The organism is Mesorhizobium sp. ESP-6-2, assembly GCF_020164675.1.
Classification (GTDB): Bacteria; Pseudomonadota; Alphaproteobacteria; order Rhizobiales; family Rhizobiaceae; genus Mesorhizobium.
Genome location: NZ_JAIUGT010000016.1, coordinates 1 through 57,671 on the forward strand (window position 1 = coordinate 1; position 57,671 = coordinate 57,671).

50 protein-coding genes and 1 pseudogene (1 of these 51 running past the window's edge) are annotated in these 57,671 nt (G+C 64.0%); 26 read left to right on the top strand and 25 right to left on the bottom strand.

All coding sequences use genetic code 11. The annotated features are described in order from the left end of the window. The 8 genes and pseudogenes from LB532_RS29465 to LB532_RS29500 all read right to left on the bottom strand — a co-directional run. Nucleotides 1–734 (bottom strand): annotated as a pseudogene (locus tag LB532_RS29465) (NAD(P)(+) transhydrogenase (Re/Si-specific) subunit alpha); the annotation flags it as partial. Nucleotides 735–821: 87 nt separating this feature from the next. Next, complete coding sequence (locus LB532_RS29470; protein WP_140644050.1) at nucleotides 822–1,046, bottom strand: aa3-type cytochrome c oxidase subunit IV; 225 nt, start codon at nucleotides 1,044–1,046, stop codon at nucleotides 822–824. A gap of 207 nt (nucleotides 1,047–1,253) precedes the next feature. Further along, nucleotides 1,254–1,403, bottom strand: coding sequence for a DUF3096 domain-containing protein (locus tag LB532_RS29475; protein WP_140550323.1), 150 nt, complete (start codon nucleotides 1,401–1,403; stop codon nucleotides 1,254–1,256). A 152-nt stretch (nucleotides 1,404–1,555) separates the two neighbouring features. Then, complete coding sequence (locus LB532_RS29480; RefSeq protein WP_140644048.1) at nucleotides 1,556–2,335, bottom strand: N-acyl amino acid synthase FeeM domain-containing protein; 780 nt, start codon at nucleotides 2,333–2,335, stop codon at nucleotides 1,556–1,558. A gap of 146 nt (nucleotides 2,336–2,481) precedes the next feature. After that, nucleotides 2,482–4,794 (bottom strand): putative bifunctional diguanylate cyclase/phosphodiesterase, encoded by a 2,313-nt coding sequence (locus LB532_RS29485; protein WP_140644046.1) that lies wholly within the window; start codon nucleotides 4,792–4,794, stop codon nucleotides 2,482–2,484. A 145-nt stretch (nucleotides 4,795–4,939) separates the two neighbouring features. Next, the gene (locus LB532_RS29490) at nucleotides 4,940–8,419 is read right to left on the bottom strand and encodes an indolepyruvate ferredoxin oxidoreductase family protein (RefSeq protein ID WP_140644045.1); all 3,480 of its coding nucleotides are present in this window, start codon (nucleotides 8,417–8,419) and stop codon (nucleotides 4,940–4,942) included. Between the two features lie 220 nt (nucleotides 8,420–8,639). Further along, a complete protein-coding gene (locus LB532_RS29495; protein WP_411908906.1) occupies nucleotides 8,640–9,179 on the bottom strand; it encodes a hypothetical protein in 540 nt (179 codons plus the stop codon). Further along, the gene (locus LB532_RS29500; RefSeq protein ID WP_140644042.1) at nucleotides 9,166–9,780 is read right to left on the bottom strand and encodes a CGNR zinc finger domain-containing protein; all 615 of its coding nucleotides are present in this window, start codon (nucleotides 9,778–9,780) and stop codon (nucleotides 9,166–9,168) included. The genes LB532_RS29495 and LB532_RS29500 overlap by 14 nt, the downstream gene beginning before the upstream one ends. 112 nt (nucleotides 9,781–9,892) lie before the next feature. Between LB532_RS29500 and LB532_RS29505 the strand changes: the two genes are divergently transcribed. From LB532_RS29505 to LB532_RS29520, 4 genes are all read left to right on the top strand, one after another. Continuing rightward, nucleotides 9,893–10,798 (top strand): branched-chain amino acid ABC transporter permease, encoded by a 906-nt coding sequence (locus LB532_RS29505; protein ID WP_140644040.1) that lies wholly within the window; start codon nucleotides 9,893–9,895, stop codon nucleotides 10,796–10,798. A gap of 290 nt (nucleotides 10,799–11,088) precedes the next feature. Continuing rightward, on the top strand, nucleotides 11,089–11,691 hold the full coding sequence (locus LB532_RS29510) for a TRAP transporter small permease subunit (protein ID WP_140644038.1): 603 nt from the start codon (nucleotides 11,089–11,091) through the stop codon (nucleotides 11,689–11,691). Next, nucleotides 11,688–13,484 (top strand): TRAP transporter large permease subunit, encoded by a 1,797-nt coding sequence (locus tag LB532_RS29515; RefSeq protein WP_181169598.1) that lies wholly within the window; start codon nucleotides 11,688–11,690, stop codon nucleotides 13,482–13,484. The genes LB532_RS29510 and LB532_RS29515 overlap by 4 nt, the downstream gene beginning before the upstream one ends. A 19-nt stretch (nucleotides 13,485–13,503) precedes the next feature. Continuing rightward, nucleotides 13,504–14,532, top strand: a complete 1,029-nt coding sequence (locus LB532_RS29520) for a zinc-dependent alcohol dehydrogenase family protein (protein WP_140644037.1) — start codon at nucleotides 13,504–13,506, stop codon at nucleotides 14,530–14,532. Nucleotides 14,533–14,726: 194 nt separating this feature from the next. Here LB532_RS29520 and LB532_RS29525 read toward each other — a convergent pair whose 3' ends face one another. Then, nucleotides 14,727–15,836, bottom strand: a complete 1,110-nt coding sequence (locus tag LB532_RS29525) for a TRAP transporter substrate-binding protein (RefSeq protein ID WP_140644035.1) — start codon at nucleotides 15,834–15,836, stop codon at nucleotides 14,727–14,729. A gap of 263 nt (nucleotides 15,837–16,099) precedes the next feature. Between LB532_RS29525 and LB532_RS29530 the strand changes: the two genes are divergently transcribed. Then, nucleotides 16,100–16,873 carry a gamma-glutamyl-gamma-aminobutyrate hydrolase family protein gene (locus LB532_RS29530; RefSeq protein WP_140644060.1) on the top strand — a complete coding sequence of 258 codons (774 nt, stop codon included), beginning with the start codon at nucleotides 16,100–16,102 and terminating at the stop codon, nucleotides 16,871–16,873. Here the strand turns inward: LB532_RS29530 and LB532_RS29535 are convergent, their stop codons facing one another. The 5 genes from LB532_RS29535 to LB532_RS29555 all read right to left on the bottom strand — a co-directional run bounded on the left by LB532_RS29535 (nucleotide 16,874) and on the right by LB532_RS29555 (nucleotide 20,895). After that, nucleotides 16,874–17,275: a hypothetical protein gene (locus LB532_RS29535; RefSeq protein ID WP_140644034.1), complete on the bottom strand. Its 402-nt coding sequence runs from the start codon at nucleotides 17,273–17,275 to the stop codon at nucleotides 16,874–16,876. Nucleotides 17,276–17,361: 86 nt separating this feature from the next. Further along, a complete protein-coding gene (locus tag LB532_RS29540; protein ID WP_140644033.1) occupies nucleotides 17,362–18,345 on the bottom strand; it encodes a 2-hydroxyacid dehydrogenase in 984 nt (327 codons plus the stop codon). Next, nucleotides 18,342–19,364, bottom strand: a complete 1,023-nt coding sequence (locus tag LB532_RS29545; RefSeq protein WP_140501249.1) for a LacI family DNA-binding transcriptional regulator — start codon at nucleotides 19,362–19,364, stop codon at nucleotides 18,342–18,344. The genes LB532_RS29540 and LB532_RS29545 overlap by 4 nt, the downstream gene beginning before the upstream one ends. Nucleotides 19,365–19,430: 66 nt before the next feature. Then, nucleotides 19,431–20,315, bottom strand: a complete 885-nt coding sequence (locus LB532_RS29550) for a DMT family transporter (protein WP_181169596.1) — start codon at nucleotides 20,313–20,315, stop codon at nucleotides 19,431–19,433. Between the two features lie 172 nt (nucleotides 20,316–20,487). Continuing rightward, nucleotides 20,488–20,895 carry a DUF2000 family protein gene (locus LB532_RS29555; RefSeq protein ID WP_140567817.1) on the bottom strand — a complete coding sequence of 136 codons (408 nt, stop codon included), beginning with the start codon at nucleotides 20,893–20,895 and terminating at the stop codon, nucleotides 20,488–20,490. Nucleotides 20,896–20,944: 49 nt separating this feature from the next. On the opposite strand from LB532_RS29555, the gene LB532_RS29560 reads away from it, so the two are divergent. Next, nucleotides 20,945–21,814 carry an AraC family transcriptional regulator gene (locus tag LB532_RS29560; RefSeq protein WP_140644030.1) on the top strand — a complete coding sequence of 290 codons (870 nt, stop codon included), beginning with the start codon at nucleotides 20,945–20,947 and terminating at the stop codon, nucleotides 21,812–21,814. Between the two features lie 16 nt (nucleotides 21,815–21,830). Here LB532_RS29560 and LB532_RS29565 read toward each other — a convergent pair whose 3' ends face one another. Next, nucleotides 21,831–22,301 carry a MarR family winged helix-turn-helix transcriptional regulator gene (locus LB532_RS29565; protein ID WP_140501145.1) on the bottom strand — a complete coding sequence of 157 codons (471 nt, stop codon included), beginning with the start codon at nucleotides 22,299–22,301 and terminating at the stop codon, nucleotides 21,831–21,833. A 411-nt stretch (nucleotides 22,302–22,712) separates the two neighbouring features. Between LB532_RS29565 and LB532_RS29570 the strand changes: the two genes are divergently transcribed. The 5 genes from LB532_RS29570 to LB532_RS29590 all read left to right on the top strand — a co-directional run bounded on the left by LB532_RS29570 (nucleotide 22,713) and on the right by LB532_RS29590 (nucleotide 28,532). Beyond that, nucleotides 22,713–23,774, top strand: a complete 1,062-nt coding sequence (locus LB532_RS29570) for a CobW family GTP-binding protein (protein ID WP_140644029.1) — start codon at nucleotides 22,713–22,715, stop codon at nucleotides 23,772–23,774. 129 nt (nucleotides 23,775–23,903) lie between these two features. Next, nucleotides 23,904–24,878 (top strand): WD40 repeat domain-containing protein, encoded by a 975-nt coding sequence (locus tag LB532_RS29575; protein WP_140644027.1) that lies wholly within the window; start codon nucleotides 23,904–23,906, stop codon nucleotides 24,876–24,878. Nucleotides 24,879–24,982: 104 nt separating this feature from the next. Then, a complete protein-coding gene (locus tag LB532_RS29580; RefSeq protein ID WP_140644026.1) occupies nucleotides 24,983–26,365 on the top strand; it encodes an aspartate aminotransferase family protein in 1,383 nt (460 codons plus the stop codon). A 47-nt stretch (nucleotides 26,366–26,412) separates the two neighbouring features. Next, nucleotides 26,413–27,798 carry a glutamine synthetase family protein gene (locus LB532_RS29585; RefSeq protein ID WP_140644024.1) on the top strand — a complete coding sequence of 462 codons (1,386 nt, stop codon included), beginning with the start codon at nucleotides 26,413–26,415 and terminating at the stop codon, nucleotides 27,796–27,798. After that, nucleotides 27,795–28,532, top strand: coding sequence for a UdgX family uracil-DNA binding protein (locus tag LB532_RS29590; protein ID WP_224557556.1), 738 nt, complete (start codon nucleotides 27,795–27,797; stop codon nucleotides 28,530–28,532). The genes LB532_RS29585 and LB532_RS29590 overlap by 4 nt, the downstream gene beginning before the upstream one ends. Before the next feature lie 9 nt (nucleotides 28,533–28,541). Here the strand turns inward: LB532_RS29590 and LB532_RS29595 are convergent, their stop codons facing one another. From LB532_RS29595 to LB532_RS29610, 4 genes are all read right to left on the bottom strand, one after another. Continuing rightward, a complete protein-coding gene (locus LB532_RS29595; RefSeq protein ID WP_140644021.1) occupies nucleotides 28,542–29,807 on the bottom strand; it encodes a glycerate kinase in 1,266 nt (421 codons plus the stop codon). 169 nt (nucleotides 29,808–29,976) lie between these two features. Next, nucleotides 29,977–30,483, bottom strand: coding sequence for a heme-degrading domain-containing protein (locus LB532_RS29600; RefSeq protein WP_140644019.1), 507 nt, complete (start codon nucleotides 30,481–30,483; stop codon nucleotides 29,977–29,979). A gap of 76 nt (nucleotides 30,484–30,559) precedes the next feature. Further along, entirely contained in the window at nucleotides 30,560–31,873 is a 1,314-nt protein-coding gene (gene guaD, locus LB532_RS29605; protein WP_140644017.1) for a guanine deaminase, read from the bottom strand. A 2-nt stretch (nucleotides 31,874–31,875) separates the two neighbouring features. Beyond that, nucleotides 31,876–33,093, bottom strand: a complete 1,218-nt coding sequence (locus LB532_RS29610; RefSeq protein WP_140644016.1) for a urate hydroxylase PuuD — start codon at nucleotides 33,091–33,093, stop codon at nucleotides 31,876–31,878. 138 nt (nucleotides 33,094–33,231) lie between these two features. Between LB532_RS29610 and LB532_RS29615 the strand changes: the two genes are divergently transcribed. After that, on the top strand, nucleotides 33,232–34,152 hold the full coding sequence (locus LB532_RS29615) for a LysR family transcriptional regulator (RefSeq protein WP_140644014.1): 921 nt from the start codon (nucleotides 33,232–33,234) through the stop codon (nucleotides 34,150–34,152). A 64-nt stretch (nucleotides 34,153–34,216) separates the two neighbouring features. Here LB532_RS29615 and xdhC read toward each other — a convergent pair whose 3' ends face one another. From xdhC to uraH, 4 genes are all read right to left on the bottom strand, one after another. Further along, nucleotides 34,217–35,113 (bottom strand): xanthine dehydrogenase accessory protein XdhC, encoded by an 897-nt coding sequence (gene xdhC, locus LB532_RS29620; RefSeq protein WP_140644012.1) that lies wholly within the window; start codon nucleotides 35,111–35,113, stop codon nucleotides 34,217–34,219. Between the two features lie 61 nt (nucleotides 35,114–35,174). After that, nucleotides 35,175–37,520 (bottom strand): xanthine dehydrogenase molybdopterin binding subunit, encoded by a 2,346-nt coding sequence (gene xdhB / locus LB532_RS29625; RefSeq protein WP_140644058.1) that lies wholly within the window; start codon nucleotides 37,518–37,520, stop codon nucleotides 35,175–35,177. After that, entirely contained in the window at nucleotides 37,520–39,001 is a 1,482-nt protein-coding gene (xdhA, locus tag LB532_RS29630) for a xanthine dehydrogenase small subunit (RefSeq protein WP_140644010.1), read from the bottom strand. Before xdhA ends, xdhB begins: the two co-directional genes overlap by 1 nt. Nucleotides 39,002–39,004: 3 nt before the next feature. Continuing rightward, the gene (gene uraH, locus LB532_RS29635; protein WP_140644008.1) at nucleotides 39,005–39,379 is read right to left on the bottom strand and encodes a hydroxyisourate hydrolase; all 375 of its coding nucleotides are present in this window, start codon (nucleotides 39,377–39,379) and stop codon (nucleotides 39,005–39,007) included. A 201-nt stretch (nucleotides 39,380–39,580) separates the two neighbouring features. Between uraH and puuE the strand changes: the two genes are divergently transcribed. The 14 genes from puuE to LB532_RS29705 all read left to right on the top strand — a co-directional run bounded on the left by puuE (nucleotide 39,581) and on the right by LB532_RS29705 (nucleotide 55,682). Next, nucleotides 39,581–41,005, top strand: a complete 1,425-nt coding sequence (gene puuE, locus LB532_RS29640) for an allantoinase PuuE (protein WP_140644006.1) — start codon at nucleotides 39,581–39,583, stop codon at nucleotides 41,003–41,005. A gap of 10 nt (nucleotides 41,006–41,015) precedes the next feature. After that, on the top strand, nucleotides 41,016–41,879 hold the full coding sequence (locus LB532_RS29645; RefSeq protein ID WP_140644004.1) for a bifunctional allantoicase/(S)-ureidoglycine aminohydrolase: 864 nt from the start codon (nucleotides 41,016–41,018) through the stop codon (nucleotides 41,877–41,879). Then, nucleotides 41,876–42,382, top strand: a complete 507-nt coding sequence (locus LB532_RS29650; protein ID WP_140644002.1) for an ureidoglycolate lyase — start codon at nucleotides 41,876–41,878, stop codon at nucleotides 42,380–42,382. Before LB532_RS29645 ends, LB532_RS29650 begins: the two co-directional genes overlap by 4 nt. Further along, entirely contained in the window at nucleotides 42,379–42,972 is a 594-nt protein-coding gene (locus LB532_RS29655) for a nucleoside deaminase (RefSeq protein WP_140644000.1), read from the top strand. Before LB532_RS29650 ends, LB532_RS29655 begins: the two co-directional genes overlap by 4 nt. Nucleotides 42,973–43,064: 92 nt before the next feature. Next, nucleotides 43,065–45,050, top strand: a complete 1,986-nt coding sequence (locus LB532_RS29660; protein ID WP_140643999.1) for a CocE/NonD family hydrolase — start codon at nucleotides 43,065–43,067, stop codon at nucleotides 45,048–45,050. A gap of 153 nt (nucleotides 45,051–45,203) precedes the next feature. Continuing rightward, nucleotides 45,204–46,790 carry an ABC transporter substrate-binding protein gene (locus LB532_RS29665; protein ID WP_140550359.1) on the top strand — a complete coding sequence of 529 codons (1,587 nt, stop codon included), beginning with the start codon at nucleotides 45,204–45,206 and terminating at the stop codon, nucleotides 46,788–46,790. A gap of 15 nt (nucleotides 46,791–46,805) precedes the next feature. Beyond that, nucleotides 46,806–47,765 carry an ABC transporter permease gene (locus tag LB532_RS29670; RefSeq protein ID WP_140643997.1) on the top strand — a complete coding sequence of 320 codons (960 nt, stop codon included), beginning with the start codon at nucleotides 46,806–46,808 and terminating at the stop codon, nucleotides 47,763–47,765. A gap of 11 nt (nucleotides 47,766–47,776) precedes the next feature. Beyond that, nucleotides 47,777–48,601 (top strand): ABC transporter permease, encoded by an 825-nt coding sequence (locus LB532_RS29675; protein ID WP_140512801.1) that lies wholly within the window; start codon nucleotides 47,777–47,779, stop codon nucleotides 48,599–48,601. Further along, nucleotides 48,601–50,256 (top strand): ABC transporter ATP-binding protein, encoded by a 1,656-nt coding sequence (locus LB532_RS29680; RefSeq protein ID WP_140644056.1) that lies wholly within the window; start codon nucleotides 48,601–48,603, stop codon nucleotides 50,254–50,256. The genes LB532_RS29675 and LB532_RS29680 overlap by 1 nt, the downstream gene beginning before the upstream one ends. 114 nt (nucleotides 50,257–50,370) lie before the next feature. After that, the gene (locus LB532_RS29685) at nucleotides 50,371–51,954 is read left to right on the top strand and encodes an ABC transporter substrate-binding protein (RefSeq protein ID WP_140643995.1); all 1,584 of its coding nucleotides are present in this window, start codon (nucleotides 50,371–50,373) and stop codon (nucleotides 51,952–51,954) included. A gap of 70 nt (nucleotides 51,955–52,024) precedes the next feature. Continuing rightward, entirely contained in the window at nucleotides 52,025–52,876 is an 852-nt protein-coding gene (locus LB532_RS29690; RefSeq protein WP_181169594.1) for an alkaline phosphatase family protein, read from the top strand. A gap of 157 nt (nucleotides 52,877–53,033) precedes the next feature. Next, nucleotides 53,034–53,600 carry a sigma-70 family RNA polymerase sigma factor gene (locus LB532_RS29695; RefSeq protein ID WP_140643993.1) on the top strand — a complete coding sequence of 189 codons (567 nt, stop codon included), beginning with the start codon at nucleotides 53,034–53,036 and terminating at the stop codon, nucleotides 53,598–53,600. Further along, nucleotides 53,597–54,265, top strand: coding sequence for an anti-sigma factor (locus tag LB532_RS29700; RefSeq protein ID WP_140643991.1), 669 nt, complete (start codon nucleotides 53,597–53,599; stop codon nucleotides 54,263–54,265). Before LB532_RS29695 ends, LB532_RS29700 begins: the two co-directional genes overlap by 4 nt. Then, nucleotides 54,255–55,682, top strand: coding sequence for a S8 family serine peptidase (locus LB532_RS29705; protein WP_140643989.1), 1,428 nt, complete (start codon nucleotides 54,255–54,257; stop codon nucleotides 55,680–55,682). Before LB532_RS29700 ends, LB532_RS29705 begins: the two co-directional genes overlap by 11 nt. A 75-nt stretch (nucleotides 55,683–55,757) precedes the next feature. Here LB532_RS29705 and LB532_RS29710 read toward each other — a convergent pair whose 3' ends face one another. Then, a complete protein-coding gene (locus LB532_RS29710) occupies nucleotides 55,758–57,104 on the bottom strand; it encodes an NAD(P)/FAD-dependent oxidoreductase (protein ID WP_140643988.1) in 1,347 nt (448 codons plus the stop codon). Nucleotides 57,105–57,252: 148 nt separating this feature from the next. Continuing rightward, nucleotides 57,253–57,671, bottom strand: partial view of a LacI family DNA-binding transcriptional regulator gene (locus LB532_RS29715; protein ID WP_140643986.1) — the 3' end only. The gene runs 610 nt beyond the window's last position; the window shows 419 of its 1,029 coding nt (coding positions 611–1,029); the start codon falls outside the window, past its right edge; the stop codon is at nucleotides 57,253–57,255.

Genomic DNA, 57,671 nt, shown 5'->3' on the forward strand with positions numbered 1-57,671 from the left:
AGAGCCGCCTGCTTGGCCTGGTACTCCTTCGACATTTCCTTGGCGTAGCCGCCTGATGTCTCGGCCGCCTTGAACTCCTCGTCCTCGACGGCGAGGAACTTCGCGCCAAGCGAGGCGACCTGTTCCTTGGCGGCGGGGCGAACGTCGGTCGCGGTGACGACCGCGCCGAGACGGCGCGCGGTGGCGATCGCCTGCAGGCCGGCGACGCCGACGCCCATGATGAACACTTTCGCCGCCGGCACCGTGCCCGCAGCCGTCATCATCATCGGCAGCGCCCGGTCATACTCGGCCGCCGCGTCGATCACCGCCTGATAGCCGGCAAGGTTGGCCTGCGAGGACAGGACGTCCATTGACTGGGCGCGCGTGATGCGCGGCATGAACTCCATCGAGAAGGCCGTCACCCCGGCCTTGGCCAGCGCCGCCACGGCGGCATCGTTGCCATAGGGATCCATGATGGCGATGACGGCCGCGCCGCGCTTGTAGCTCTTCAGCTCCGCATCCGTCGGCCGGCGCACCTTCAGCACCACGTCGGCCTTGGCCACATCGCTGGCCTTGCCGATCGAAGCGCCCGCCTTGGCGAACTCCTCATCGGGAATGCGCGACCGCGTGCCGGCACCGGCCTCCACGATCACTTCAAGACCCAGGCCGGCCAGCCGTTTCACCGTATCGGGCGAAGCACCGACGCGCGGCTCGTCCGCATCGAGCTCACGAGGGATGAAAACCGTCTGTCCCACCGCATGATCCTTTCGGCTGGAACCTGTTTGCGCAAAATGTCGGCCGGGGCGTCCGGCGACGTCAAAGGCAATGGGGTTTTGGAAAGACTACCGCAGAATGAAGGCGCCGAGGGCCATGATCAGGACGAACAGGATAGTCGCCGAGAAGAAGCCGCCCGCGAAGAAACCGAAAGCCATCGCCAGAAGTATGGCGCCGCAGAAGAGCGATCCGTATTTGGCCAGCATGAGGAAGCCCGCATAGGTGCGGTCGTGCTCGGCATAGTCCATCTTCGCGCCCAGTTCGACAGGACCGGTCGGCGTGTGCTCAGCCATAGGAATACCCCTTCGAAGACATCTTTCAGGCACATAGCGAAAAGCCGCGCCGAGAGCAATGGCGCTATTGCCGCATCGCAGCCGACAACTTCCTCAAGGGAAATTTGAAACAAAGCGCTCCTGCGTTCGGCAGAATCGCCGAACCGCTCCGGCTGCTTGCGCAATCCCGGACGAAGCCGGCTGGCGCGTCAACCGTGCTCGCTCGCTTCAGCCGGCGAGGTGGGGAAACAATCCAAGCAGGCCGGCTATGATCAGATACAGCGCGACGATGTAGTTCAGCAGCCTTGGCATGACCAGGATCAGCACGCCGGCGATCAGCGAGATGAGCGGAGTGAGCGCAAGGGTGGAGATGGTCATATGGGCTTCCTTTCGGCGCTGGCCTGCTGAAGGAGACAAAGCTTCTCGTTTGCGCGGACGATTGGCGCCAGCGCGTCAACCAAACGTCGCAGCGACCGAAAAGCTCCATCGGCCCGGGACATTGGCGCAGTGCCGGAAGTCGCGGAGCGATATCACGCGGCTTCGCGGAAATACTTTGCGGTCGGCAGGATGGTCAGCGGCGCCAGTTCGCCCGCGCCCGGCGTTTCGAACAGCATACGCCGCTCCATCGGCGTCGAGCGGAAGAACGGGAAGCGGGAGAAGGAGCGCTCGCGGATCTCTTCGACGTTGGCCCGATAGAGCACGACCTTGTAGTTCAGGCCTGGATAGTCGCGCAATTCACCGATCTGCTCGGAGCAATAGATGCGGCGATAGAAGCCGGCATGCTCGGGGCGGATGGTGGAAAGGCAGTAAGGCGCGTCGAAATAGAAGCAGGCCATGCCGGCAAGACGAAGCGTCAGATAGGGGATCTGGGGATAGGCCCTAGACCAGTCCGGATCGGCCGCAAAGCGGCTCGGATCGGCGAAATGCGCGCCGGCGGCCAGCATCGGCCGCAATATGTCGCCATAGACCGTGGTGGACGGCGATTGCGGTGTGGCGCTGCACGCATGGTGGATGCGTAACGTGCTGACCAGCTCGCCATCGATGTAGATGCCGAATTTCGAGCAGTTCTCGGCTTCGTCGAGGTCGTCATGGATAATATGATCCGGATTCTCCGGAACCATGTCGCTCAAGCGATAGGATTTGTAGCGCAACCGATAGATATCCTCGAGGTCCTCGCCCTTGTCGCAACGGCGATACTCGGTGCGCTCCAGCATTGCCGAAATATTTCTGGCAAAGCTCGACATATTGTCGGAGGAATTTTCTTCGCTCACGCTTGCCACTTGGCGAAGCGCCGTCAACTTCGCATCCATGAACTAACCCCGTAAATGCCGCCGTATCTCAACACTACGACAGCACCACGGTATGTAAAGATGAAAATGAGCCGAACGCTCTTTACTGATCGTTAACGTTAACTACCAGCCAAATTTTACTAAAATCAGAACGTTCCGCAGCCGCGTCAGCCGCGAGCCGCCCGTTTGGCACTCTTGATCTCCTTGGCGAAAGGCCAAACCGTGCTCGACATGGTCTCGATACCGGAGGCACTGAGCGCCGAACCGAACAGGAAGCCCTGCACAAGATCCGGCTTGACCTCCAGGGCGAGGATCTTGAGCTGCTCGAAGGTCTCAACGCCTTCGACGGTCACCGAAAGCCCAAGCGGCCGTGACAGATTGACAATGCCTTTCAGCAGCTCCAGCGAGCGCCTGCTCTGGGTGACGTCCATCAGGAAAGAGCGGTCGATCTTGATCTTGTCGAGCGGCAGCTTGTGCAGATAACTCAGGCTCGAATAGCCGGTACCGAAATCGTCGAGTGCGATGCGCACACCGATCTGCTTCAGTTCCTCGATATATTGGCGTGTCAGCGACTTGTCGTCGAGCAGCGCCGTTTCGGTGACCTCGATCTCCAGCCGGCCGGCGGCAAGGCCGGAGCTGGCCAGTGCGTCGCGAACCTTCTGGATGACGTCCCGGTTGCGGAAATCCTTGGCGGAGAGATTGACCGAGACGCTGGTGTGGTCCGGCCATTTGGCGCATTCGGTGCAGGCTGCCTGCAGCACGAAGGTGCTGATCTCGGATATGATCCCCATTTCCTCCGCCAGCGGAATGAAGACGCCGGGTGAAATCGGCCCGAGATCGGGATGGTCCCAGCGGCACAGCGCCTCGCAGCTGGCTATGCGCATCGTGTTCATCGCCACGATCGGCTGGTAAACGACGCGCAGGGCCTTGCCTTCCACCGCGCTGCGCAGGTCCGCCTTCATCAGCTGCCGGTTGCGGAAAGCGGCGTCCATGGCGGCCTCGAACAGCCGCCAGCCGTTCTTGCCCAGCTCCTTGGCCTTATAGAGCGCCAGGTCCGCCTTGACGATCATGGCGTCGACGTCGGTATCCCTGACCCGTGACAGCACGGCACCGCCGCTGGCCTGGATGCGCAGCCCGTGGCCGGCGACGTCCACCTCCCCTTGCAGGGCGGCGAATATCGCGTCGAGCTGGCTGGCCAGATGGCTCTCATCCTCGATGCGGTCGAAGAAGATCATGAATTCATCGCCGCCGAAACGGCTGACGGTCAAGCTTGGCCCGGCAATGGCCGCAAGCCGCTCGGCGACGGCGTAGATCAGGCCGTCGCCGATCGGGTGCCCGAGCGTGTCGTTGACGCTCTTGAAATCGTCGAGGTCGAGCACGGCCAAGCCGCAGATGCGGTCACGGTCGCCCGACGCCATGGCCTCGCCGACCTGTTCGTGGAAATAGGCGCGGTTGGGCAGGCCGGTGAGACTGTCGTAGCGTGCCATGAAGCGGATCTTGTCTTCCGCCTCGACGCGCGCCGTCACGTCCTCGAAGGTGATGACCCCCAGCTCCTGGCTGCCTTCGCGGGCGGAGAATTCGTAGTGCTGGCCGTTGGCGAGCGAAACGAGCACCTTGCGGTCGCGGCCTTCGCGCAGCGCCCGCGTCAGCTGTGCTTCGATGTAGCGGCAGTCCTTCGGCGCCAGCATGCCGCCGGCGACGCCGCGCATCAGCAAGCCATGGATCGAGCGCCCGAGCAGCGCATCGGCCGATTTGAGCGACATCAGATGCGCGGCCTCGGCGTTGGCGACCGCCACCCGGCCGTCCGGGGCAAGCATGACCAGACCGTGCGACATGGTGTTCAGCGCGCGATTGAAACGCTGGGCGAGGCGGTTCGCCTTCTTTTCCTCGGACAAAGCGGCGAAAAGCACCTCGCGGACAAGGTCAGCGAAGCGCTTGATAGCGAACAGGAACGGCGCCGAAAGCAGGCCGAGAATGAAATGATAGGGGTCCCCGCGCAGGATGAAGCCCAGCGAAATGGGCCAGGTCATGGTCATGATGAAGATCATCACCATCCTGGGCGAGCCATAATTGCGGCCGGCGATCGACGTGGCGGAGGCGAGCGTCACACAGACGGCCGCGATCTCGGCGAAGCCGTCATAGGCAAGATAGATGCCGACGAGGCAGAACGTGCCCAGCATGAAACCGTGCATCGAGCCGTAGAGGATGTAGTCGTTCTCGCGGCGGCGCGCTTCTTCCCAGCTCCTGGGCGACGGTGCATTCCGGTATTTTCGGATGTTGCGCAGGCGCAGGAAAGCAACCGTCAGAAAGCCAACCGTCACGGCGAGATAGGCCGGATCCCTGGTCTTCCAGTAAACGAGCACCACCAGCAAGGTCTGGGCAAAGAATCCGATCGATAGCGTCAGTCCGTCGCGAAACAAGGTTTCCACGAACGGTATGTAGACGTCGACAGGGATCTCGTTCTTTTTTCTCAGATTCAACGCCTGAATCCCAACCCTGGGGGAGTCAAGCAGTGCCATATTCGCCTTAAGAAAGATTTAGAATGGCCGCTTTACCCGTGCCGTCAAGGCGGGTGACGTTACGGAATGTAGTGAAACTCGAGATCAGGTAAACAAGCCGTATCCATCACTCGGCGGCCTGGAGTTCCGCCCTCGCTGATGTGCCGGACAGGCGCTCGAGCAGCCTTTGGCGCTCACCCGCCGCCTTTTGGGCGCTGGCTTGCCTGATATGACCGTAACCGCGGATGAGCGCCGGCACCGAGACGAGGGCCGTGGCGGCCTCGATGGTGTCCGGCGCCAGCGAGCTGGCGACGCGTTGCAGGTCGGCCTCATATTGCGCCAGCAACTGCCGCTCCATGCGCCGTTCGGCGGAATAGCCGAACAGGTCGAACGGCGTCCCGCGCAGGCCTTTCATCGCCGCCAGCACGCGGAACCCCTTCATCATCCAGGGGCCGAAGCTCGATTTCCTCGGTTTGCCGTCATTGCCGCGACGGCCCAGGATGGGCGGCGCCAAATGGAATTCGAGTTTTTCGTAACTCTGGAACTGCTTGCCGAGCTCGGCGGCGAAGGAGCCGTCGGTATAGAGCCGCGCCACCTCGTATTCGTCCTTGATCGCCATCAGCTTGAACAGGTTCCTGGCCGCCGCTTCGGTCACGACAATCGAACCGGGCGCGGCCTTGGCTTCGGCCGCGCGCAGGGCAGCGATCCTGCCGGCGTAGCGCTTGCCATAGGCGGCGTTCTGATAGGCGGAGAGGAAAGCGACCCGGCGGGCAATGATCTCGTCCAGCGTCTGGGCAATCGTGGCGGCTTGGCCGTCCTTGCCCGGCTGGGCGACGAGGCCACGCACGAAATCCGGCTGATGCGCGGCGCGGCGGCCCCAGCGGAAGGCGGCGATGTTCATCCCCACCGCCTCGCCGTTCAATTCGATCGCCTTTTCGACGGCTTGCGCCGACAGCGGCAGACCGCCATGCTGGAAGGCGAAGCCGAGCATGAACATGTTGGCGCCCAGCGAATTGCCGAACAGGGATGTGGCGGTGCGGGTGGCGTCGAAGAAATGCGCCTTGTCGTCGCCGGCAGCAGTGCGGATCGCCCTCTTCAGGCGCTCGATGGGCAGCGAGAAATCGGCCGAGCGGGCAAACTCGCCCGGCATGATCTCGGCGGTGTTGGCGAGGAAGATGGTGTGGCCCTCGCGCACCGCGGCCAGCACCTTCTTGGCGCCCGACACGACGAGATCGCAGCCGAGCACGAGATCGGCCTTGCCGGCCGAGACACGGATGGCGTGGATGTCATCGGGCGTGCGGGCGATGCGGACATGGGTGAACACCGAGCCGCCCTTCTGGGCAAGGCCGGCCATGTCGATCATGCCGCAGCCCTTGCCTTCGAGATGAGCCGCCATGCCGAGTACGGCGCCGACGGTGACGACGCCGGTGCCGCCGACGCCGTCGATGATCGCCGCCCAGCCCTGTTCGCCGAGCGGGAATTCGGCGGCTGCTGGAACGCCGTCGAGCGGATCGGTCTTGCCGGCGATGCCTTCGGCCTTGCGGATCTTGGCGCCATGCACGGTGACGAAGGACGGGCAGAAGCCATTGACGCAGGAAAAATCCTTGTTGCAGCTCGACTGGTCGATCCGGCGCTTGCGGCCGAACTCGGTCTCGACCGGCTGGATGGAGACGCAGTTCGACTGGACGCCGCAGTCGCCGCAGCCCTCGCAGACCAATTCGTTGATGAAGACCCGCTTGTCGGGATCGGGAAAGGTGCCGCGCTTGCGGCGGCGGCGCTTTTCGGCGGCACAGGTCTGGTCGTAGAGCAGGATCGAAACCCCGCTGACGCCGCGCAGCTCACGCTGGACGAGATCGAGATCCTCGCGGTGATGGATGGTGGCGCCGGCCGGGAACTCGACCTTGCCGGCATATTTGTCAGGCTCGTCGGTAACGATGGCAATGCGCTCGATGCCTTCGGCCCGCACCTGCCTGGCGATCATGTCCACCGTCAGGCCGCCTTCATGCGGCTGGCCGCCGGTCATGGCCACCGCGTCGTTGTAGAGTATCTTGTAGGTGACGTTGGCGCCGGACGACAGCGCGAAACGAATCGCCAACGTGCCGGAGTGATTGTAGGTGCCGTCGCCGAGATTCTGGAAAATGTGATCGCGCTTGGAAAAGGGCGCCTGGCCGACCCACTGCGCCCCCTCGCCGCCCATCGCGGTGAAGCCGACAGTGTTCCTATCCATCCACAGCGCCATGAAATGGCAGCCGATCCCGGCCGCGGCGATCGAGCCGTCCGGCACCTTGGTGGAGGAATTGTGCGGGCAGCCGGAACAGAAGAAGGGCGTGCGCGAGCCGATGTCCGACGTGTCGGCGAGCATCGCCTGGAACTGGCGTAGCTTCGCCACCCGCGCCGAAATCTCTTCCGACGGGCCGATGGTTTTCACGATCCTCTCGCCAAGCGCGATGGCGATCTCATTGGGGTCGAGCGCGCCCTTGGCCGGAAACAGCCAATCGCCGCGCTCATCCTTCTTGCCGACGATGACGGGCTGAATGGCGGTGCCGTAGAGGCTTTCGCGAAGCTGCACCTCGATCAGCGAACGCTTTTCCTCGACGACGACGATGGTGTCGAGGCCGCGCGCGAACTCGGCAATGTGCTGGAAATCGAGCGGCCAGGGGCAACCGACCTTGAACAGCCGCACGCCGATGCGGTTGGCGGCCGCCTCGTCGATGCCGATATCCTCCAGCGCCTGGCGGACGTCGAGATAGCTTTTGCCGATGGTGATGATGCCGATCCTGGGCTTGCGGCCGCCCGAATAGACGACGCGGTTCAGCCCGTTGGCGTGGATGAAGGCGGACGCGGCGGCGCGCTTGTACTCATGCAGCCGCTCCTCCTGGCCGAGCATGTCGATCTCGTGGCGGATGTTGAGGCCGCCGGGTGGCATGTCGAACTCGGGAATGACGATGTTCAGCCGCTCGATCGACGCGTCTACCGAGGCCGTCGATTCGATGTTGTCCTTGACGCATTTGATGGCCGCCCATGTGCCGGCGAAGCGCGACATGGCAAAGCCGTAGAGCCCGTAATCGATTATTTCCTGGACACCGGCCGGGTTGAGGATCGGCACCATGGAGTCGACGAACAGGAATTCGGTGGCATGCGCGTTGGTCGAGGATTCGGCCATGTGGTCGTCGCCCATCAAAGCGAGCACGCCGCCATGTCTCGACGAGCCGGCCAGATTGGCGTGGCGGAAGACGTCGCCGGAGCGATCGACCCCCGGGCCCTTGCCGTACCAGACCGAAAAAACGCCGTCATGGGTGCCTTCGCCCAGCAGTTCCGTCTGCTGCGATCCCCAGCAGGCGGTGGCGGCGAGTTCCTCGTTAAGGCCGGGCTGGAAGACGATGTCGGCCTGGGCGAGCTGTTTTTTCGCCTTCCACAGCTGCATGTCGAGACCGCCCAGCGGCGAACCGCGATAGCCGGAGACAAAGCCTGCCGTGTTCAGGCCCGCGCGGCGGTCGCGCTCGCGCTGCATCAGCAGCATGCGGATGACCGCCTGGGCGCCGGACAGGAAGATGCGCTCCTTTCCCAGGTCGAACTTGTCGTCGAGCGCGACGTCGTGCAGCGTCATCAGGCATTTCCTCTGCGGAGGCCGCGCGGGGGCAGGCAGCCAACGTCGGGATCGCATGACGCATCCTTTCTCCCCTTGCAAGACAGGTCAAACGAAATCGGACGTGCCAGGCAACGCGCAACGAACGATCCGCCGTCGTCTCTTGCCTGGTATGAAATCGCCCCGCGAACAGTGTCCGGCGCACGAAAATTTCGCTTGTCTTCGGGCTTGGCGGCGAGCGTCAGATGCCCTTGGAGCAGTCCGGCTTCGGCTCACCCGGCAGCTTGCCGTCGGGATGGCCGACCAGATCGGGATTGGCGGTGTAGAGCTGGTCGATGACGAGCGGCCGGTCGGGCAGGATGGACTGGTCTTCGGTCGACATCAGCGTGGTGTCGATCTTCTGCAGGACCGCGCCGTCGGAGCCCTTGATGCTGATGGCGATCGCATAGGGCTTGTTCTTGACGACACAGGTCAAGGCCGGGCTCTCCAGCGTCACCTTGTCGAGCTTGGGCCAGACCTTCTGCTCGACCACCAACGGCGCGCCGCCGGCCGGATCCTGGAAGCTGGCGACCGCGACCTGGCCGTCTCCCATCGGTCGCAAGGGCCGCAACGTCACGACATACGTCGCCCTGGCGAGACGATAGTTGAAGACGAATATCTTGCCCGAGATCTCGAACAATTTGCCTTCACCGTCCTTGCCGGTGTCGCGGCAGGCGCCGAGCGCCACCGCCGCGATCAGCGCCATGCCGAGCAGGGCTGAACGAGAGCTAATCCTGGACATTGTTGACCTCATTGGCCGCCTTGCGGCGGCGATAGTGACGGCTTGCCTTCTGGCGGTTGCCGCAGACCGCCATGTCGCACCAAAGGCGGCTGGAATTGCGGCTCCGGTCGACGAACAGCCAAGAGCAATTGGGACAGATCCTGAGCCTAGCGACCGTGTCCTCGCGCAGCAGCGACAAGGCGGAAACCGCCAGTGCCGCCTCGAAAGCGATCGGCGTTGCCGGATTGCCGAACGGCTTTCCGGGCGCCGCGATCTCGGTCCGGCTGCCGGCAAGACCGTCAGCGCAGGCCGCCAGGAAGCCTGAGAGGTGATCGGTGGCGACGGCGCCCTTCGACACGGTGCGGCGAAACAACCGGTCGGTCGCCTCGCGGATCGCCAGCACGACGGGCGCAATTGCAGCCGGCGCGGAGACCGCCAGCCGCCTGCCGCCAAGCTCGGCGGCGCGAAAGCCGCTCGCCGCGTCCGCGAAGCGGGCGATCTCGCGCGGATCATCAAAACGGTCGAAGGTCCTCTCCGGATCGGCACGCAGCACGACGGTGTTCGCCGTGTCGAGCGCGAGCAGGCCGCCGGTGAAGCGGTGCGGGGTCCAGGATACCGTCATGTCCGAAATCTAACCGATAAATCGCATTTGACAAGTTAGATTCGACGATGCAAGTCTGCCCCGAAGGGGGTATTGCCGCTCGCTTTGGGCGACATGGCCCGAGGATTTTCGCATGCTGTATCTGTTCCAGCAGGTCCTGAACGGACTGCATTCAGGCGCACTCTATGCGCTGCTGGCGTTCGGCTATGTGCTGACCAACGGCATCCTGCACCGCACCAACCTGGCCTATGGCGCGCTGTTCGCCTTTTGCGGACAGACGATGATCCTGACCGCCGCCTTCGGCTACCAGGTGCTGTGGCTGACGCTGACGGCGGCGGTGGTGCTCGGCGTCGTAGCGGCTTTCCTCTACGCCGCGCTCATCAGCCGCGTCCTGTCGCGCAGCGTCTTCGAACCGCTGGCCGACCGCTCGCCCAACGCGATCGTGGTGACCACGCTCGGCATCCTGCTGGTTTTGTCGGAAGCAAGCCGCATCGCCGCCGACACGCATGATCTGTGGCTGCCGCCTATGCTGGCGCAGCCTGTCGTTTTCGCGCAGGATGCCCGCTTCAAGGCGACATTGACGCTGATCCAGCTGCTCGATTGCGCCGTGGTGCTGGCGGCGGTGGCGCTTGCCGCATGGGCCTTTGCCCATTCGAATTTCGGCCGGCGCTGGCGCGCCGTCTCCGACGATCCCAAGGCGGCCGCCATGTGCGGCGTCGACGTGCGCGCCGTGTTCCGCCACGCAGTGCTGTTCGGCGGTTTCTGCGCCGCGCTGGCCGGCGTCATGGCCGGCCTCTATTACGGCAATGTCAGTTTCGGTTCCGGCCTCGTCTACGGGCTGAAGATCCTGTTCGTGACGGCGGTCGGCGGTTATCTCTCGCCGCCGCGGGCGGCCCTGGGCGCTGCCGCCTTCGGCATGGCCGAGTCGCTGTGGGCCGGCTATTTCCCCGTGGAATGGCGCGACGCGTGGATGTACCTGTTCCTCGTCGCCATGCTGGTGCTGATCGGCGCCGGTCGCGACCAGACCAAGATCGCCTGATCCGCATCAGACTTTGGTTGCATGACGCCGGCCGCCGGTAGCTTGTTTCGGATACGAAACGACCGTCTTAACCCTTTGATTTTGCCAACGAACCCTGCCAGTAGCCGGTTCCGGTTTTCCAAACCGTGCGCCGTCGGCCGGCGCTTTGTTCGCTCCCTCGTCTCACAACCGCGTTGACAGCGCCGCTCCTGTGTTGACCCGTCCTGCCACGCACGGCATACCGTTGGGCCACAGCGGCGCGGCGGAAAACAAGGGGAGCCGTCGCGCCTCGGACAACAAGGGAGGAATGCATGGCAGGGCTTCTCGCTCTATCCAGGACGATCGACCGTGTGAACGAGTTCATCGGCAAATGGATATCGTGGTTGATCCTGCTGGCAATCCTGGTGAGCGCCGCCAACGCGATCATCCGGAAGGTGTTCGACACCTCGTCGAATGCATGGCTGGAGCTGCAATGGTACCTGTTCGGCGCCGCCTTCATGCTGGCGGCCGCCTATACGCTGAAGCAGAACGACCATATCCGCATCGACATCGTCTACGGCCTGTTCCCGCGCCGCGTGCAGCACTGGATCGACCTTCTCGGCCATCTCTTTTTCCTGATGCCGTTCGTGACGCTGATGGTGATCTATTTCGTCCCCTATGTGTCGCTGTCGTTCCGCAGCGGCGAAATGTCGAACAATTCCGGCGGGCTGATCATCTGGCCGGCAAAGGCGATCCTGCTGGTCGGCTTCTTCCTGCTGGCGCTGCAGGGCATCTCCGAGATCATCAAGAAGATCGCCATCATGCGCGGCGACATGGACGACCCGACCCCGTTCATATCGGCGCATGAGCAGGCGGAACTCGAAGCCAAGGCACTGGCAGACGAGGCTAAGGCGCTTGGCGAGGTACGCTCGTGATCGAGTTCATCGCCCAGAACATGGCGCCGATCATGTTCGCCTCGCTGGTCCTCTTCCTGCTGATCGGCTATCCCGTCGCCTTCTCGCTCGCCGCCAACGGACTTTTGTTCTTCTTCATCGGCGTGCTGGTCTCACCCTATTCGGGCGGCTCGATCAACCTAGCCTGGCCGCTGCTGCATGCGTTGCCGGATAATTTCTACGGCAGCAGGGTGATGTCGAACGACACGCTGCTGGCGATCCCGTTCTTCACCTTCATGGGCATCGTGCTCGAGCGATCGGGGATGGCGGAAGACCTGCTCGATACGATCGGCCAGCTGTTCGGGCCGATCCGCGGCGGGCTTGCCTACGCCGTGATCTTCGTCGGCGCGCTGCTGGCCGCGACGACCGGCGTGGTGGCGGCGTCCGTCATCGCCATGGGGCTGATCTCGCTGCCGATCATGCTGCGCTACGGTTATGACCGCCGGCTGGCGTCCGGCGTCATCGCCGCGTCCGGAACCCTCGCCCAGATCATCCCGCCTTCGCTGGTGCTGATCGTGCTCGCCGACCAGCTCGGCCGCTCGGTCGGCGACATGTATGCGGGCGCGCTGATCCCCGGCATCGTGCTGACCAGCCTCTACATGCTCTACATCCTGATCATGACGATCGTCCGGCCGAATTCGATGCCGGCGCTGCCGCTGGAAGCGCGCACGCTCGGCCATGGCGTCGTGTCGCTGCTGGTGGCGTTGCTGGCGACGGTGGCGATCTCCTACGCGGCCTACCGCTATCTCGCTCCGACCCATGGCGACAATGCCGACATCCTCGGCGCCAGTATCGGCGTGGCCGTGATCTATATCGTTGCGATCGCCGATCAGCGCCTGAAAATCAACATGATGTCGCGTCTGGCGCAGCAGGTCGTGATCGTGCTGATCCCGCCATTGGCGTTGATCTTCCTGGTGCTGGGCACCATTTTCCTCGGCATCGCCACTCCGACCGAGGGCGGCGCCATGGGCGCTGTCGGCGCGCTGGCGATGGCGGCGATCAAAGGCCGGCTGTCGCTGGACGTGGTCAAGCAGGCGCTCGCTTCGACGACAAGGCTGTCGTCCTTCGTGCTGTTCATCCTGATCGGCGCGCGCGTCTTCTCGCTCACCTTCTATGGCGTCAACGGCCACATCTGGGTCGAGCATCTCTTGACCTCGCTGCCGGGCGGCGAGGTCGGCTTCCTGATCGGCGTCAACATCCTGGTCTTCGTGCTTGCCTTCTTCCTCGATTTCTTCGAACTGGCCTTCATCATCGTGCCGCTGCTGGCACCGGCCGCCGACAAGCTCGGCATCGACCTGATCTGGTTCGGCGTGCTTCTGGGCGTCAACATGCAGACCAGCTTCATGCATCCACCCTTCGGCTTCGCGCTGTTTTACCTGCGCTCGGTCGCCGCCCGGGTGCCCTATCTCGACCGCTTGACCGGCAAGCAGATCGCGCCGGTGACCACGGGCCAGATCTATTGGGGCGCCGTGCCGTTCGTCTGCATCCAGGTGATCATGATCGGGCTCACCATCGCCTTCCCGCAAATGGTGATGCACTACAAGGGCACGGCGGTCGATTCCGGTACGATCGACTATACGGTGCCGGAGGTGCCGGGACTGACGCCGCTCGGCACGCCGCCGGCCGGGAGCGGAACCGCACCCGCCAACGGTGCCGCGCCGCCCGCCGCGCCTGCCGCACCCGACCTGTCGCAACCGCCGAACTTCGGCGACACGGCGCCCGCCAAACCGGCGGCGCCGCAGCCGGATCTGTCGAAGCCGCCGAGCTTCAACTGATGCCGGAGGTCGCAAAACCATGAAAGCGGTACGGCTGGAATCGGTTGGCAGCATCACGCTGCGCGAGGTCGCCAAGCCCGTTCCCGGGCCTGACGATCTGCTGGTGCGCATCGAGGCCTGCGGAGTCTGCGGCACCGACCGGCATCTTTTCCACGGCGACTTTCCCTGCAGGCCGCCGGTAACACCCGGACATGAGTTCTCCGGCATCGTCGAGGCAATGGGGCATTCCGTGAGCGGCTTCTCGATCGGCGACCGCGTCACCGGCGACCCCAACATCGCCTGCGGACGCTGCCGCCATTGCCATGCCGGCCGCGTCAATTTGTGCAGCAATCTCAATGCCATCGGCATCCACCGCGACGGCGGCTTCGCCGACTACGTCGTGCTGCCGCAGAAACAGGCTTTTGTCCTGCCCGCAGACTTGAAGCCGACCCATGGCGCCTTCTGCGAGCCGCTTGGCTGCTGCCTCCATGGCGTGGACCTGGCCGAGATCAAGCCCGGCTCCTCGGTCGCCATACTTGGTGGCGGCGTGATCGGCCTGCTCACCATTCAACTGGCAAGGCTTGCAGGGGCGACGACCATCATCCTGTCGACGCGCCAGGCTTCGCGGCGCGCGCTGGCGGAAGAGCTCGGCGCGACGGCAACGGTCGACGCGAGCGCCGCCGACGTCATCGATGCCATCTCCGGGCCAGCGGGACTGGTGCCCGGCGGTGTCGACGTGGTGCTCGAATGTGCAGGTGTCCAGGAAACGGTCGAGCAGTCGCTGCGGCTGGCGAGGGCCGGCGGCACGGTCGTCATCGTCGGCGTGGTGCCGCAAGGCACGAAGGCGGCGTTCGAGCCCTTCGATCTTCTGTTTCGCGAGTTGAAGGTTCTCGGCTCCTTCCTCAATCCCTACACGCACCGCCGCGCCGCCGAGCTGATCGCTTCGGGCGCGATCGAGATCGACCGGCTGATCTCCCGGCAGGTGCCGCTGGAAGAGGCGGCCACGGTGATCGCCAACCCGCCTGCCGCCGGCGAGGTCAAGGTGGTGGTGGTGCCGGGTCTGGACTGAAGTGCGGGCTTTCGGCAGTTGACGCCGCCTCATCGCCGTGCCGGGCACGTCTCCCCATATGGTGACGGGGAGAAGGACGCCGTTATCACCGGTTTCGCCAATCAGGAGCGTTGCAAGGAAGGCGCCGAGGCGGGCGGATGAGGGGCAGCGCAGACTTCGGTCATTAGCCGGCGCGAACCCCTCTCCAACTGGATCTACAGCTTGCCGTTGCGCTGCTGGACCATCATGAAGGTGTCGTAATTGTACTCGGCCACCTGCGCCCAGAGATAGTGCTCCTTACGGAAGCCTTTGATGGATTCCCAGATCTTCTTGAACGGCGCGTTCGAGGCTTCCATTTCGGCGTAGACCTCATTGGCCTTCTCGAAGCAGGCGGACATGATCTCCTGGCTGAACGGACGCAGTTTGGCGCCGCCGGCCACCAGCCGCTTCACCGCCGCAGGATTGAGATAGTCGTATTTCTGCAGCATGTTGGCATCGGCGGCTTGCGCGGCGGTATGCAGCAGCGACTTGTAAGCCGGCGAAAGTTCTTCGTATTTCGCCTTGTTGAACATCAGGTGGACGGTCGGGCCGCCTTCCCACCAGCCTGGATAGTAGTAGTAGGGCGCGACCTTGTAGAAGCCGAGCTTCTCATCGTCATAGGGGCCGACCCATTCGGCTGCGTCGATGGTGCCCTTTTCGAGCGCCGGGTAGATGTCGCCGCCGGCGATCTGCTGCGGCACGACGCCGAGCTTCTCCACAACCTTGCCGGCGAAGCCGCCGATGCGCATCTTGAGGCCGGAAAGGTCGGCTACCGTGTTGATCTCCTTGCGGAACCAGCCGCCCATCTGCACGCCGGTATTGCCGCCAGGCAGGCCGAACAAACCTTGCGTGGCGAGAAATTCGTTGAACAGGTCGATGCCGCCGCCATGATAGTGCCAGGCATTCATGCCGCGCGCGTTGAGCGAGAACGGAACCGCCGCGCCCAGCGCCCAGGTCGGGTCCTTGCCCCAGTAATAGTATGCCACCGTGTGGCAGGCCTCGACCGTGCCGGCGGTGGTGGCATCGGCCGCCTGAAGGCCGGGCACCAGTTCGCCAGCGGCGAAGACCTGTATCTGGAAGTTGCCGTCGGTAGCTTCCGAAAGCATCTTTGAGAAGACCTCGGCGCCGCCATAGATCGTGTCGAGCGATTTGGGAAAGGACGACGCCAGCCGCCACGTCACCTTTGGATTGGACTGGGCTATGGCGGGTGCTGCGAGCGTGGCGGCGGCCGCGGCGGCGCCAACGCCGGTCGTCCCGGCCTTGCGGATGAATGAACGACGATCCATGAAGTCCTCCCTTTTGGATCAACAAAACCGCCGTGCGGGGCATGCTCGATGCCCCGCACGGCTGGGCGAAACAATACACGGGCAAGGAGTCGAGTCCAGCGCGGCGGCCTGATTTGACGGCGTGTGCGCAGGGCCTTGCAACTATAGTCTAACGGGCCGTTTGGTGGCCCATCCGACAGACCGAAACTTGTCATGGAAAAATGTGCTGGGATCGCCTATTTTAAAGGCAGGATTCCCCGGTCCAGATGGAAAACAAAGCCAACATGCAGCAGCCGCTCGTCGCCATATCGACCGACGTCCGTCAATTCGACAACTACACCTGGCATGCCGCCCCACAGCAATATCTGGAGGCGGCGATCGCCGGCGCCGGCGTGTTCCCGGTGCTGGTGCCTTCGTTCGGCGAGCGGCTCGATTTCGATGAGCTGCTGTCGTCGGTCGACGGCGTCATGCTGACCGGCTCGAAATCCAACGTCGACCCCTCCCTCTATGGCGGCGATGCCAGCGAGGCGAACGGCCCCTATGACCCGGCACGCGACGCCACCACCTTGCCGCTGATTCGCAAGGCGATCGAGCGTGGCGTGCCGCTGCTTGCCATCTGCCGCGGCATCCAGGAGATGAACGTGGCGCTGGGCGGCACGCTGGGCACCGAAATCCAGGAGCGTGAAGGCTCGCTCGACCACCGCGCGCCGGTGAGCGACAATCAGGACGAACGCTTCGCCATCCACCAGGCCATTTCGATCAAGCCTGGCAGTTGCCTGGCCGGCGTGTTCGGTGCTGGCGAGATCAAGGTCAACTCATTGCACCGGCAGGCCATCGACCGGCTTGGTTCGAAGCTGCAGATCGAAGCCGTGGCCCACGACGGCACCGTTGAGGCGGTCTCTGTAAAGGATGCCCGCGCTTTCGCGGTCGGCGTCCAGTGGCATCCCGAATACTGGGTCAAGTCGGATAGTAACTCGGCCAAGATCTTCCGGGCCTTCGGCGACGCGGTTCGCCTGCATGCGGCTGCCAAAGCCGGCGCCCGCGCGGCGGCGGAGTAGTCAGTCGTCGGTGCTCGGGTCCCCGGCGGCCGCCAGCGACAGCAGCGGCAGTGCGGGAGCGTAGGATTCGAATCCGTCGCCATCGGCGACGGCGAAGGTGACGATCGGATCGACGCCGTTGACGCTGAAGGCGACCGTGCCGTCGTCCTGCTCGCGCCAGAATTTCGCCCGCTCGATGCCCGGCATGAGTCTGCGGCAGTTCGGAGCCACCGTCAAAAGCGACAGGCCGTCCGAGACGGTGGCGCCGCGTTTGATTGCGCAAACCCCCTCATCACCATTGGCGACCAGCCTGTAGGTGTCGGGCGGCGCGGCCTCTTCAGCGACGCTTTCGCCGGTGCCGCCATGAAACAGCTGAACGCCGCCAAACAGGGCGGCTCCGATCAGTGCGGAAAGCGTTTTCATGCTGATCCTCATCCATGCTTACGGACAGGATGAAGAATGATTTCAAAGAGTTAAGCTGACGTTAATAAATATGGCAGTCCGACCGCTCAGCCGCGCGCCTTCACATGCGCGGTCTCGGGCACAGGTGTGATCGACCGGCGCTCGCTGAACCAGGACACCAGATTGTCGACGCACAGATCCGCCATGGCGCGACGTGTGTGCTCCGACGCGGAGCCGACATGCGGCAACAGACTGGCATTGGTCGCGTCAAGCAGCGCCCGCGGCACGTTCGGCTCGTCGGCGAAGACATCGAGCCCGGCGGCGGCGATAGTGCCGTTGGCGAGGGCTGTCGCAAGCGCCGCCTCGTCGACCGTGCTGCCGCGCCCGATATTGACGAAGACGCCGTTGGCGCCAAGCGCCGACAGGATCTCGGCATCGACCGCCTTTTCCGTCGAGGCGCCGCCCGGGACCACCGAAATCAACGTGTCGACGGCTTCGGCGAGGGCCTTCAGCGTCGGGTGGTACGGATAGGACAGGCCCTCGACCCGGCGTCGGTTGTGATAGGCGACGGGCAATCCGAACGCCTCCAGCCGGCGGGCAATGGCGAGCCCGATACGGCCCATGCCGAAAATGCCGGCGCTGCGGCCGCGCAAGGTAAGCCGGCTCAGGGGATAGTTGCCCTTGCGCTGCCAGCTGCCGTCGCGCAGCCAGGTTTCGGCGCGCGGCAGGTCGCGCACGGTGTTGATCAGCAGGCCGATGGCGGTGTCGGCGACCTCCTCGGTCAGCACATCGGGCGTGTTGGTGACCATGATGCCGTGATCGCCAGCGTGGCGGGCATCGACCGAATCATAGCCGACGCCGAAACTGGCGATGATCTCAAGCTTCGGCAATGCATCCATGAGGGCCGCGCTGATGCCGCCGAACGAGGCGATGGCGCGCACGTTGTCACGCATCTCATCGGTGACCAGGGACGGATCGGCGCGCTCGATCCCGACACGCCTGAATGTCCGGTCGATGCGCTCGACCGCATGGTCGTTGAAATGCCCCGGCACCAGGATAGCGACGGCTTGCAGTTGCTCGGGCTTTGTCATGCGCGCTCCACCGGCTTGCCGGTCGACTGTCGCACATGCAGTTCCGGCTTGATCAGTTCCTGCGAGGGCCGCACCGTCTGCCCGTTCAGCTTGTCGAGCAGGGCGCTGGCGGCGCGGCGGCCAACCTCGCGCTGACCGTTCCACACGGTGGTCAGCGCCGGCGTGGCGATTGCCGCCTCCTCGAGATCGTCGTAGCCGGTGACCGATATGTCCAGGCCGGGCACCAGGCCGGCGCGCGCGATGCCGTTCATCAGGCCGATGGCGACGAGGTCGTTCCAGCAGCAGGCGGCTGTCGGTTTGTCCTTCAGCGCCAGGAACTGTCCGGCGGCCTCGAAGCCGGCCTGCTTGGTGCGCGGGCCGGGGATGCGCCAGGCCGGCCGCACTTCCAGCCCGGCGGCCTCCATGGCGTTGACATAGCCCTGGTAGCGGTCGCGGCCGGTCGAGGTCTGGTCGGTGCCGCCGATCATGGCGATGCGCTTGTGGCCGAGCGAGATCAGGTGATTGGTGGCAAGCCCCGTGCCATAGGCATCGTCGCCGCGAAAAACCGGCACGTCGGCGCCCTCGACGGTGCGCGCGATCAGCACCGCCGGCAGGCCGTTTTCCTCGGCCATCAGAATATCCGAGGCCGGAGTGCCGATGGCCGGCGACATGATGACGCCATCGGCGCCGAGCTGCAAAAGCGTGTCGATGAAAGTGCGCTGCTTCTCGAGCTGGTCGTAGTGATTGGACAGGATGAAGGTCTGGCGGCTGCGGTCGAGCTCGCTTTCGATCGAGCGCAGGATCTCGGCGAAGAACGGGTTCATGATGTCATGCACGACGACGCCGACAATGCCCGAACGCGAGGTGCGCAGGCTGGCGGCACGGCGGTTGTAGATGTAGCCGATGGCGCGGGCATGTTCCTTGATGCGGTCACGGGTGCCACCTGCGACCAGCGGGCTGTCGCGCAGCGCCAGCGATACCGTGGCCGTGGACACGCCGAGCGCATCCGCGATCGTCGACAGCTTGATCTTCTGTGCCAGCCTTCCGCTCCCCCGTCGTTTTTTAAACTGTTTAAAGGCGGCCTTATGCCACCCTTCGAGGCTAAATCAAAGTTTTTTTGCCAGCGCTTCCGCCTCGACGTCCAGCACCGCACGATTGCGCAGGCGCAGCCGGTGCTCGCGATGGACGATGTAGAGACCGCTGGCGACGATGACGGCGGCGCCGACGAGCGTCCAGCGGTCGGGGAACTGCTTGAAGACGATGAGCCCGGAAAGGATCATCCACACCATCTGCGAATAGGGATAAGGGGCGAGCGCGGTGGTGGTGGCCATGCGATAGGCCTGCACCAGCAGCCAGTGACCGACGCCGCCAAAGACGCCGAGCATGAGCAGGATGAACCAGTGCCAGCCATCGTGCGGCAAGGAAAACGAGAACGGCAGCATGGGCAGGAGCACCACCGCCGGGGCCAGTGCCGAAAACAGGATGAGGCTTTCCGATGTCTCGGTCGCCGACATGCGTCGGGTCATGATCACATAGAAGCAGTTCGACAGCATCGAGCCGAGCGCGAACAGATGGCCGACGCCGAAAACGCCGACCCCCGGCCTTGTGATGATCAGAACCCCGGCGAACGCGGCCAGGATCGCCAGCCACCGCCGCCAGCCCGCCCATTCGCCAAGCAGCGGGCCGGCAAGTGCGGTGATGACCATCGGCCCAAAGAAATAGATCGATGTCGTCTCGGCCAGTTGCAGGGACCGCAGCGCCAGCACGTTGAAGATGGTCGAGCCGAACAGGAACAGCCCGCGCAGGACATGAGCCGGCAGGTTGGCCGGACGGAACCGCGCCGGTTCGCGCCAGCCCCGCAACAGCGCGCCGACCAGCACGACATGTACGGCAAAGCGCACCCAGGCGACGACAAGCGCGGAGACGCCGGCGAGGACGAGGTATTTGCTGCTGGTGTCGAGAAAGGTGAAGAAGACATAGGTGGAAAGCATGCACAGGATCGCCACCGGCGGCGTCGCGCTTTCTGAAGATGTTTGGGGAGCACTCACTTGCAGGCCGGATGGAAAGCTGGGCTGAGGCCCACCTTTGCGGCAATTGCGGGCGTGCGGCAAGCCAAAAGCGGCTGGCACAACAAGAGCTGCGGACAGGCTCAGGCCCGGGTCGTCAGGGATGCATGCGAGCACCCTTGGTGATCTTGTCGACCGTCTTCTTGTCGGCGCGCAATGCGATGCCGACCACCTTGGCGTCTTCCGGCGCGAATTCGGCGAAGACGGCGCGGTTGGCGGCATCGAACCCGGTCGAGAACATCTCCTCGACATAGAGCGAGCTCGTTACTCCGCGCTCCAGGGCGCGGCTGTGGATTGCGCCGAGTGTCGCCTGGTCGGCGGACAGCACGATGACGGGCTGGATCGACAGCGGGTTGTAGACATTGCCGGCGCGGTCACGATAGGGCTCGCCGATGATATCGGGGAACTGCGCGACGACGCCGCTGGTCAGGAATGCGGTGACGTTGAGTTTTTGCCAGACCGGCAGATCATCCCTGAGCACGATTGCAAATTTCGTATCGAACATGAGACAGTGACCATTCGGGGTTGTGCCCCTTTCAAGGCGAAAGGAAGCGATGTCGCTCGATCTAGGCAGTCAGGCGTTCCAGGGTCTTGGACGTTTGTGCGCGGAGGCCGCGGAAAACTGCATCATTGCCGCCTGCGATCCTGCCGGCATGGAGCGCATCGAGGCGCGATTCCACGGCAGCGCCTTCGACATGCATCGCCACGACACCTATGCGATCGGGGTGACGCTGCAAGGCGTGCAGAGCTTTCGCTATCGCGGTGCGGTGCGCCATAGCCTGCCCGGCCAGATCATCGTCCTGCATCCCGACGAACTGCATGATGGCGGCGCCGGAACCGAGGACGGGCTGCGCTACAGGATCCTCTATCTGGAACCGTCACTGATGCTGGACTGCCTCGGGGGCGCATCGCTGCCTTTCGTCAGGCAGGCCGTGGTGGCGGACGAACGCCTGTGCGCCACCTTGCTTTCGGCCCTGGGTCCGCTGGAGGAGGAACTCGACGAGCTGTTTGTCGCCGACTTCCTGGCGCAACTGATGCAAGGGCTCGCCCCCCATGCCGGCCAGCCGGCGAGAGCGGTGCCGGGAACGGCCTGGCGGGCGGCCGCGCTGGCGCGCGACTATCTCACGGAAAACTCTGCCCGGCCCGTGCGATCCGACGAGTTGGAGGCGGTTACCGGGTTCGACCGCTATGCCTTGTCCAGGCATTTCCGCGCCGCTTTCTCCACCAGTCCGCATCGTTTCCTTTTGATGCGACGTCTTCAGCGCGCACGGCGTATGATCGCCGCCGGCGAGCCACTGGCACAGATCGCGACCGCGGCCGGTTTCAGCGACCAAAGCCACTTCAACAGGCAATTCAAGAAGGCATTCGGCATGACGCCGGGACGCTGGTCTTCGCTGATCCGTAGGTCCGCAGCGGCGGCCTGATCACCGCAATCGGCGGTCAGTCGTCCGACTCGGCGTCGTCGTCGATCAAGGCCAGTTCTTCGTTCGAAAGATTGGCTTCGATACGGGCAAGAAATTTGAACAGCGCCTTCTGATCCTTCTTGTCGAGGCCCTTCAGCGCCTGCTTTTCGGTCTTCTTCACCGATTTTTCGATGGCGCGGATGGTCTCGCGGCCGGTGTCGGTGAGAAAGATATGCGCCTGGCGGGCATCGGCGTCGGAGGCGCGCTTTTGCAGAAAACCCTGTGCTTGCAGCCGATTGATGGTCTTGGTGATGGTGGGCGGGCGCACGCCGAGCCGGCCAGCCAGATTGCCCGGGGTCTGGCCATCCTCGCGGTCGAGCGCCAGCATGATCTGGTCCTGGCCGGCATAGAAGCCATGCGCCAGCAGCCGTGCCGCAAGCGCTGTTCTTGCCAGCCTTGCCGCCGAATGCAGCCGGCTCATTGTCGCAGTCTTGTCCGCCTTGGCCATGGTCATCCCTCTTCGGCCATACCGGTGCGGGCAGCATAGACGCAGCCGGCCGGTTGGCAATCGACGATCAAAAAGATTCCGGCGCCTGAAACAGCTTTGCCGGCAAGCATTGCGGTGCCCGCCGTGGCTAATGCCAGATGATTATTTCAGTTAGATGACAAACGACTTTTCGCCAAAGCGATTGCGGTGGATCGGCCCGCCGTGGTCGTCCACAGGCTCTTTTTGCGCACCGATACCGCACAGTCCGCAGGCCGCCGCGCGCAGCCTGGTTCGACGAGACCTTGGCCTATGGATTGGACCGCAGCCATTCGCGGTTTGCCTCGTGCAAAAGCCCGCCGCACATCCTATATGGAGCCGACAATCCCTTTCGAGGCCGAAATCTTTCAAGGCCCAATCCATTCGAGGCAAGCCATGAGCGACGCACAGACGCAGATCCCCGTAACCGTTCTGACCGGCTATCTCGGCGCCGGCAAGACGACGCTGCTCAACCGCATCCTGTCGGAAAACCACGGCAGGCGCTACGCCGTCATCGTCAACGAATTCGGCGAGATCGGCATCGACAACGACCTGATCGTGGAATCCGACGAGGAGATCTACGAGATGAACAATGGCTGCGTCTGCTGCACGGTGCGCGGCGACCTGATCCGCGTGGTCGAGGGCCTGATGCGCCGGCCCGGCCGCTTCGACGCCATCGTGGTGGAGACCACGGGTCTCGCCGATCCGGTGCCCGTCGCGCAGACCTTCTTCATGGACGACGACGTACGCTCCAAGACCAAGCTCGACGCGGTGGTGGCGCTGGTCGACGCCAAGCACCTGCCCCTCAGGCTGAAGGATTCCAAGGAAGCCGAGGACCAGATCGCCTTCGCCGACGTCGTCGTGCTCAACAAGACCGACCTCGTCACACCAGAAGAACTCGCCAAGGTCGAAGCGACGATCCGCGCCATCAACCCGGCGGCAAGGATCCATCGCACCACCCGCGCCGGCGTGGCGCTGTCGGAAGTGCTCGACCGCGGCGCCTTCGACCTGTCGAAGGCGCTGGAGAACGACCCGCATTTCCTCGAGGCGCATGACGACCACCATGATCATGACCACGATCATCACCACCACGATCATGACGGGCACGATCATGACCACGATGGGCACCACCATCACGCCCACCCATCCGACATCCATGACGTGACGGTGCAGTCGGTTTCGCTGCGCGGAGGCGAGATGGATCCGAAGAAATTCTTTCCCTGGATCGAGAAGGTCACCCAGATGGAGGGGCCGAACATCCTGCGCCTGAAAGGCATCATCGCCTTGAAGGGCGACGACGAGCGCTACGTCATCCAGGGCGTGCACATGATCATCGAGGGCGACCACCAGCGCGCCTGGAAAGACGGCGAGAAGCATGAGAGCCGGCTGGTATTCATCGGCCGCGAACTGGACGCCGAACGGCTGAGGAAGAGCTTCGAGGCCTGCCAGGCCGCTTGATTTCCGGACTCCATGGCGCTAGCGCTGCCCGCTCTTGCTTCTCTCCTTGTGGGAGAAGGTAGGGGCGCGTCTAGCCGCGCTGGCGGCTCCCGAGACGACCAGCAACAATCTGGAATGGACTTGTCTTACATGCCCACCGTCGGCCCGCTTGATCTCGAAGGCCATTGCCTCGCAGCCGTCTTCCTCGGCGACGTGCCGCATTTCGCGCTGGCCGACGGCACCGTCCATCGGCTCGACAATGGCCACAAGACGGTGCAGGGCAATGACGGGCTGCTCGCGGCCTTCCACGATGCCGCCAATGACCGGCTGCTCACCGGCGGCGAAGACGGCAAGGTGTTTGCGGTGAAAGCGGGCGGCGAGGCCAAGGAATTGGCGAGCGCGGGCAAGAAGTGGATCACCAGCGTCGCCGCAGGCCCGCAAGGCGCCATCGCCTATGCTACAGGCAAGACCGCCTATGTGCGCTTTGTCGACGGCCGGACAAAAGAGTTCGTCCATCCGCGTTCGGTCGAGGGGCTGGCATTTTCGCCCAAGGGCATGCGCTTCGGCGTCGCGCGCTACAATGGCGCGACGCTGCATTTCCCGGCCGCCGAGGGCAAGCCGGTGGAGCTCGAATGGGCCGGCGCCCATACCGGCATCACTTTTTCGCCTGACGGCGCCTTCCTCGTCACCACCATGCAGGAAAACGCATTGCACGGCTGGAAGCTGGCTGACGGCAAGCACATGCGCATGACCGGCTATCCCGGCAAGGTCAAAAGCCTGTCGTGGAGTGCGAAGGGCAAGTGGCTGGCAAGCTCCGGCGCGCCGGCAGCGATCGTCTGGCCGTTTTCGGGCAAGGACGGACCAATGGGCAAGGCGCCGCTGGAACTCGGCACGCGCGGCAACACGATGGTGACCTGCGTCGCCTGCCATCCGAGCCAGGATGTGGTGGCGATCGGCTATGAGGATGGCATGGTGATCGCCGCGCGCTTCGCCGACGCCAAGGAAGTGCTGCTGCGCCGGCCAGGCAAGGGCGCCATCACCGCGATGATGTGGGACAAGGAAGAGCGCCGCATCGCCTTCGGCAGTGCCGCCGGCGACTGCGGCGTTATCGACATCACGGGTTAGGGGAGTAGGGGAGTAGGGGAACAACGAGTGAGGACATGACGTGCAGTCGTGCGCACTGACGTCTTCTACCGCCCTACCGCCTACCCCCCCCAGAGGGATGCTTCATGCACAGCAGCGACACGTCGAAAACGTCCATTGGCGGCGTCAGCCGCGACCGCATTGCCGCATTGCGGGACACCGAAGGCGCCAGCTTCCGCAAGGCGCGGCCGAAATCGCAGGCCAAGGCCGGCAACGGCCTGCCTTGCTTCTTCGGCGGGGTGCCGATGCACTGGATGAAGGACTGGCCGACGCCGTTTCCGATTCTGGTCGAGAGCGCCAAAGGCGCTACGATCACCGACATCGACGGCAACAGGCTCGACGATTTCTGCCTCGGCGACACCGGATCGATGTTCGGCCATTCGCCGCCGGCGATAGCGCGCGCCATCCGCCGGCAGGCCGGACGCGGCCTGACATACATGCTGCCTTCGGAAGATGCGCTCGCCATTGGACCGCTGTTGCAACAGCGCTTCGGCCTGCCGTTCTGGCAGATCGCCACGACGGCGACCGATGCCAACCGCTTTGCGCTGCGCGTTGCCCGCGCCGTCACCGGGCGAGAAAAGATATTGGTTTTCAACGGCTGTTATCACGGCTCTGTCGACGAGACCATGGTGCGGTTGATCGACGGCAAGCCGGCCAACCGGCCCGGATTGGCCGGCGAATTCCGCGACCTGACCCGCACCACCAAGGTCATCGAGTTCAACGACGTTGCCGCGCTGGAGGCGGCGCTCAGGGATCAGGATGTCGCGTGCGTCATCGCCGAACCGGTGCTGACCAATTCCTGCATGGTGCTGGCCGATCCCGGTTTCCACGAGGCGCTGCGAAAGCTGACCCGCGCGGCCGGCACGCTGCTTCTGATCGATGAGACGCATACGATCTCGACCGGACCGGGCGGCTATACCGCGAAATACGGGCTGGAGCCGGACCTGTTCGTGCTGGGCAAGCCGATCGCCGGCGGCGTGCCCGCGAGCGTGTGGGGCATGAGCGAAGAGGTCGCCTCGCGCTACGCCGACTACAACAGGACGAAAGAGCCGGGTTATTCCGGCATGGGCACGACGCTCTCGGCCAATCCTCTGCAATTCGCGGCCATGCGCGCCGCGCTTGAAGAGGTGATGACGGAGGAGAACTATGCCCGCATGGACCATCTGGCGCGGCGGCTCGATGCCGGGCTGACCGCGGTCATCGACCGCCACCGCCTGCCGTGGCATGTCGCCCGCGTCGGCGCCCGGGTCGAATTCATCTGCGCGCCGGGCCCGCTGCGCAATGGCGCCGAGGCGGAAGCCGCGCATGCGCCGGAACTCGAAGCCGCCATCCATGTCGCGCTGGTCAATCGCGGCGTGCTCATCGCGCCCTTCCACAATATGATGCTGATCTCTCCGGCGACCACTGGCGCCCAGGTCGACCGGCTGATCACCGCCTTCGGCGCAGTTGCGGCGGAGCTTGCGGCATGAGACAAGCCACCCAACAGACAGGCGCGCAAGCTAGGCCGGGTCCCATCATGACTTCACCTTCGGGCTCGACGCCCGCCGAGGCGCAGGCCTTTCTCGATGCCCATCCCGAGATCGAAGCCTTCGATATCGTGCTGACCGATGCCAACGGCGTCGGCCGTGGCAAGATCGTGCGCCGGCACGAGTTGAAAGCCATCTTCGAAGGCGGCCGGCACATGCCGATCTCGATCCTCGGCCTCGACATCACCGGCGAGGACGTGCACGAGACCGGGCTGATCTGGACCACCGGCGACGGCGATCTGCGCGCCTGGCCGATTCCTGGCACGCTGGTGCCGCTGCACGGGACCAACCCGCCGCGCGGCCAGGTGCTGATGGCGATGTATCATCTCGACGGCGCGCCGATGTCATCGGACCCGCGGCTGGCGCTGGCAAGGCAGGTCGATATATTGGCGTCCAAGGGGCTGTACCCGGCCGGCGCCTTCGAGCTCGAATTTTTTCTCCTCGCCAATGAGCGCGACAGCGACGGCAAGGTGCAGCCGGCGCGCGCCGTGCTGGATGGCCGGGTCTCGGGCAAGACCGAGGTCTACTCGGTCGACCATCTGCACGGCATGGAGCCGCTGTTCTCCGACATCTATGCCGCGGCCGAGGCACAGGGCATTCCGGCCGAGACCGTGATTTCCGAATATGCGCCCGGCCAGTACGAATTGACGCTGAACTACCGCAAGGATGTGATGCGGGCAGCCGACGACCTCGTCATGCTGAAGCGGCTGGTGCGGGCGCAGGCGCGCCGCCATGGCGTCACCGCTTGCTTCATGGCCAAGCCGATCGAGAAATACGCCGGCTCCGGCATGCATTTCCACGTCTCGCTGCAGGACAAGGCCGGCCGAAACGTTTTTTCGGAGGCCGGCGGCGAGAGTTGGTCGTTGCCGCTGCTGCGCGGGCTGGGCGGCCTGATCCAGACCATGGCGGAATCGATGCTGGTGTTTGCGCCGCACGCCAATTCCTGGCGGCGCTTCGTCTCGCAATCCTATGCACCGGTGGCGCCGACCTGGGGCGTCAACAACCGGTCGGTGGCGCTGCGCGTGCCGGCGGGCGACGCCAGGAACCGGCGCATCGAGCACCGGCCGTCGGGCGTCGACGCCAACCCGTATCTGATCGCGGCAACCGTGCTTGCCGGCATCGTCAAAGGCCTCGACGAAGGTCTCGATCCCGGACCCGAGACGACCGGCAACGGCTACGAGGCGGCGGTGACGCGCACGACCATGCCGGTCGACTGGCGCGCAGCGATCGAGGCGGCCAGAGCGTCCAGTTTCCTCAAAGGCGCGCTTGGCGAAGACCTGCACCGCACCTTCGTGGCGATCAAGCAGTCCGAATACCTGCGCGTGGCGCGCACGGTCAGCGAGCTGGATTATCACCTTTATCTGCACGAGGTCTGAGCCCTCGGAGGAACCATCGCCGGCCCCGTCCATTTCACTGTCAAAACCGACAGGACAGGATGATGGCGACCACAGGCCAAACGCATGAAGCGAAGAGGCCGGCCAGGCGCATTTCCGGGCCGTCCGACGAGCCACTGCCAGATGTCACCTCGATCTCGGAGCTGCGTGAAGTGGCGAAGGCTTGCCGCCGCTGCCCGCTTTGGCGCGATGCGACGCAGACCGTGTTCGGCGAAGGGCCTGAGGGTGCCAAGGTGATTTTCGTCGGCGAGCAGCCCGGCGATCAGGAAGATCTCGCCGGCGCTCCTTTCGTCGGCCCGGCCGGACGGGTGTTCGACGCCATACTGGACGACGCCGGGGTCGACCGCCAGAAAGTCTATGTCACCAATGCGGTCAAGCACTTCAAGTTCGAGCCGCGCGGCAAGCGTCGCATTCATTCCAAGCCGAACGCGGGTGAGGTTCAGGCGTGCCGCTGGTGGCTCGACCAGGAGTTCGGACTGATCAAACCGAACCTTGCCGTGGCGCTCGGCGCCACCGCTGCACTCTCGCTGCTCGGCAAGGCGGTTCCGGTGACGAAAATGCGCGGCCAGGCGATCGAGCGGGAAGATGGCATGCGTGTGTTCATAACCATCCATCCCTCCTTCATCCTGCGCATCCGTGACCGTGCGGACAAGGAGGCCGAGCGCGAACGGTTCCTGCAAGACATGAAGCAGGTGAAGCGGCTGATGGCTGCCTGATCCGAGCGTCTACCGAATCAGGATCGCCCGTAGATCGTTGACATTGGTGCCGGTCGGGCCAGGCACGAACAGATCGCCGACCGCGTTGAAAGCCGTCCAGGCATTGTTGCCTGCCAGCATCGCCTTGGCGTCGATGCCGGCCGCGCGCATGCGCGAAACCGTGGAACCATCGGCGAAGGCGCCGGCATTGTCCTCCGAGCCGTCGATGCCGTCGGTGTCGGCGGCCAGGGCGTCAATGCCTTGCACGCCGTTGATGCCGATGGCGAAGGCGAGCAGGAATTCCGTATTGCGGCCGCCTTTCCCCTTGGCACGCAGCGTCACCGTGGTCTCGCCGCCGGACAGGATCAGCACCGGCTTTGAGAAAGGCCGGTTGCGTGTCGCCACTTCGCGCGCGATGGCCGCGTGAACCCCGCCTACCTCGCGGGCTTCGCCTTCGATGGCATCCGAGAGAATGACAGCCTCGATGCCCTGTCGGCCCGCTTCCGCTGCGGCTGCTTCGAGCGACACGCCGGCGGAGGCGATCAGATGCACCTCGTTGCGCGAAAAGCGCTCATCCCCGGGGACTGGTGCGTCGGCGGCCGGTGAATTGATATGCGCCATGACCGAGGCCGGCAGGTTCATGCCGTAGGCTGATATCGACGCCAGCGCATCCGCCCGGCTGCCGGTGTCGGGAACGGTCGGGCCGGATGCGACCAGCGCCGGATTGTCCCCGGGAATATCGGAGACAACCAGCGACACCATTTTGGCCGGCCAGGCGGCGGCGGCCAGCCGGCCGCCCTTGATGGTGGAAAGATGCTTGCGGATGGTGTTCATCGCCGCGATCGGCGCGCCTGACGCCAGCAGCGCCTCGTTGACGGCGACCTCGTCGGCCAATGTCAGGCCGGTTGCCGGTGAGGGCAGGAGCGCCGAACCGCCGCCGGAAATCAGCGCCACCACCAGATCGTCTGATGTCAGCCCTTGCACCTTCTCGAGCAGCCGCCGCGAAGCTTCGAGCCCGGCGGCGTCCGGAACCGGATGCGCCGCTTCGATGATCTCGATGCGCTCGCATTTCGCGCCATAGCCGTAGCGGGTGACGACCAGTCCTTCGATCGGACCGTCCCATGCTTTCTCGAAGGCCGCCGCCATCTGCGCCGAGCCTTTGCCGGCGCCAATGACGATGGTGCGGCCCCTGGGCCTGGCCGGCAAATGATCGCTGATGGTCTTTTCCGGATCGGCGGCGGCGACGGCGGCGCTGAAGATGGAAGTGAGGAAGGATTTGGGGTCGAACAAGGTCATCCTTTGGCGCCATAGGCGTCTTTCGAATTGGGCAACCGTCGGCGCTGTCCCTCACCCTCTCCCCGTAAAGAGACGGAGAGAGGGGGTCGCCGGCGCTGGTGCGCATTCCTTCTCCCCGTCACTATACGGGGAGAAGGTGCCGTCAGGCGGATGAGGGGCGGCGTCAACGTCACGATTTTTCCTCGGGCGGCAGCGAAAACTCGCGCTTGTCGATGTCCAAATGATCACACAGAGCATCGACCACTACGCCATGATCCTCGCGCTCCGGCAGGCCAGAGACGGCGATTACGCCGATAACCCCGACGCCCTTGACCGTGACGGGAAAGCCGCCGCCGGCCAGCACGTAGTCGGCAATATCCAGGCCCTCGCCGATCTTGAAGGTGCGGTCGGGGCGCTGTTGTTCCAGCACCATGCGGTAGGTGCTCCTGAGGAACCGCCTGACGACATTGATCTTGCGCCGCGCCCAATCGGGATTAGAAGCGTTCGAGCCCGGCATCGCGGCATAGAACAGCGGCCGGTCGAAGGTCCTGATGTCGACGATGATCGGGAGGTTTTCTCGAAGCGCCCGGTCGCGGATGGCTGAACCGATATTGAAAGCGACCGCCTCGTCGAAGGCGGGGAAGACAAGAATTTCCTCCTGTCTTCTGATCAGAGCGATGTCTTCGGCAACGGCCATGTCGTTCCCCTGTCAACGTCGCGCACGCTTTGACGGATGGTTGCCGCCGGGTCAAGCCAGGAACCCACCGGAGCGTCTAAATCGCCATGTCGCTCTTGGCCGGCCGCCCCGCCACATAGACCTCACGCACGGCGCGGTCGTCACCCAGCGTCTGCAAGAGAAACAACTCCTGCGCCAGCGTCTCGGCGGTCTCCATCCTGAGTCGCATCGCCGGCGTCGCTCTGGCATCCAGCACGACGATGTCGGCATCGGTGCCTTCGTCCAGCGTGCCGATCTTTTCGGCGACCGACAGCGCTTCGGCATTCCCGCGCGTCATCTGCCAGAACGATTGGAACGGGTTCAGCTTCTCGCCGTTCAGCGCGATCACCTTGTAGCCCTCATCCATTGTGCGCAGCATGGAATAATTGGTGCCGCCGCCGACATCGGTGGCGGCGGCGATGCGGAGGGCTTTATCGCGGGTGCGGTAGCGCTGATAATCGAACAGGCCGGAGCCGAGGAACAGGTTCGAGGTGGGGCAGAACACGGCCACCGAGCCTGAGTCCGAAAGCGCGTCCGCCTCGCGCTCCGACAGATGGATGCAGTGGCCGAGCAGGCTCTTTCTCCCCAGCAGCCCGTAATGCTCGTAGACGTCGGTGTAGTCGCGCGACCACGGATAAAGCTCCTGCGTGAAGGCGATCTCGGCATGGTTTTCCGACAGATGCGTCTGGATATGCAGGTCGGGATGTTCGCGGCATAGCGCTCCCGCCATCTCCATCTGCTCCGGCGACGAGGTGATCGCGAAGCGAGGTGTGATGGCGTAAAGCTGCCGGCCCTTGCCGTGCCACTCCCTGATCAGCGCCTTGCTGTCGTCATAGCCCGATTGCGGCGTGTCGAGCACGCCATCGGGCGCGTTGCGATCCATCATCACCTTGCCGGCGATGTTGAGCATGTTGCGATCATGCGATTCGGCGAAAAAGGCTTCGGCGGAGGCCTTGTGCACGGAACAGTAGGCGGCGACCGTGGTGGTGCCGTGGCGCACCATCTCGTCGAGGAACAGCCGTGCGACGCGCCGCCCGTGCTGCGCGTTGGCGAATTTCGTCTCTTCCGGGAAGGTGTAGGCGTTCAGCCAATCGAGCAGTTCGGCGCCGTAGGAGGCGATGATCTGCATCTGCGGGAAATGCACATGGGCATCGATGAAGCCCGGCAGCAGCAGATGTGGCCGGTGATCAATCCTTCTCGCTGTCTCGCCTGCCTTCCTTTCAACATCGACGTAAGCGCCTGCAGCGACGATCCTGCCGTCGCGGATCAGCAGGCCGCCATCCTCCTCGTAGCGCCAGGCGGAATGATCATCGATGGTTTCGGGCCAGCGCACGAAGGACAGCGTGCGGCCACGCAGAAGCGTCGATGTCATGCTTATTTCCCCGCGCCTTCGAACCAGGCCACCAGCAGCGCCCGCTCCTTGTCTGATATCTGGCTGACATTGGCGGGCGGCATGGCATGGCTGCGGCCGGCCTGCAGATAGATCTCGCGGGCATGCTCGGCGATGTTGGCGTCGGTATCCAGCATCACGCCCTTGGGGGCATGGTAGATGCCCTCATAGACCGGCTCCTGGGCATGGCACATCGAGCAGCGGCCGAGCACGGTGTCACGCACGGCCGGGAAATGCACGGAGGCGACATAGACTTGCGCCGAGGCGGACGCCTTCGGTTCGCCGGTCAACACCTTCGGCACGGTCGACAGCCAGATGATGACGAGGAACAGGACAAGGGCGCCCAGCCAGGTCCAGTGCGGGTTGCCGGCGCGTTTGTGAACGGTGTTGAAGTAGTGGCGGATCAGCACGCCGATGATGAACACCAGAGAGGCGATGATCCAGTTGAACTCAGTGCCGAACGCCAGCGGATAATGGTTCGACAGCATCAGGAACAGCACCGGCAGCGTCAGATAGTTGTTGTGGAGCGAGCGCTGCTTGGCGATCTTGCCGTATTTCGGATCCGGCTTGCGGCCGGCGATGAGGTCGGCAACGACGATCTTCTGGTTGGGGATGATGACCATGAAGACATTGGCCGACATGATCGTGGCGGTGATGGCGCCCAGATGCAGGAAAGCGGCGCGGCCGGTGAACAGATGGGTCAGCCCCCAGGCGATGAACACCAGCACGCAATAGAGCACCAGCATCAGGCCGGTGTCGCTTTTGCCCAGCGGCGAACGGCAGAGCAGGTCATAGACCACCCAGCCGACGCCGATCGTCGCCATCGACAGGAGGATGCCGACCGGCACCGACATCGGCAGCACGTTGGGATCGATCAGGAACAGGTCGGCCCCGGCATAGTAGACCACGCACAGCATGGCGAAGCCGGACAGCCAGGTAGCGTAGGATTCCCATTTGAACCAGGTGAGGTGTTCCGGCATCTCGGCCGGCGCGACCAGGTATTTCTGGATGTGATAGAAGCCGCCGCCATGCACCTGCCACTCTTCGCCGAAGGCGCCGGCAGGCATGCCCGGTCGCTGGCGCAAACCGAGATCGAGCGCGACGAAATAGAAGGACGAGCCGATCCAGGCGATGCCGGTGATGACGTGCAGCCAGCGCACGGCAAAGCTCAGCCAGTCCCAGAAAATAGCGAAATCCATCATTGAAGTCGTCCCTGCCGATGAAGCGACTTTACGGTGTGGCGCGCAAACGGAAAGAGGCGAGGTGTGCGATGACTTTCAAAAAAAATTGGAAAATATTAGGTTGCTCGCACACAGCTTGATTGAAAGCCACTGAACCGCATGGCCTATCTCGACAACATCGCCGTCTTCGTCCGCGTGGTCGAGCTCGGCAATCTGTCGGCGGCCGGGCGCGACATGCGCATTTCGCCGGCGGTTGCTTCCAACCGCATCAAGGAGCTGGAGAAGCACCTTGGTGTGCGGCTGTTCAACCGCACGACACGACAATTGATGCCGACCGAGCATGGCACGGTCTTCTACACCGGCGCCAAGCAGGTGCTGGAAGCGATCACCGAGGCGGAGGCCGCGGTCTCGGCCCTTTCCGGCCAGCCGCGCGGCACCATCCGCGTGACCGCGCCGCTCGGCCTCGGCCGCCGCCTGGTGGCCTCGGGCATTCCCGATTTCCACGACAAATATCCTGATATCGAGGTGCGGCTGAGGCTCTCGGACCACAATGTCGATATCATGAAAGAGGGCATCGACGTCGCCTTCCGGCTCGGTATCATCGAGGATTCCAGCCTCAGGATGCGCGGCATCATGGAATGCGAGCGGGTGCTGGTCGCAGCGCCCAAATATCTGGAGGCGCGCGGAGAGCCGGCCGAGCCGCAGGAACTGATCAACAGGAAGCACGATTGCCTGATGCTGCGCTATTCCGGCGCGCGCGAATATGTCTGGACCTTGCAGACGCCGAACGGGCCGCAGAAATTCGAGGTACACGGACCCTATGATACGGACGATGGCGACGTGCTGACCGGCTGGGCGCTGTCGGGGCGCGGCATCATCAACAAGCCGCGCTTCGAGGTCGAGCCTTTCATCCGCGACCGGCGGCTGAAGATCATCCTGGCCGCCACGCCGCCGACGCCGGTGCAGTTCGCCGCCGTCTATCCGCACAAGAAGCTGCAGGACCCGAAGGTGCGCCTGCTGCTGGATTTCATGGCCGAGCGCTGCCAGCGGCTGATCAAGGATATTCTGGCCGGCAAATAATAGCTGGCCGGCGCGTCAACCGCCGCTGTCTTCTTGGTTCGAGGCAATTCCGGACGGATAACCGTCACGCAGTTTTGCTGGAATTGCTCCAGCCGGCCATCAGCCTTTCGTGCGAAGGCTTGTGGTCGGCAGACGCTGCGGCGTACGCGACCAGCGCGGTCATGATCTCGGCTGCCGCGAGCGCTGCGATGACGGTCGGGCGTTTGTCCTTAACGGCATTGCCGCCGATCGGCGAGACGAGGCGGGCGAACTCTGTCTGGCTGCCTTCAGCCGACTTCAGGAACCAGGTCCTGAACGTCGCCTTCTTGGTCTTCGAACCGATCATGCCGACATAGGCGCTGTCCTTGCGCTTCAGCGCCTCGGCGACGATCAGGAAATCGAGCGCGTGGTCGTGGGTGAGGATGACGAAGGCGGTGCCGGCTGGAGCCTCCCGCACGATCGTTTCCGGCATCGGCACCAGCAGCGTCTCGACTGTGTCCGGCATGCCTTCCAGAGCCTCGGCGCGGGTCTCGACGATGACGGCGCGCACTGGAAGAAGTGCTATGGCCGAGGCCAGCGCCTGGCCGACATGGCCGCCGCCGAAGATGTAGACATGCGGCAGATGGTCTTCTTCGGCTTCCGCCGCCTGGATCAGTTCGGCCTCCAGCGTTGGGTCGATCAGTCGGATCAGCACCTCGACCCGCCCGCCGCAGCACTGGCCAATTTCCGGTCCTAATGGGACGTCGAGGGTCGCGCTTCTGTCCCTCCTCCTTGAGGGGGAGAAGAGTATCTGCCGTGCCTTGTCGATGGCCATGTATTCGAGCTGGCCGCCGCCGATTGTGTCTGATATCGCCGTTTTCGAAACGAGCATGAAGGCGCCCTTCTCGCGCGGCGTCGAGCCCCTCGCCGCCGCGACCTCGACCAGCGCGACCCGGCCGGCTTGGCCAAGAAAGGCTTTCAGCTTTTGCACGTTCGAGTTCATTTCACATTCCCTCAGCGGGAAATATAGGCGTTTGGGACCCGTTTTTCACGTTTCGCGCGGTTCAGGCTCTGGCCTCGCTCTTCAGCCGCTCGATCGCCATCAGCACGCGTTCCGGTGTCGCAGGCGCATCGAGGCGCGGGCAGATCTTGTGATCGGCAACGCTGGCCACCGCGTCAGACAGCGCATGCAGCACCGACATGCCGAGCGGGAAGGGCGGCTCGCCGACGGCCTTGGAGCGGTGGATTGTCGGCTCACCGGCCTCCGGCCAATCGGCCAGTGTCACGTTGAAGATCTTTGGCCGGTCCGACGCCAGCGGGATCTTGTAGGTCGACGGCGCATGGGTGCGCAGCCTGCCCTTGGCATCCCACCACAACTCTTCCGTCGTGAGCCAGCCCATGCCCTGGATAAAACCGCCCTCGACTTGGCCGAGGTCGATGGCGCGGTTCAGCGAGCGGCCGGTCTCGTGCAGGATATCGGTGCGCTCGACCACATATTCGCCGGTCAGCGTGTCGACCGAGACTTCCGAGCACGAGGCGCCATAGGCGAAATAATAGAAGGGACGGCCCTCGCCCTTGTCACGGTTCCAGTGGATCTTCGGCGTTTTGTAGAAGCCGGCCGCCGAAAGCTGGATGCGGGCCATATAGGCCTGCTTGACGAGATCGGCGAAGGGTATCTCCTGGTTGCCGATGCGCACCCTGTTGGGCAGGAACAGCACCTGGTCGCGTGGCACCTGGTATTTCTCGGCGGCGAAATCGGTCAGCCGGTCCTTGATCTGGCGGGCGCCGTTCTGCGCCGCCATTCCGTTGAGGTCGGTGCCGGACGACGCGGCGGTGGCCGAGGTGTTCGGCACCTTGCCCGTGGTCGTCGCGGTGATCTTCACCTGGTCGAGATCGATCTGGAACTCTTGCGCCACCACTTGCGCCACCTTGACGTTGAGGCCCTGCCCCATCTCGGTGCCGCCATGGTTCAGATGCACCGAACCGTCGGTGTAGACATGCACCAGCGCGCCGGCCTGGTTGTAATGCGTGGCGGTAAACGAGATGCCGAATTTGACCGGCGTCAGTGCGAGGCCTCGCTTGATGAAGAGGCTGTTGTTGTTGAAGGCCGAGATTTCGCGCCGGCGCCTTGCATAGCTGGCGCTTTCTTCCAGTTCCGCAACGATGCGGTGGATGATGTTGTCCTCGACCACCTGGTGGTAGGGCGTGACGTTGCGGTCGGCGGTTCCATAGAAATTCCGCTTGCGTATCTCGAGCGGGTCCTTGCCGACGGCAAACGCCACCTCGTCGATGATGCGCTCGGCACCGACCATGCCTTGCGGGCCGCCAAAGCCGCGAAAGGCGGTGTTCGAGACCGTGTTGGTGTAGAGCGGCGCCGACTGCGCATGCACCGCCGGCCAGAAATAAGTGTTGTCGCAGTGGAACAGCGCGCGGTCGGTGACCGGGCCGGAAAGGTCCGCAGAAAAGCCGCAGCGCGCCGCGAACATGAAGTCGACGCCGAGGATATTGCCCTCATCGTCGAAGCCGGCTTCGTAGTCGATGAGGAAATCGTGCCGTTTGCCGGTGGCGATCATGTCGTCATCGCGATCGGGCCGGATTTTCACCGCCCGGTGATGCTTCTTGGAGGCGATCGCGGCCAGCGCGGCAAACTGGTTGCCCTGCGTTTCCTTGCCGCCGAAGCCACCCCCCATGCGACGCATCTCCACCGTAATGGCGTTGCTCGGCACGCCGAGCGCATGACCAACCATGTGCTGGACCTCGCTCGGATGCTGGGTCGAGGAATAGATGGTGACGTCCTGATCCTCGCCCGGAACCGCCATCGCGATATGCCCTTCGAGATAGAAATGCTCCTGGCCGCCGACGCGCATTTTTCCTTTCAGCCGGCGGGGGGCCTGACGGATCGCAGCAGCCGCGTCGCCGCGTTTCAGCGTCAGAGGCGGCGTGACGAGTTTGTCCTTGGTCGGATCGAGCGCGCCGATGTCGGTGACGAAAGGCAATTCCTCGTATTCGACCCTTGCCAGCCTCGTGGCGCGCCGCGCCTGCTCGCGCGTCTCGGCAATCACGCAAAAGATCGGCTGGCCGAAAAACTGCACCTTGCCGTCGGCGAGTACCGGCTCGTCATGGCGCCCGGTCGGCGAAATGTCGTTCTCGCCCGGCACATCCTTTGCCGTGAGCACGTCGACCACGCCGGGGGCGGCGCGCACCGCCGACAGGTCCATTTTGGCGATGGTCGCATGCGTGGCCGTGGCCAAGCCGAGGCAGCCATGCAGCGTGCCCGCCGGTTCGGGCATATCGTCGATATAGACGGCTCTGCCGCTGACATGCTTGTGCGCGGAATCATGGCGCTGGTCGGTGGCGACGCCGCCGACGATCTTCTCGGCCTTTAAATTGGCGGTGGCGTGCTTGTTCATCATGCCGCCTCGTTGCGCGACACCTGGAACGGTGCCCTGGTGCCGGTGGTTTCGACAAAGAAACGCAACAACAGGTTTTTCGCCGCCAAAGCCCTATATTCGGCGCTTGCCCGCATGTCGGTGAGCGGCGTGAAATCCGTTGCGTATTCGGCCATCGCCGCCCCGACTGTTTCTTCGGTCCAGGGCTTGCCGAGCAGAGCCTTCTCGACAGCCGCCGCCCGCTTCGGCGTTGCCGCCATGCCGCCATAGGCGATGCGGATATCCGCAACCGTGCCGTTCTTGGCAAGGACCAGGAAGAACGCGCCGAGTGCGGCGGTGATATCCTCGTCGCGGCGCTTGGTGACCTTGTAGACGGCGAACTTAGTTTCGTTTGCCGGAACCGGTACATGCACGGCCTCGACGAACTCGCCGGGCTGCCGGTCCTGCTTGCCATAGGCGATGAAGAAATTCTCGAGCGGGAGCGTGCGCCGCTTGCTCCCACGACGCAGCGTCAGCCGCGCGCCGAGCGCGATGAATGGCGGCGGTGTGTCGCCGATCGGCGAGCCATTGGCGATGTTGCCGCCGATCGTGCCCATATTGCGCACCTGTTCGCCGCCGATGCGATCGAACAATGGCCCGAGCGCCGGGATGCGTTTAGACAGCATCCCGAAGGCATCCGAATAGGTGACGCCGGCGCCGATCGAGATCACGCCCTTGTCCTCGGCAATGGCGCACAGCCCGTCGAGATTGCCGATGAAGATGGCAGGCGAAATATCGCGCATGTGCTTGGTCACCCAGAGACCGACATCGGTCGAGCCGGCGACGATGGTGGCGCCCGGTTCCTTGTCGAGCACGGCGGCGAAATCGTCCACGTCAGCCGGCACGACGAGCCGCGCCTTGCCGGCGCCGATCTCGATCCGTGCCCCGTCGCGCATCGCCTCGAGTCGGGCCATGATCGACCGACGCTCCAACGCCAGCGGATCCTTCTGTGCTTTGCCGTAGCTGGAGATGGCGCGGGCCGCTCGCATGATCGCCTCATAGCCGGTGCAGCGGCAGAGATTGCCCTGCAAGGCCTTTTCGATGGCCGCGTCCGACGGGTCCGGTGATTTCATCCACAGGCCGTAAAGCGACATGACGAAGCCCGGCGTGCAGAAGCCGCATTGCGAGCCGTGGAAATCCACCATCGCCTGCTGCACCGGGTGCAACTGGCCCGGCGCTCCATGGAGATGCTCGACCGTCACGACATGGGTGCCGTCCAGAGAACCCAGGAAGCGGATGCAGGCGTTGACGCTTTCATAGACCAGTTCGCCGGCGGAAAGCCTGCCGACCAGCACGGTGCAAGCGCCGCAATCGCCCTCTGCGCAGCCTTCCTTGGTGCCGCGCAGCGACCGGTCGAGCCGCAGCCAGTCGAGCAAGGTCGCGTCAGGCGCCACGGATGACAGCACGACCTCCCTGCCATTGAGGATAAAGCGGATGTCGTTGCGGATCTTGACCTCGGCCACGCCTCAGCTCCCCCTGTAAGTCGAATAGCCATAGGGCGAGACGAGCAGCGGCACATGATAGTGCACGGCATCCGCCATGCCAAAGCGGATCGGCACGGTGTCGAGGAAGGCCGGCTCGGGCAGTTTCGTTCCCTGGCGCCGCAGATAGTCGCCAGCGGCGAACACAAGCTCGTATTCGCCGGCCTGGAAATCCGCGTCGGCCAAAAGCGGTGCGTCGCAACGGCCGTCGGCGTTGGTGGCGACCGTCTTCAGATGCGTCCTGGCAGAGCCATCGATCCGGTAGAGCGCAATCGACAATCCCGCCGCGGGCTTGCCGGTCGCCGTATCCAGCACATGGGTCGTCAGACGTCCGCCATTGACTTTCGACGTTTCTGCCATTGTCCGCCTCCCATTCCAATACGAACAAACCGGCCGGTACAGCCAAACATTACTGATGAATTGTGCGCCAATTAAAGGCGATGCATAAGTCCCGGTCGAGCGGAGTGCGACAAAAACACTTTCAAAAATTTTCGGGGGAATGCGAGAAGCACCCTTTCGATATCCTGAACATACTTCGGGCGATGCCCCGTGGGAGGGACGATGCGTTACACCAGAGACATGCGCGGTTACGGAGCCAACCCGCCGGATCCGAAATGGCCCGGCGGCGCGCATGTGGCCGTGCAATTTGTCGTCAATTACGAAGAAGGCGGCGAGAACTGCGTCCTGCATGGCGACAAGGCTTCGGAAGCCTTCCTGTCGGAAATCGTCGGCGCGGCTCCCTGGGCGGGCCAACGCCATTGGAACATGGAATCGATCTACGAATATGGGGCGCGGGCAGGCTTCTGGCGGCTGCTTCGCCTGTTCACCGAGGCCGAGGTGCCGGTGACCTGTTACGGTGTCGCCACGGCGCTCGCCCGCTCGCCCGATCAAGTGACGGCGATGCAGGATGCCGGCTGGGAGATCGCCTCCCACGGGCTGAAATGGATCGACTACCGCGACCACAGCGCCGAGGACGAGCGCCGCGACCTCGAAGCGGCGATCAAGCTGCACTATGAGGTGACAGGCGCGCGCCCGACAGGCTGGTACACCGGCCGGACGTCCGTCAACACCGTGCGGCTGGTTGCGGAGGAAGGCGGCTTCGACTACGTCTCAGACACTTATGACGACGAACTGCCCTACTGGTTCGCGGATGAGGGGACCGACAGGCCGCAGCTCATCATCCCCTACACGCTCGATGCCAACGACATGCGCTTCGCCACGCCGCAGGGCTTCAACTCGGGCGACCAGTTCTTCGCCTATCTGAAGGACAGTTTCGACACGCTCTATGCCGAAGGCAAGGCTGGGCGGCCGCGCATGATGAATATCGGCCTGCACTGTCGCCTCGTCGGGCGGCCGGGGCGGGTGGCGGCGCTGAAGCGCTTCGTCGACTATGTGAATTCGCACGACAAGGTCTGGCTGGCGCGGCGTATCGACATCGCCAGGCATTGGCGCGAGACCCATCCATACAAGCCGCCGGTGCTGCGCCCTTCGAGGATGGAATTCGAAGCCTTCGTGCATGCTTTCGGCAGCGTGTTCGAGCATTCGCCGTGGATAGCCGAGCGCGCCTACGAGCTGGAACTTGGCCCGGCGCATGACAGCGCCGGCGGCCTGCACAATGCGCTCTGCCGCGTCTTCCGCGCCGCAAGCGAAACGGAACGGCTCGGCGTGCTCAATGCCCATCCCGACCTTGCCGGGAAACTGGCAACGGCCAGGCGGCTGACGGCTGAATCGGCCAGGGAGCAGGCTTCGGCCGGCCTCGATGAGCTGACCGACAAGGAGCGCGAGCTGTTTTCCAAGCTTAACGCCGCCTACGTCACCACCTTCGGCTTCCCGTTCATCGTCGCGGTGAAGGGCAAGACCAGGCAAGAAATCCTGGCGGAGTTCGAAAGGCGCATCGGCAACAGCCGCGGCGTCGAATTCGAGACCGCCTGCAAACAGGTCGAGCGCATCGCGCTCTTCCGCCTCAGGGACATGCTTCCGCAATAGGTTTGAACCCATGGATACTATCAGGATGCCCGAGCGAACCTATTATGCTCCACATGGCGGCCATTCCGGCCAGAGTGAGCTTCTGACCGGCCGCGCCGTCTTCACCGAGGCCTATGCCGTCATCCCCAAGGGCGTGATGCAGGACATCGTCACCAGCGCCCTGCCATTCTGGGACAAGACCCGCGTCTGGATATTGTCGAGGCCGCTGTCGGGCTTTGCCGAGACGTTTTCGCAGTACATCGTCGAGGTCGCGCCCGGCGGCGGCAGCGACCGGCCGGAACCCGATAGCGGCGCGGAGGGCGCCTTGTTCGTGGTCGAAGGCGAACTGACCGTCCTGCTTGCTGGCGAAAGACATGTCTTGCAGCCGGGCGGCTTCGCCTTCCTGCCGCCGGCGAGCGGCTGGACCGTTCGCAACGAGGCCAAGGCCGATGTCCGTTTCCACTGGATTCGCAAGGCCTACGAGGTAGTCGACGGTCTCGACGTGCCGGAAGCCTTCTTCACCAACGAGCAGGACATCGGGCCGACGCCGATGCCCGGTACCGACGGCCGTTGGGCGACGACGCGCTTCGTCGATCCGGCCGACATGCGCCACGACATGCACATGACCATCGTCACCCTCGAACCGGGCGCGGTCATTCCCTTTGCCGAGACCCATGTCATGGAGCACGGGCTCTATGTGCTGGAAGGCAAGGCCGTCTACCGGCTCAACCAGGACTGGGTCGAGGTGGAGGCCGGCGACTATATGTGGCTGCGCGCCTTCTGTCCGCAGGCCTGCTATGCCGGCGGACCGGGAAAATTCCGCTATCTGCTCTACAAGGACGTCAACCGGCACGCCAAGCTCGGCGGTGCCGGGATCGCGGGGCGTGCGCCGTGACCCGCATCGTCGCGCGGCCGCTGACCCGCGAAGGCTTTGCCCCGTTCGGCGATGTCATCGACATGGGCGGCGACAACCGTTACCCGATCAATGGCGGCAAGGCCGAGCGCTACCATGATCTGGCGACCGCCGAGGCGGTAGGGCCGAACGCCCGCGTGCTGATCTCGATGGTGCGCGGCACGCCTTACGAATTGCCGCTGACGCTGCGCATGGTCGAGCGCCACCCGCTCGGCAGCCAGGCCTTTGTCCCGCTGTCGCCACGACCGTTCCTGGTCGTCGCCTGCCATGACGGCAAGGAGGGCCCGGGCGAGCCGCATGCCTTCATCACCAAGCCAGGGCAAGGCATCAACTACCGCCGCAATCTCTGGCATGGCGTGCTGACGCCGATCGGCGAGGTGCAGGATTTCCTGATCGTCGACCGTGGCGGCGACGGCTCCAACCTCGAGGAATTTCACTTCTCGCATAGCTACGAGATTCATCTCCCCGCCGAGACCCCGCGATGACCGACATTTCGCTGATCGACCGCCTGCTCGATGTCATCGAGCACGACATCGTGCCGAAGACGGAGGAAGGCGTCGCCCATGGCAACAAGCTGTTCGGCGCTGCGGTCCTGAGGAAAGGCGACCGCTCGCTGGTGCTGGCCGAAACCAACAACGAGATCGAAAACCCGCTCTGGCATGGCGAAGTGCACTGCCTGAAACGCTTCTACGAAATGCCCAAAGCCGAACGGGTCGACACCAAGGATGCCATCTTCCTGGCCACGCACGAGCCCTGTTCGCTCTGCCTGTCGGCGATCACCTGGACCGGTTTCGACAATTTCTACTACCTTTTCTCTCATGAGGACTCGCGCGACAGCTTCGCCATCCCGCACGATCTGAAAATCCTGAAAGAGGTCTTCACCCTCGATCCCGGCGGCTACAATGGTGAGAACGCCTATTGGAAAAGCTTTTCCATACGCAGGCTGGTGCGGGCACTGCCCGAGGCGGAACGCGGGCGGCTGGAGGCGCGCATCGGCAAGATTGCAGCACTTTATGACGCGCTGTCTGGCGACTACCAGGCGAACAAGGCCGAGAACGACATTCCGCTGAACTGAGGGCACCAAGCAGCGGTACAGGTCGCATAATCCTCTGCTCCAGTCGCGAATGGCGATTGAAACTTGCCGCGCCGCGAGGCGTTATGCGCGCCATGAAAACCGTCACCGAATTTCCCCGCAAGGCCGTCGAATTCCCCGATATGGGCATCGTCATGCCCGATGGCTGCCGGCTGTCGGCGCGGGTGTGGATGCCGGAAGATGCCGGCGATGATCCGGTGCCTGTCATCCTCGAGCATCTGCCTTACCGCAAGCGCGACGGCACCATCTTTCGCGACCAGCTGACGCATCCCTATTTCGCCGGCCACGGCTATGCCTCGATCCGCGTCGACATGCGCGGCAACGGCGATTCCGAAGGGCTGATGGACGACGAATATTCCGAGCAGGAATTGCAGGATGCCTGCGACGTCATCGCCTGGGCGGCCGCCCAACCCTGGTGCAACGGCAATGTCGGCATGATGGGCATTTCCTGGGGCGGCTTCAACTGCCTGCAGGTGGCAGCCATGCAGCCGCCGGCGCTCAAGGCGGTGATCAGCCTGTGCTCGACCGTCGATCGCTACGCCGACGACATCCACTACAAGGGCGGCTGCCTGCTGCTGGAAAATTTCGGCTGGGCCTCGACGATGCTGTCCTATTCGTCACGGCCGCCGGACCCGCTGCTGGCGGGCGACAACAGATGGCGCGACCTGTGGCTCAGCCGTCTGGAGAACCAGTCGTTCCTTTTGCCGCTCTGGCTTGGCCACCAGCACCGCGATGCCTACTGGAAACGCGGCTCGATTTGCGAGGATTTCTCCGCCGTCAAGGCCGCGGTGCTGTCGATCGGTGGCTGGCATGACGGTTACCGCAACACCATCTCGCATCTCGTCGCCAACATCGAGGCGCCGGTCAAAGGCATTGTCGGCCCTTGGATCCACAAATACCCACATTATGCCGGCCCCCAGCCGGCAATCGGCTTCCTGCAGGAAGCGCTGCGCTGGTGGGACCGCTGGCTGAAGGGTATCGAGACCGGCGTCGAGGCCGACCCGCCCTACCGCGCCTATGTGATGGACAGCGTGCGGCCAGCGCGCTGGCATCCGGAACGGCCGGGCCGCTGGGTGGCGGAGCGGCAGTGGCCTTCGCCCGACATCAAGACGCAAACGATCGAATTGGTCCCTGCGGGCGGTAAATCCGTCATCATCGCTTCGCCGCAAAGCTGCGGGCTGGCCGGCGGTGAGTATTTCCCGTTCACCTTCGGCCCGGAATTGCCGGGCGACCAGCGTCCCGACGACGCGCTGTCGGCATGTTTCGACCAGCCGGAACTCGCCGAGGCGATCGACATCGTCGGCGCACCGGAAGTCGACGTCCGGTTATCCTGCGACCGCCCGCAGGCCAACATCGCGGTGCGGCTTTGCGACGTGCATCCCGATGGCGCCTCCGAACTGATCTCCTATGGCGTGCTCAACCTGACGCATCGCCTCTCGCACGAATTCCCCCAAGCACTTGTCCCCGGCGAGAGCGTTTCTGCACGCGTCGTGCTCGACCAGTGCGCCTATCGCGTGCCGGCCGGCCACCATTTGCGCATAGCCGTCTCGAACGCCTATTGGCCCATGATCTGGCCCTCGCCGGAGCCGGTCCGCCTAAGCCTGTCGGCGGCGACGCTGGAGCTGCCGCTGCGCCCGCTGGCGACAAGCGACGAGGTCACGTTCGCCGCGCCGGAGGCTGCTTCCCCTTGGGCAACCGAGACCATCCGCCCGGCCAATTCGGAACGCCGCGTCGACCGCGACGAGAAGACCGGCATCGTCACGCTTTCCATAGAAGACGATTTCGGCGAGGTGCGCGATCTTGCACATGGCCTGGCGAACGGCAGCATCGCCCGCGAGACCTGGACGATCCATCCGGACGATCCGTTGTCGGCCGGGGGACGCACGCATTGGACGCAAACCCTGTCGCGAAGCGGATGGTCGGTGCGCACCGAAACATCGGCCGAAATACGCTCGGACGCCAAAAACTTCATCGTAAGCGCCCGAATTGAAGCTTACGAAGGCGAAAAACTCGTCTTCGAACGCGATTTCGAACAGGCGATTCCGCGCTCGCTTGTTTGAGCGGCAAGGCATTGGTCCAATTGCGACGTGCCATTTACGCCACGGCATGTCGCATTCGGTCTTGCTTACCGCTTTCCCTTGCGGTCATTATTCCCCTCACAAGAAACAAGAAAACGACCACTAAGGTCGAACCAACAGAGTGAGGAACTCAAAATGTCAAACGAACTGGAATTCCTTAGCCGACGCGTCGCTTCAGGCAAGCTCAGCCGTCGTGATTTTCTCGGCCGGGCGGCAGCGCTCGGCGTCACCGCGACCTTCGCCAACTCGCTGCTTTCGAGCGCGGCGCGCGCAGCCGGCCCGGTCAAGGGCGGCACGCTCAAGGCAGGCCTGGTTGGCGGCGAGTCCACCAACAGCCTGGATCCAGCCCTGTTCATGACGCAGGTGCCGTTCGCCTTCGGCAAGATGTGGGGCGAACTGATCGTCGAGCTTTCCCCCGAGGGCAAGCTCGAGAACCGCATCGCCGAGGAGATCGGCTCGTCCGACGATGCCAAGGTCTGGACGCTGAAGATCCGCGACGGCGTCGAATTCCACAATGGCAAGACGGTGACAGCCGAAGACGTCGCCGCCACGCTCGAGCGCCATTCGGATGAGAAGTCGAAGTCCGGCGCGCTCGGCTACATGAAAGGCATCGAAAGCATCAAGGCCAGCGGCAAGGAAGTGGTGCTGACGCTGAAGGAGGCCAATGCCGATCTGCCCTACCTGCTCAGCGACTACCACCTGATCGTCCAGCCCAATGGCGGCAAGGACAAGGCCGATGCCGGCATCTCGGCGGGCCCCTACAAGGTCACCACCAACGAGCCCGGCGTGCGCCATGGCGGCGAGCGCTTCGCCAATTACTGGCAGGGTGACAAGATGGGCCATGCCGACCAGATCGAGATCATCGTCATCAACGACGCCACGGCACGTACGGCCGCCCTGCAGGGCGGCCAGGTCAACATGGTCAACCGCGTCGAGCCGAAGATCGTCGACCTTATCAAACGCGTGCCGGGCGTTACCATCCGCAACCATGCGGGACCGGGCCACTACGTCTTCATCATGCACTGCAATACGGCGCCGTTCGACAATAACGACCTCAGGATGGCGCTGAAGCTGGCGATCGACCGGGAAGAAATGCTGAAGAAGGTGCTGCGCGGTTACGGTTCGCTCGGCAATGATTTCCCGATCAATGCCTCCTACCCGCTGTTCACCGAGATCGAGCAGCGCACATACGATCCGGACAAGGCCAAGTTCCACTACAAGAAGTCGGGGCATGACGGCACGGTGCTGCTCAGGACCTCCGACGTCGCCTTCCCGGGCGCCGTCGACGCGTCCCAACTTTTCCAGCAGAGCGCCGCCAAGGCCGGCATCAAGATCGAGCTCAAGCGCGAGCCGGGCGACGGCTACTGGAACGAGGTCTGGAACAAGCAGCCCTTCTGCGCCTCCTATTGGGGCGGACGCTCGACCCAGGACCAGATGTACTCGACCGCCTATCTGTCGACCGCCGACTGGAACGACACGCGTTTCAAGCGCCCGGATTTCGACAAGATGGTGCTGGCGGCGCGCGCCGAGCTGGACGAGGCCAAGCGCAAGGCGATGTATCACGACATGGCCGTCATGGTGCGCGACGAAGGAGGCCTGATCCTGCCGATGTTCAACCAGTTCATCGACGCCACCGGCGCCAAGGTGGGCGGCTGGGTGGACGATCCGCACCAGGAGTTGATGAATGGCTACGCCCTGGCAAAGTGCTGGCTCGAAGCCTGAGCCGGCCTTGCCCAGATGTCCTCACCCATCGTGAAATTGGTGGCCCAGCGCGTTGCGCTGGGCATCCTCCTTTTGTTGGCCGTCTCGGTCCTGATTTTCGCCGGCACACAGATCCTGCCCGGCGACGTCGCGCAAGCCATCCTGGGGCAGTCGGCGACACCGGAATCGCTCGCCAATCTGCGTGAGCAGCTTGGTCTCAACGACCCGGCCTATATCAGGTATTTCCGCTGGCTCGGCGGCGTTTTGACCGGCAATCTCGGGACCGCCATGTCGAGCGGACAGGACATCGCGACATCGATCAAGGGCCGGCTGTGGAACACGCTGTTCCTCGCCTTCTGGGCGGCGATCGTGGCCATTCCACTGGCCATAACGCTTGGCCTGATCGCGGTGCGCTACCGCAATGGCTGGGTCGACAAGCTGATCTCGGGACTGGCGCTCGCCTCGACCTCCTTCCCGGAATTCTTCATCGGCTACTTGCTGGTCTTCTACTTCGCGGTTCAGCATCAGTGGTTCCCCGCCATCTCGACCGTCTATGAAGGCATGCCTTTCGGCGAACGCATGCAGGCGATCGCGCTGCCGGCGGCGGCACTGACGCTGGTGGTGCTTGCCCATATGATGCGCATGACGCGCGCGGCGATCCTAAACGTCATGCAATCGGCCTATGTGGAGACCGCCGAGCTCAAGGGACTCTCGGCTTTCGCGGTCATCCGCAAACATGCCTTCCCGAACGCCATCGCGCCGATCATCAACGTGGTCATGCTCAACCTCGCCTATCTGATCGTCGGCGTGGTCGTGGTCGAAGTGATCTTCGTCTATCCCGGCATGGGGCAGTATCTGGTCGATCACGTCACCAAGCGCGACGTGCCGGTGGTGCAGGCGGTCGGACTGATCTTCGCCGCCGTCTATATCGGCCTCAACATCATCGCTGATATAGCGGCAATCGTCGCCAATCCGCGCCTGAGGCATCCCAAATGAAGAGGGCGGGCATGCTCGACATCAAACGCATCCCCGTGCCCGCGCTGGTCGGTCTGGTGCTGACGGCCCTGTTCGTGTTGGCGGCTATCTTCGCGCCCTGGCTTGCGCCGCACGGCAATGGCGAGATCGTCGGCGACGTCTGGGAGCCGATGTCGGCGGCGCATTGGCTGGGCACCGACAACCTTGGCCGCGATCTGCTGTCGCGCATGATCTATGGTGCGCGCATCACCCTGTTCATCGCAGTGCTCGCCACGGCGTTGTCCTTCTCGCTTGGCGCCATTCTCGGCTTTTCGGCGGCAGTGTTCGGCGGCTGGTTCGACACGCTGCTGTCGCGCCTCGTCGATCTCCTGATGTCGATCCCGACGCTGATCATGGGCCTTGTCGTGCTCTCGGTGCTGCCGACAAACCTGGTGACGCTGATCCTGGTGATGGGCATTCTTGACTCGACCCGCGTCTACCGCCTGTCGCGCGCGGTCGCCGTCGACATCAACGTGATGGACTATGTCGAAGCCGCGAAGCTGCGCGGCGAAGGCAGCGCCTGGATCATCTTCCGCGAGATCCTGCCCAATGCGCTGTCGCCGCTGGTCTCGGAACTCGGCCTGCGCTTCATCTATGCCGTTCTGTTCCTGTCGACGCTCTCCTTTCTTGGCCTCGGCGTACAGCCGCCGGATGCCGACTGGGGCGGCATGGTCAAGGAAAACAAGGACGGCATCGTCTTCGGCATTGCCGCGGCGCTCATACCGGCGGCCGCGATCGCGGCGCTTGCGATCTCGGTCAATCTCGTTGCCGACTGGGTGCTCAACCGCACGACAAGCCTGAAAGGAGGACGCGGATGATGGCCGACAGCAAAGCCAAATCCAGCCCGCTCCTCGATATCCGCAACCTGCGCATCGAGGCCATGGTCTACCCACCAGGCGAAGCGCCGAAGACCATCACCCTCGTCCATGACGTCTCGCTGACGCTGGAAAAGGGCAAGGTGCTCGGCCTGATCGGCGAATCCGGTGCCGGCAAGTCGACCATCGGCCTGTCTTCGATGGGTTACGGACGCGGCGGCGTGCGCATCACCGGCGGCGAGGTGCTGCTCAACGGCCGCGACATCCTCAAGGGCGGCAAGGAAGGTTTCCGCAGGCTGCGCGGCCGCGAGGTCTGCTATGTCGCGCAGTCGGCGGCAGCGGCTTTCAACCCGGCGCACAGGCTGATGGACCAGGTTGTCGAAGCCACCCTCCTGCACGGCAGGGCGACGCGCGCGGAGGCCGAGAAACGCGCCGTCGCGCTGTTCAAGAAGCTGAGCCTGCCCAATCCCGAAACCATCGGCGAGCGTTTCCCGCACCAAGTGTCCGGCGGCCAGCTGCAGCGTGTGATGACGGCGATGGCGCTGTGCTCGGAACCGGACCTGATCGTCTTCGACGAGCCGACGACGGCGCTCGACGTGACGACGCAGATCGACGTGCTGTCGGCGATCAAGGACGCCATCCGCGACACGCATGTGGCCGCGCTCTACATCACCCACGACCTCGCCGTCGTCGCCCAGGTGTCGGACGAGATCATGGTGCTGCGTCACGGCCGGCTGGTCGAATGGGGCGGCACCCGCCAGATCATCAAGGAACCGCGCCAGGAATACACCAACGCTCTGGTGTCTGTGCACGAGATCGAACACGCCGAGCAGAAACCCGGCGCCTCGCCATTCCTGTCCGTGAAGAACGTCACCGCCGCCTATGGCGGCGGCCATGTCAAGGTGCTGAAGAACGTCTCCGTTGATATCTATCCCGGCCAGACGCTGGCAGTGGTCGGCGAGTCCGGTTCCGGCAAGTCGACGCTGGCGCGCGCCATCACAGGGCTCCTGCCGCCCGAACAGGGCACGGTGACCTTCGACGGGCGCCCGCTTGCCAACCGGCTTGCCGACCGGCCGAAGGAGGATCTGCGGCAGCTGCAGATGATCTATCAGATGGCCGACGTGGCCATGAACCCGCGCCAGACCGTCGGCACCATCATCGGCCGGCCGCTGGAGTTCTATTTCGGCATGCGGGGACGTGAGCGCGACCGGCGCGTCGCCGAATTGCTCGACGAGATCGAGATGGGCAAAGGCTTCATCGACCGCTATCCGGCGGAGCTGTCGGGCGGCCAGAAGCAGCGCGTCTGCATCGCCCGCTCGCTCGCCGCCAAACCGAAGCTGATCATCTGCGACGAGGTGACCTCGGCGCTCGACCCGCTGGTGGCCAACGGCATTCTCAAGCTTTTGTTGAACCTGCAGCAGCACGAGAAGGTCGCATATCTCTTCATTACCCACGACCTTGCGACGGTAAGGTCGATCGCCGATTCGATCGCGGTGATGTATCGCGGCGAGGTGGTCCGTTACGGTTCCAAAAGCAAGGTGCTCACACCGCCTTTCGATGCCTATACCGACCTCCTGCTGTCCTCGGTTCCGGAAATGGAAATTGGCTGGCTGGAAAAGGCGATCAAGGGGCGACGCATGGCGAGCGCCGGGAACTAGCCAGCGGTTCGCCAGTCAAGGAGATGACGAACGTCATCCGCATGCAACACTGGAGGGCCACACGTCCTTCGGACGGCATCGCCTGTGTGCGGTTGTTTCAAAAAGGGGTAGGACATGAAGACTGAACTCGACCATCTCGCTGAACTCGCCGGCCAGGGCCGGATATCGCGGCGTGACTTTTTGGGCCGCACTGCGGCATTGGGCGTGTCGGCGGCGCTGGCAACGACGCTGGCCGGGAAAGCCTTCGCGCAGACGCCGGTCAAGGGCGGCATTCTCAAGGCCGGCCTGCAGGGCGGCGAATCGACCAACAGCCTCGATCCGGCGCTGAACCTAAGCCAGGTCACCTTCAGCTTCGGCAAGCAGTGGGGCGAATATCTGGTCCGCCTCACCCCCGACAACAGGTTGGTCAACCTGATCGCCGAGGACATCGGCGCTTCCCCGGATGCCAAGACCTGGACGATCAAGATCCGCGACGGCATCGAGTTCCACAATGGCAAGACGGTCGGCGCGGAGGATGTCGCGGCCACCATCGAGCGCCACGCCGACGAGAAGTCGAAGTCGGGCGCACTCGGCATTCTCAAGAACATCAAGGGTATCAAGGCCAGCGGCAAGGAGGTCGTCGTCACGCTTGCCGACGCCGATGCCGACTTCCCCTATCTGATGGCCGACTATCATCTCGTCATCCAGCCCAATGGCGGCAAGGACAATCCGAACGCGGGCATCAGCGCCGGCCCCTATAAGGTGACCGTCAACCAGCCCGGCGTGCGCCATGGCGGCGAGCGGTTCGCCAATTACTGGCAAGGCGACAAGGCGGGCCATGCCGACCAGGTCGAGATCGTCGTCATCAACGATGCGACGGCGCGGCTCGCGGCCCTGCAAGGCGGCCAGGTGCACATGATCAACCGCGTCGAGCCCAAGGTGGTCGATCTCGTCAAGCGCATCCCCGGCGTCAGCATCGAGAACGTTTCGGGCAAGGGCTATTACCCGTTCAACATGTTCTGCGACACTGCGCCCTTCGACAACGGCGATCTCAGGATGGCGCTCAAGCTCGCCATGGATCGCGACGAGATGCTGGAAAAGATCCTTCGCGGCTATGGTTCAGTCGGCAACGACTTCCCGATCAACGAGGCCTATCCGCTGTTTTCGACCATCGAACAGCGCAAGTTCGACCCGGAAAAGGCGGCGGCGCTCTATAAGAAGTCGGGCCACAGCGGCTCGATCCTGCTGCGCACCTCCGACGTCGCTTTCCCCGGGGCCGTCGATGCGGCACAGCTCTATCAGCAGAGTGCCGCCAAGGCAGGCATCAAGATCGAGATCAAGCGCGAGCCGGGCGACGGCTATTGGTCGGAGGTCTGGAACAAGCAGCCTTTCTCGCTGTCTTACTGGGGCGGGCGTGCGACGCAGGACCAGATGTATTCCACCGGCTATGTGTCGAACGCCGACTGGAACGACACGCGTTTCAAGCGGCCCGAGTTCGACAAGATGCTGTTTGCGGCGCGCGGCGAGCTCGACCAGGACAAGCGCAAGGCAATCTACCACGACATGGCCGTGCTGATGCGCGACGAAGGCGGATTGATCGTGCCTTTCTTCAACCAGTTCATCGACGCCGCCACCAACAAGATCGGCGGCTTCGCCAAGAGCCCGATCGGCGAGATGATGGACGGCTACGCGCTTGGCGAATGCTGGCTGAACGCCTGACATCAGGTTCCTGCCGAAAGTGCCGCGTGTCCGTGCGACACGCGGCGTGCTCGTTTCACCGGACAATCGCATGGAGCAGCTCGTGGCGCTCAAGACCAAACTGCTGCTGATCATCCTCGACGGCGTGCCGTACCGAAACTGGCGCCGGCTGATGGGCAACCTCGAAGGCTGGGTGCAGTCGGGCGAAGCGCGGGTATGGAAGATGCGCTCGGTGCTGCCGTCGACCTCGGCCTGCTGCTACGCCTCGATCCATACCGGGGTGCCGCCGCAGGCGCATGGCATTCTTTCCAACGAGAACCGCTTCCGCGTCAGCCAGCCCGACATCTTCTCGGAGGTCACCAAGGCCGGCGGCACAACCGGCGCGGTCACCCACTCCTACTGGTCGGAGTTCTTCCGTTCCTACCCGTTCGACCTCGTCGAGGACATGGAGTACGACGAGCCGGGCGGGCCGATCACGCATGGCCGCTTCCACACCATGACTGGCTACAACGCGCGCAACCAGATGACGCCGAGCGACGTCGACCTGTTCGCCACGCTGACCATGCTGAGCAGCCGCCACGGCATCGACTACGGCATCCTGCACACTTGCACGCTGGACTCGATGGGCCACCGTTTCGGCCATGACTGTCATGAGATGGACCATGCCTGCTACGCGATGGACGGCATGCTGGCCGCTTTCCTGCCGCGCTGGCGCGATGCCGGCTATGAAGTGATCGTCACCGCCGATCATGGCCAGACCGACCGCGGCCACCATGGCGGCCATGATGACGAGATGCAGGATTTCGCGCTGTATTATTTCGGCGGCGGCAACGGACCCGATGCCGACACGCTGCTCGACCAGTTGCAGCTGGCACCGACGGTTCTGAGCCGGCTTGGGGTGGCGATACCCGAGACGATGAAGGCGAAGCCTTTCCTAGACTGAAGGAGCGGGCGCGACGTTGGCGTCCCCTCTCCCGTCCCTATATGCTCTGGCAACGCTCATCTTCTTCGGTTAGCCTCCGCAAATTCCTTGGCGGAGGATGAACCTTTTTGGACCGATCAGCGACAGAGCAGGCAGGAGCCAGGCGGCTCGATCGGCCATGACGGCCGCAATGGAAACCGATCGCGCGCTTGTCGAGCGGGTCGCGAAGGGCGACCGGGCCGCCGTGCGGCTCCTGTTCATGCGCCACCACGCGCGAATATACCGCTTCGTGGCGCGCCAGACGGGATCGGAAATGATGGCTGACGATATCGCGAACGAGGTGTTCCTCGAACTGTGGCGCCAGGCGCCGGATTTCGAGGGACGTTCCGAAGTCTCGACATGGCTGCTCGGCATCGCCCGCTTCAAGGCGCTGTCCCTGTTGCGCAAGAAAAAGGAAGACTGGATCGACGACGAGGCCGCCGCCGCGGTGCCCGACGGCGCCGATACGCCCGAGATCGTCACCATGAAGGAGGACAAGAGCGCCGCCTTGCGCCGCTTCATCGATGCCTTGCCGCACGAGCATCGCGTGGTCATCGATCTCGCCTATTATCAGGGGCAATCGGTGACCGAGATCGGCGAGGTCCTCGACATCCCGGTCGCGACCGTCAAGACCCGGATGTTTTATGCCCGCAAGAAACTCGGCGAGGCCCTCAAGGCCGCCGGTTACGACAGGGGGTGGCCATGAGCGCCGCTGAAAAGATGTCGCGCCGCGATGAAATGGAAACGCTGCTGCCGTTCTACCTGAACGGTTCGCTGGAAGGCTCGGAGCTGGAGGCCGTCGAGGAATGGCTGGCCAGCGATCCGGCGGCCATGGCGGCTCTTGGCGAGGCGGAGGCCGAATTCTCCAGCACCGCGGCCGCCAATGAGGCGATCCGTCCGCCGGCCGATGCGCTGAGCCGCTTTTCCAGGGCGCTCGATGCCGAGGCTGGCCCGGCGCGCGCCGCCGCCGGTTCGTCCTGGCTGGCGCAGGCCTGGGGCCGTTTCATGGCGCTGCCGGTCGGCGTCGCCTGGGCGGCGGCCGCGGCTCTGCTGGCACTGGTCATGGTGCAGTCGTTTATGCAGCCCGGCGGCAAGGGCGGCAATTTCGAGATCGCGGGCGCGCAGGACGAGATGGCGAAGATGCCGTTCGCCCTGGTCAAGTTCAAGCCCGACGCGAAAATGTCCGACATCGCCGCCTTTCTCGGCGGCAGCGGACTGAAGATCCTGGACGGACCGACTGCCGGGGGCGTGTTCCGGCTCGGCATTCCGGCCGCCAACGCGGCCGACTACACCAGGCAACTCGGCCTTGTTGCCGCCCAGCCTTTCACGGACACCGTGATCGAGGGAAGGAAACCGGCCGATGGCGGCTGAGGCGGTCATTCGATTTGCGGCAATCCTTGCGGCGGCGATGACGATCGCCATCGGGCCTGCGTCGGCGCAGGGCAACGACGCCAATGCCAACCGGGGAAAGATCGACTGCCGCGACGGCACCGATGCGGCGGGCGCCGACTGTGGCAAGGACGGCAAGGGCATCAATGACGGCGCGGCCGGTGCCGTGTTTCTTCCCGCCCTGATCGTTGACCTGTTCCCCAATCCGACCGCTCCTGCGGCACCGGTGCCGACGCCACGGCCGGACCCGGCGACGCCGCCCGCCGGCACGCAGGCCGGACCGCCTTCGGGCGGGCCGATCGTCTCGCCGAGCGATCTCATCGCCGTTGAGCCGCCACGCGCCGTGGCCGGCGATTTCGTGCCAGACGAGGTGCTGGTGACCGTCGATGGCGATGCGGGCGCCGTGCAGCAGATCGCCGCTTCCTTCGGCCTCGATGTGCGCTCGCAGCGGCGGTCGTTTCTGCTCGGCACCACCCTTGTGCGCTTCGGCATTCCCGACGGCCGACCCGTCGGCGTGGTGCTGGCGCAGCTTGCCGCCGACAGCCGCACAGAGCGGCGTGAGCCCAACCATATCTATTCGCTGCAGCAGGCGGCGGGCATCGTCAACTATGCGTTCGAGCGCATCGCGCTCGACGCCAACCAGGCGAGCGGCGAGAATGTCCGCGTCGCGGTAATCGATACCGGCATCGACGACACCAACCCGACACTGGCCGGGGTCATCGCCGGCCAGTTCGACGCCATGCCCGACGTGCCGGTCGAAAAGCGCGACCACGGCACCTCAATCGACGGGCTGATCGCCGGCGTCGGCGCGCTCAAGGGCATGGCGCCCGGCGCCAGGATCTTTCACGCACGCGCCTTCGAAGGCGGCAAGTCGACAATGGACGTCATCCTTGCTGCGCTCGACTGGGCGGCAAGCCAAGACGTGCGCATCATCAATATGAGTTTCGTCGGTCCGAAGAACGACCTGCTCGGCGTCGCCTGCCGCAATGCACGCGCGCTCGGCATGGTTCTGGTCGCCGCCGCCGGGAACAACGGGCCTAAGGCGCCCTATGGCTACCCGGCCGCCTTCGACGGCGTCATCGCCGTGACCGCCACCGACGCCAGGGATGGGCTGATGCCGCAGGCCAATCGCGGCGCCTATGTCTTCATCTCGGCGCCGGGCGTCGAGATGGTGGCGCCGAGCGGAGCCGGCTCGGATGTCGTCACCGGCACATCGTTCGCCGCCGCGATCGTCTCGGGCGCCATTGCCAATCTCATCCACGCCGCGCCGGACCGCTCGGCCGACGCCATCGAAAAGGCGCTTGCCGCAACAGCCCGGGATCTCGGTTCGAAAGGGCGGGACGATGATTTCGGCTACGGGCTGCTGGACATCAAGGCCGCCCAGACGGCGAAGGAATGATCCTTGGCGACACGCCCCAAGGTCAAAATTCAGTCGACGGCTATTTGCGATGGCCGAGACGGGAGGAATGCTGGACTAGAGGGCCGGACCCAACCGAACGGCGCTCCCATCATAGAAGCGTGACAGCCGAAAGCGGTTGAGATCATGCCCACTCGCGTGACCCTGAATCAGGTCGGAAACGACGCGACCGATTCCAGGTCCGATACCGAATCCGTGACCACTCATTCCCGTCGCGACGAAAAGACCGACGATTGCCCGCACGTGATCCACGACGGGGACGACATCGGGCATGGCGTCAATCATGCCTCCCCACCCTGCCTTCAAGCGAACTGTTTCGAACTGTGGAAAAAGGCGTCTGAAATTGCGCTCTACAGAACGGATACCGGAGCGTTCAGCGGCCGGGTTGAGCACCCGCATTCTTTCGAAAGGACTCCGGGAATCCGGGGTCCAATCGCGCGGAATCGACCAACTGTCAGGGTAACCCGATGGAGCGCACGGAAAGTAGCGGGTTCCGAGCGGATTGGCCATGAGGGCGGGAAGATACTTGGTGGCGTGCCGGAATGCGTCAGGCCCCAGGTAAAGCAAATTACTGCCTCCCGGGGCGAGCGTGTATCCGCCATCCTGTCGGCGCCTGAAAGCGATGTGTTCGTCCGCTGCCGCACCTGCATAAATTTCAGGCATAGGCTCCGTTGCGGCTACGGTTACCCTGACGCTGAGTTGGGGGATGGAGACGCCGTGTCTTCTCAGGAACAGGGACGACCAGGCGCCGCCCGCGACCAGTACGCTGGAGGTTTCAATGCATCCCGCCTCGGTCCACACTCCTCTGATCCTGCCAGCTGAGATTTCGAGGGTTCGCGCTGCGCAATTCTCTATGATCTTGGCGCCTTTTCGGACGGCAAGACGAGCAAGCGCAGGCACCGCCAACCAAGGCTCCGCGCGCATGTCGGAGGGCGTCGTCATCGCGCCCTTGAACTTGCGCGACATGCCCTTGATGAGTTTCGCGGTTTCGTCCGCGTCCAGGAGGCGAGTGTCGAGCCCATGGATCGCGGCGATCTTCATGAACTCTTCGAAACCGGCCATGTCCTTGTCGGAGTTCGCCAGATAGGTCACACCTGTCTGGTACAGCCCGATGTCTTCGCCGCATTCCTCAGCCAGTTGCCGCCACAGGCGAGAAGCCTCGATGACAATTGGCAGTTCATCTGCGTCGCGCCCCTGCTTTCGTATCCAGCCCCAATTTCGGGACGATTGTTCGGCAGCAACGCGGCCTTTTTCCAGCAGCGTGACCGGAATGTTCCGCTTCGCCAGGAAAAGAGCCGTCGTTACGCCGATAATGCCGCCACCAATGATGACCACCTCCGAACGCTTCGGCGGCGGGCCAGGATGTTGGATTGGATTCATTTCGGAGAACGGGAATATCGGCAAGTGGGCATCCAGGAGAACTGGTTGATGGCTTTAGCTTACTGGTTGCCACCCTCTAAAAGCCAAAGCAAGCGCGGTGCACGCAGACCACTGTCCATGACACTGCAATCGATCTTCCGGCAACGACTGCGGCCCCTCGGAGCGATTGGCTCTATTCCAGGGCAGGCGCTCCGGCAACCGACCCCCTGATCACCAGATCGACCGGCCAAACCTCGCCGCGCGCCCCCTCTTCCAGCCCTGATATCCGCGCCGCCAGCCGTTCGGCGATGCGGGCGCCGGCGAGCCGGATCGAGGAGCGCGTCGTCGACAGCGGCACGGAGAAGTTCTCCGGCTTCAGCCATGGGAAGACGTCGTCATGGGCGATCAATGAGATGTCGCCGGGGATGCTCAAGCCGAGGTCGCGCACGGCGCGCACGACGCCGAGCGCCATGATCAGGCTGGAGCAAGCGATCGCGGTGGGCGCGCCGTCCTGTTCGAGCAGGCGCCGGGCGGCGCGATAGCCGTTCTCCTCGGTCATGGCAACGGAACAGACATGGCGTTCGCCCAAGGTCAGGCCGCTCGCGGCGAGCG

Coding starts and splice junctions, on each gene's coding strand:
- LB532_RS29500 (WP_140644042.1), bottom strand. CDS start 9,780: ATGACGGTATCCTGGACCCCGCACCGCTTCACCGGCGGCCTGCTCGCG.
- LB532_RS29470 (WP_140644050.1), bottom strand. CDS start 1,046: ATGGCTGAGCACACGCCGACCGGTCCTGTCGAACTGGGCGCGAAGATG.
- LB532_RS29585 (WP_140644024.1), top strand. CDS start 26,413: ATGACTTCACCTTCGGGCTCGACGCCCGCCGAGGCGCAGGCCTTTCTC.
- LB532_RS29495 (WP_411908906.1), bottom strand. CDS start 9,179: ATGTCCAGGATTAGCTCTCGTTCAGCCCTGCTCGGCATGGCGCTGATC.
- LB532_RS29490 (WP_140644045.1), bottom strand. CDS start 8,419: ATGACGCTGCACGACGTCGCGCTCGACGACAAGTTCGACCTGGGAAAG.
- LB532_RS29525 (WP_140644035.1), bottom strand. CDS start 15,836: ATGGATCGTCGTTCATTCATCCGCAAGGCCGGGACGACCGGCGTTGGC.
- LB532_RS29690 (WP_181169594.1), top strand. CDS start 52,025: ATGGAGCAGCTCGTGGCGCTCAAGACCAAACTGCTGCTGATCATCCTC.
- LB532_RS29670 (WP_140643997.1), top strand. CDS start 46,806: ATGTCCTCACCCATCGTGAAATTGGTGGCCCAGCGCGTTGCGCTGGGC.
- LB532_RS29560 (WP_140644030.1), top strand. CDS start 20,945: ATGTCGCTCGATCTAGGCAGTCAGGCGTTCCAGGGTCTTGGACGTTTG.
- LB532_RS29595 (WP_140644021.1), bottom strand. CDS start 29,807: ATGACCTTGTTCGACCCCAAATCCTTCCTCACTTCCATCTTCAGCGCC.
- LB532_RS29535 (WP_140644034.1), bottom strand. CDS start 17,275: ATGAAAACGCTTTCCGCACTGATCGGAGCCGCCCTGTTTGGCGGCGTT.
- LB532_RS29530 (WP_140644060.1), top strand. CDS start 16,100: ATGCAGCAGCCGCTCGTCGCCATATCGACCGACGTCCGTCAATTCGAC.
- LB532_RS29665 (WP_140550359.1), top strand. CDS start 45,204: ATGTCAAACGAACTGGAATTCCTTAGCCGACGCGTCGCTTCAGGCAAG.
- LB532_RS29570 (WP_140644029.1), top strand. CDS start 22,713: ATGAGCGACGCACAGACGCAGATCCCCGTAACCGTTCTGACCGGCTAT.
- LB532_RS29505 (WP_140644040.1), top strand. CDS start 9,893: ATGCTGTATCTGTTCCAGCAGGTCCTGAACGGACTGCATTCAGGCGCA.
- LB532_RS29540 (WP_140644033.1), bottom strand. CDS start 18,345: ATGACAAAGCCCGAGCAACTGCAAGCCGTCGCTATCCTGGTGCCGGGG.
- uraH (WP_140644008.1), bottom strand. CDS start 39,379: ATGGCAGAAACGTCGAAAGTCAATGGCGGACGTCTGACGACCCATGTG.
- LB532_RS29705 (WP_140643989.1), top strand. CDS start 54,255: ATGGCGGCTGAGGCGGTCATTCGATTTGCGGCAATCCTTGCGGCGGCG.
- LB532_RS29575 (WP_140644027.1), top strand. CDS start 23,904: ATGCCCACCGTCGGCCCGCTTGATCTCGAAGGCCATTGCCTCGCAGCC.
- LB532_RS29695 (WP_140643993.1), top strand. CDS start 53,034: ATGACGGCCGCAATGGAAACCGATCGCGCGCTTGTCGAGCGGGTCGCG.
- LB532_RS29480 (WP_140644048.1), bottom strand. CDS start 2,335: ATGGATGCGAAGTTGACGGCGCTTCGCCAAGTGGCAAGCGTGAGCGAA.
- LB532_RS29700 (WP_140643991.1), top strand. CDS start 53,597: ATGAGCGCCGCTGAAAAGATGTCGCGCCGCGATGAAATGGAAACGCTG.
- LB532_RS29600 (WP_140644019.1), bottom strand. CDS start 30,483: ATGGCCGTTGCCGAAGACATCGCTCTGATCAGAAGACAGGAGGAAATT.
- LB532_RS29660 (WP_140643999.1), top strand. CDS start 43,065: ATGAAAACCGTCACCGAATTTCCCCGCAAGGCCGTCGAATTCCCCGAT.
- guaD (WP_140644017.1), bottom strand. CDS start 31,873: ATGACATCGACGCTTCTGCGTGGCCGCACGCTGTCCTTCGTGCGCTGG.
- LB532_RS29675 (WP_140512801.1), top strand. CDS start 47,777: ATGCTCGACATCAAACGCATCCCCGTGCCCGCGCTGGTCGGTCTGGTG.
- xdhB (WP_140644058.1), bottom strand. CDS start 37,520: ATGAACAAGCACGCCACCGCCAATTTAAAGGCCGAGAAGATCGTCGGC.
- LB532_RS29555 (WP_140567817.1), bottom strand. CDS start 20,895: ATGTTCGATACGAAATTTGCAATCGTGCTCAGGGATGATCTGCCGGTC.
- LB532_RS29550 (WP_181169596.1), bottom strand. CDS start 20,315: ATGCTTTCCACCTATGTCTTCTTCACCTTTCTCGACACCAGCAGCAAA.
- LB532_RS29610 (WP_140644016.1), bottom strand. CDS start 33,093: ATGATGGATTTCGCTATTTTCTGGGACTGGCTGAGCTTTGCCGTGCGC.
- LB532_RS29685 (WP_140643995.1), top strand. CDS start 50,371: ATGAAGACTGAACTCGACCATCTCGCTGAACTCGCCGGCCAGGGCCGG.
- puuE (WP_140644006.1), top strand. CDS start 39,581: ATGCGTTACACCAGAGACATGCGCGGTTACGGAGCCAACCCGCCGGAT.
- LB532_RS29520 (WP_140644037.1), top strand. CDS start 13,504: ATGAAAGCGGTACGGCTGGAATCGGTTGGCAGCATCACGCTGCGCGAG.
- LB532_RS29680 (WP_140644056.1), top strand. CDS start 48,601: ATGGCCGACAGCAAAGCCAAATCCAGCCCGCTCCTCGATATCCGCAAC.
- LB532_RS29615 (WP_140644014.1), top strand. CDS start 33,232: ATGGCCTATCTCGACAACATCGCCGTCTTCGTCCGCGTGGTCGAGCTC.
- LB532_RS29580 (WP_140644026.1), top strand. CDS start 24,983: ATGCACAGCAGCGACACGTCGAAAACGTCCATTGGCGGCGTCAGCCGC.
- LB532_RS29565 (WP_140501145.1), bottom strand. CDS start 22,301: ATGGCCAAGGCGGACAAGACTGCGACAATGAGCCGGCTGCATTCGGCG.
- LB532_RS29475 (WP_140550323.1), bottom strand. CDS start 1,403: ATGACCATCTCCACCCTTGCGCTCACTCCGCTCATCTCGCTGATCGCC.
- LB532_RS29510 (WP_140644038.1), top strand. CDS start 11,089: ATGGCAGGGCTTCTCGCTCTATCCAGGACGATCGACCGTGTGAACGAG.
- LB532_RS29645 (WP_140644004.1), top strand. CDS start 41,016: ATGGATACTATCAGGATGCCCGAGCGAACCTATTATGCTCCACATGGC.
- LB532_RS29655 (WP_140644000.1), top strand. CDS start 42,379: ATGACCGACATTTCGCTGATCGACCGCCTGCTCGATGTCATCGAGCAC.
- xdhC (WP_140644012.1), bottom strand. CDS start 35,113: ATGAACTCGAACGTGCAAAAGCTGAAAGCCTTTCTTGGCCAAGCCGGC.